The organism is Pedobacter cryotolerans, assembly GCF_005116475.1.
Lineage (GTDB): Bacteria > Bacteroidota > Bacteroidia > Sphingobacteriales > Sphingobacteriaceae > Pedobacter > Pedobacter cryotolerans.
Genome location: NZ_SWBO01000016.1, coordinates 1 through 55,218, shown reverse-complemented (window position 1 = coordinate 55,218; position 55,218 = coordinate 1). Strand labels below are relative to the sequence as shown.

Sequence of the window (55,218 nt, the reverse complement as noted above, 5' to 3'; positions counted from 1 at the left end):
ACCTCACTTATCATTACCTCACAGCTGCCAGTAAGCAAATGGCATGAAGTGATTGGTGAAAAAACCATTGCCGACGCAATATTGGATAGGATTGTTCATGATGCCAACCGTATTGAACTCAAGGGAGAATCAATGCGGAAGAAAAGGGTGCCTGTGCAAGAAAATAGCTTCCAATAAAAAACAACTTTAAATAACTACTTTTGTTAACGCTTCTATAGCATTTGCAACGTTCGTTCGCCAGCAAATTAGGTGGTCAGTTTGCCACGGAATCACATGGTCAGTTTCTCCGAAATATACAGAATGTTGCTCAAACTGATAAAAAGTATCGATCCATCTAAGCTGAATATCGACGAGCTTGTATTCCTTCTGTTTAGTCATGAAAACTGTGACTTTGACGATGTTACTGATGGGTTTTACGAAGAGATAGTTGTTGATTATGATTTTCTTTATAAAAGTATCATTGATGGTAAGAATTCGGAATTCCCAATCGACAATATTGATCCGTCAATGCTCAACTTTGATATCCTAAATGTTGGCGGCACATCACAAAGTTACATAAGGGAGCTTGAGCAGCTTCGCTGGCATCATGTAAATATTCAGGAAGATGGAACAATTGTAGAAGTCTATTTGGAGAAAAGCAAGCACACGCTAACTTCCAGGGCTGCTTATAAGGGTTCAAAAAATGCGCCGTAACTTTTTGATTGAGGAATTATTATTCTTTATAGATTTACAAATGCCTCCTAACGTTTTAAGTTTGACTATGTCAAAAATGAAACATTACATAAGTGACATCGTAATGAAAGACAAAAAATTAATAGTTTTTTACCACAAACCCAGTGCAGGATGCATTGCATATACCAAAAAGTTATTTGCAGGAAACATGTTGGAAATATAAATAAATCTAAGGTCATATAACGTTGTTAAATCCTTGCCTTATTTCAATCTAATTTCTAGATAAATTCAACTGAATTTACTAAATTTGAAAATAGCATTTGAAGCACTTTGAATTAAATGTTAGTGAGTAATTCGTGAGTACTCACTTTGAAAAAAACGCAAGAAACTGGCATACAGGCTGATAATCCATAAAACCGCGGACCCGTCCGGTCTAGCTCCCCAAATGGTAGTGGAGAATATTGCATTGTAAACTATTTGTCTTCAAATATTCCATTATCAATGATTTATGGATTTAGAAACCATTAACTCAGCCATAATACAGTCACCTTGATAATTTAAGGATTTTTTCTTTGTTATTCGCTATTCTTACTAAGACACAACGGAATGCTTATGTTTTAATAAAGATACTAGATATCATCTAAATTGCCACCTGGCCAAAGCTTACACATAGAATTATTCAATAAATTCGTAAATAATTAAATACCGTTACAAATAGATTATAGAATTTTTTAGAAATGCTGTAACTAAATGACAACCAAACTATTATAGAAAGACAGCATCCGTCTGAAAATCAGAGGTTCAAACCCATTTTCCATATCCATACTGTGCAAAGGCTTCAAATTTTAAAACTTTTTTTGCTAATTCCTTCTTATCGAAAAAGTTATAATTTATATTATCTGGTTTTTTTGGTTCGATGCAATTAAATTGATAGGATTGTTTTTGTTGCCAGCATTGCAGGGCTTAAAAGCCTGTTCTGAAAGAAATGATTTAATTCAATAAACTTTTGTGCTTCCTCTTCTGGAAGAATTGTGTCTTTGATTACCTTTTTAGTGGTAATAGATCGCGCGATTTTATTTTTCCGGTAAGTTAGATATTAATAAACAATGCCATAATAGTTACATTGCAGCATTACAATGCTTAAAGGTTGAACCTGATTGTTGTGGCGACTCTTTTTCCGCTTACTTTTCGATGCGAATGCCATAGTAGGGCAGGGCGCCTCGAAAGCGTACTATGTCCACCTGCCTATCCCAAATTCCGCAACTCCTTCAATAATGTTTTTAAATAAAGACCGCTATTGTCTGCCGGTCGCTTTTAATATAATCGAAGTAATTCTTTCTCTATCATGCCGCTTTCCTTCAGCGTTTACTTGTTGGGGTGTTTGTCAATATTTTCTTATGAATTCCTGTGCATCCGGAATTGCCTTGCGATTCCTTTTGTTGATAAAACCTTATCCTGTAAATCCTACATCTCATCATACTGCTGCTTTATAATCTTGGTAATTGCAATCTGCTGTTCTTTTACTGGTAATACTGGCGGTATTTTCATCAATTTTCCATCAGCGTGGTGCTAATAATCATAATATTTTCGATTCAGAACAATCTTAAAAGTCTTTTGAAAAGGAGCCAAGTCCTTGAATTTTGTAGTATAACAATGCTGTATTTTGGTGGATAGTTCGCAGCAATTGGTGCACACGCACATTTCTGCCTTTTGAACATAATATTGATAAGATCGAGCTGATTATTCACAGAATACATTATTAGAAAAGAAAATTAGATTTGTAATGGTCATTAATTTCTAACGCACAAAATCTCAGTTATCATAATTATTGCCAAAAAGCATGGAAGAACCACTTTCCCCCCAACGTAAACCAATGGACTTAAAATAAAATCACACGTTTTATTTTCTGATTGAACATCTTGACTATATGATATAGAAAAATGTGCTACTGTTACTCATATTTTGATCGTCAATTTACAAGGCATTCTAATTGCGGATATCCGTTATGTTCGTATTCAATTGCTTTCACGTTATCAGCTATCATTTATATCATAATTTTTCATCTACCAATAGAAGATTATCACATTTTATCCGACAATAAAAGTGCTGGCAGATGATAATGTGTTGTCCATAAATAATATTAAAACTATGTCGTTGCAAAATTGGTCTCCTAACTATCTTTCATCTATTCCTTATCATCTACAACTCAAAGAGGTCATTGAAAAAGCAATGAACGAAGGTAGATTATCTGATGGTACCGTGTTACTTCAACCTCAACTGGTGGGTGTTAAATCATTATTTCAAAAAAATTATGCGGTCAAAGCATATAATTTGTTGGTGACAGAGGGTAAAATTTTTTATCAAAAAGGTACAGGTTATTTATGTGCTATAAAATTAGGTAATTGACACCAAATTGTATATAAAAAGATGTTTTACTTTGTCCACCCTGGCACGGATTGGTGTTTTATTGGACAACAAAATTTCAATTTCATTGATTTAATGCTTAACTGTGAATACATAATACCGAAGGGAGTCAACTCAATTTAATTAATACATGGTTCTATCTGGAGAAAATTTAATCATTATAAAAACTATTAGCTCACCCTGGCGAAACTAAAAATATGCAATCGGTTGCCAGCCTTTAATTATCGCGTTGCCTGAATGTTGAATGTTAGGTCTGGATAGTTTTAGTAAAAAAAGTAATTGCTAAGCATTAGTTGACAAAGGATATAACGTACCTTAATTTTTGTTCAAATTGATATAGCTAATTGAGAAAACCCTTTTTGATTATACAAATAAGATAACCCAAGCCTTAATTTGTTAGAACTTGATATTTGGTTCCACAGATTAACAATATCGGAAATAGAATGCTAATTTTTGTTATTGAAAGCTGTTCAAAAGAGGCGATGAGTGGTTTTGAACATTTGTATCACTATTTTGATGAAAATTACCATCTTCAAATGACATAACATTAGAACTTTGAATGATAGAATTGTGATATCTTCATTGCAATTCTGTACGCTAACCAAATTACCTATTATGCTATTTTTACATAATCAATTATGAACGAGTTATTCCCTAAAAAACTGCATATTTATGCAACCGATTGCTAATGCAAATTTTAAGAAAAGTAAATCTGTATACCAACAATTCTTTGATTAACCATCATTTTATCTCCCAAATTTAAATCCATAAAAATCAATAAACTCTTCTGTATAAACATTTTCAAAAACTCTAACCAAAATAAACTTAGTATGCTAAAATTCAAACCTATTCATTTTAGGAAAATTACAACGATGGTAATTTTATTGTCGTTATTTTCTATCAATTTATTTGCACAAAATCGTACTGTTTCCGGTAAGGTTGTAGATCAAGCAGGCCTCCCGCTTCCCGGTGCATCCGTAAAACTAAAAATAGGAACCGCTGTGGCATCTACAGGCTTAGATGGTTCCTTTACTATTGTTGTACCATCAAATGGGGCAGTTTTAGTTGTGTCTTATCTAGGCTTCGTTACCAAAGAGGTGACTGCGCAAACAGCTCCAATGACCATTCAACTACAAACAGATCAGCAGTCACTGAATGAAGTGGTCGTAGTTGGGTATGGAACCCAACGTAGAAAAGACATAACCGGATCGGTAGTTTCGGTTAGTGGAGACGCTTTAAGAGAAGTGCCGACCACGAATGTTATAGACCAGTTGAAGGGCAGGGCAGCGGGCGTTGATATTCAAAGTAACAGCACTCAGCTCGGTTCCAGCGGGCAAATTCGTATACGGGGTGAAAGATCATTGGGTGCAACTCAAGGGGCAGCCGATGGTCAGAATTCTCCTTTAATAGTGTTAGACGGTGTTCCTTTTACCGGTGGCATTAATGAAATTAATCCTAATGACATAGAAACCTTAGACATATTAAAAGATGCTTCTGCAACTGCCATTTACGGTTCTAGGGGAGCTAGTGGAGTAATATTAATTACCACCAAGAGGGGTAGAGCAGGTAAAGCAGTGATTAGCTATGACGCATTTTTTGGTCTGAATGAAAGATTGGCAGAATATGATTTCTTTAATGGTGAGGAGTTTGCTGCATTTAAGCTAGCAGCTGCAAGAGGCAATTCAATTTCCCCTGGTACTAATCCTTATGCGCTTACAGAGGTTGAGGCGGCAAATTTGGCAGCAGGAGTAAATACTAACTGGCAAGATGTTGTATTCAGACAAGGATTTACAACAGATCATGCTTTGAGTATTTCGGGAGGATCTGAAGCTACAAAATTCTCCGTTGGAGCTGGATACCGTAATGAAGAAGGCATTGTTTACGGACAAAATTATAACAGGATCACTCTAAGAACTACATTAGATCATCAAGTGAATAAAAGATTAAAAATAGGTTTTAACTCTTTAAATAGCTTAGGTAATAGTGAAGGTGGAAATAGGTTCCCTGTTGGGGGCACCTTAAGGATTAGCCCTTTATTTTCGCCAACTAATCCAGATGGGTCTATTAACTTGAGACCTCAGGTTGGCACATTAGATGTAGAGGCAGTTAATCCATTAACCATCAGAGACGATGTAAATATAAATCCTAGTAGAAGATTAGCTACTTTCAATAGTATTTACGGCGAATTTCAAATTATAGATGGTTTAAAGTTTAGAACCAACGTAGGTTTAACTTACGGACAAGTACAAGGTGGTGCCTACACAGCGCCCAATACTTTTTACAATGCAAGCAGATTGGCCGCTCAATCTAGTGCTTCTGTGACAAATTCAGAGAACTGGGCTGTTTTATGGGAGAACTTAATTCTCTATAATAAAACATTTGCAGAGCATCACAATGTCTCATTTACCGGGTTATTTAGTATGGAAAAAAACCATAATCAAAATAGTGGTTTTAGTGCCAACGGAATCCCAGCAGATTATTTGCAAAATTATAATTTAGCACAAGGCGCAACTCTTACAGCAAATAATGGTGGATTTACAGAAAGAGGATTAATCTCCTATATGGCTCGTTTAAATTATACATTTAAAGGTAAATATTTACTGACGGCCACTATTAGAAGAGATGGTTCTTCGGTTTTATCTCCAGGATTTCAATATACTAATTATCCTGCGATTGGCTTGGGATGGAATATCTCTGAGGAGGGTTTTATGAAAAATGTTAAGCCTATTTCACAATTAAAGCTAAGAGCTGGATGGGGTGTTACTGCAAATCAATCAATTGCACCTTACTCAACTCAAGGTTTGCTAAGCAGTGGAACTACATATCCATATAATTTCGGTGCAACTGGACAATTGGGCGCATTAGTTACAAGTCTTGCAAACACCTCATTGGGATGGGAAAGTACCGTCAACTATAATTTTGGTCTAGATTTTGGATTGTTTAACAATCGCATAACTGGTGCTATTGAATATTACACACAAGAAACCAGCGATATTCTTCAAAGCTTACCTTTACCATTAAGTGGTGGGGCAGGTAACACCAACGTAAATGCAGGTAGAACCAAAGGTAAAGGGTATGAATTTAGTATTAGCAGCGATAATATTGTAAAGAAAGACGGATTTAACTGGTCTACAGATTTTTATATTTCTAAATTCAGTAATGAAATAACTTTTTTAAGAGAAGGATTACTCGCTGATTTTGCAAGAGGATGGGTTGTTGGTCAACCGTTTAATATTATCCGTGATTATAAAAAAACAGGTATCTGGCAGTCAGATGAAGCTGCCGAAGCTGCTAGATACAGTCAAATCCCTGGTCAAATTAAAGTAGAAGACTTAAACAACGATGGTACGATCAGCGCAGCAGATTTACAAATCATTGGAAATTTCCAGCCGGACTTTGATGCCGGTTTTACGAATAGATTTTCTTACAAATCATTTGATTTGTCAATTGTAACTTTTGCAAGGATAGGCCAGACCGTTGCATTGCCTTACTTAACAGCAGATGGAAGTGCTCAAGGTTATCCTTTTTTTAACAATTCTAGAGCAAATCAATACAAGGTTAATTATTGGACACCTTTAAATCCTACAAATGATTTTCCAGCTCCAGATGCCAGTGCTGACCGTTTTATTTATGCATCAACTTTGGCTTATAGAGATGGTTCATTCATTAAAGTAAGAAGTATCAATTTTGGATATAACCTGTCTTCAAAGTTATTAGCTAAAACGGGATTAAGTTCTGTAAGGGTTTACGCAACAGCAGTTAATCCATTTATTTTATGGTCGCCCTTAGTTAGAAGCGGATTGGCAATTGACCCAGAGGGCAACGGATATGGTGGTGTAGCTACTTCAAATGGTTCAACTGTAGGTCAGAATGTTACAGGTAGGGCAATTACAGTAAATTTAAATAATCCACCAACTCGCACTTTTCAATTAGGTGTTAATGTTAAATTTTAAAAACTATCAAAATGAAATTATTTAAAGCAATATTTTTTATAACTACAGCACTAGGCGCATTAAGCTTGTCAAGCTGTAAAAAATTACTGGAAGAAAACCAAAGAACGGCACTAAGTCAAGATTATTTGGCATCTCCAGCAGGTATTATCGCAGGTGTAACTGGTGCTTATTCAGATATGCGTTTTTTATGGGGCACCGAAGGTTTTTCTGTTCAAACAGCAGGAGGTACAGATGAAGTTTTAGCTGGTGCAAGTGCAGGTGGTTCTACCAATACCTTAAATTACACTAATCTTGCAAGTTTATCGAATGATTACGCTCCAACATTTCAAATATCTTATCAGGATATCAATACACTTAATGGTGTGTTGCAATTTGGACCAGCAGCTAGTTTCCCAACAGAAATAGAAAAAACTCAAGCATTGGCACAAGCAAAATTTATGAGGGCCTTTTTGTATTATAATTTGATAATAACTTTTGGCAACATTCCATTGAACAAAACTTTTATAACAATACCATCTGCAGCAGCAGCTCCATCACCAAGAGCAGAGATATATGATTTTATCATTAAAGATTTAACAGAAGCGGCAGTTGAATTGCAAAACGTGCCAACAGCACCTTTTTTGGGTAAAGCTGCAACAAGAGCTACAGCTCTTTACTTATTAGCCAAAGTTTATTCTACTAGAGGATTCTCTGATGTTGCTCAACCAACCGATTTTCAAATGGCAGCATCTACAGCACAAAATTTAATTGATAATAAAACAACTTATGGTGTTGATTTATGGCAAGATTATGCTGATGCCCACAAGCCAGGTAACGAGTATGGCAAGGAAACATTATTTGTAGTTGATTATAACAATGATCCAAGATTTGGGGAATTTGTACCTGGTGCCTCAGGAGGTAGATCAAATGGAACGGCCTATTTTCAGAGGCCTAACTATCCAACCGTTAATGCAAATTATCCATCAACTGGAGGTTCTGCTGTAATGACTAGAGATATTGCTAATGGGAGACCTTTTATTAGAATGCGTCCAAATACTAGTTACGTAATTAACACTGCTTTTACTAATGTAGTAGAAGATACAAGGTATTATAAAACTTTTCAGACTGTTTGGATAGCAAATACAGCTGGAATTACTACACCAAGAGGTGCTTTAACTGTTGGTACTGATACTGCGATTTGGATGCCCCCTTTTGAAGTTACAGCGGCAAGAAGAGCTGCCTTTAAGGGAGTTATTTTCACCCCAACAGGTGCTAACGGAGCCAACGCATACACTGATGTTTTTTATCCTTCAATGAAGAAATATGATGATCCTAATCGCCCTGCAGTAAATGACCCTTCTACCCGGCCGTTTGTGATGTTCAGATTTGCTGATGTATATTTAATTGCAGCTGAGGCCTATCATAAAGCAAACAATAATGCAAAAGCAGCTGAGATGATTAACGTTTTGAGAACTAGGGCAGCATTTAGCACAACCAGGACAGCCGCACAAAATACAGCAGCTGCTTTAGCATTGCAAATTACAGCATCCGACATCAATTTAGATTTTATTTTAAATGAACGAACTCGTGAATTGTATGGAGAGCATTTAAGATGGTGGGATTTGGCAAGAACAAAATCGCTTATTCAAAGAGTGACTACTTATAACGCTCAAGCTCGCCCCAATATTAGAGACTTTCATATTTTAAGGCCAATTCCTCAAAGGCAAATAGATCTAGTAACCTCTGGACCTGCATACCCTCAAAATACAGGGTACAACTAATTTAATATTGGTTTATAATTTATAAATAAATTAAAATGAAAAAGAAACTCATTCAATCATTAACCCTGCTATCGGTTACAATGATTTTAACAGCATCTTGTAAAAAAGAAGCTGAATTTAATAGCTTAAACGAAGGTAATTTTACGGATACAGCAGGTACTTTAAAAGGAGTTGCCCCTTTTCCTATTGGTTTTGCTGTAGATAATTCTGCATTTGCTAACGATCCAAGATATAAAAGTACAATTGTTAGGGAAGCTTCAATAATTACTTTTGAAAATGCCATGAAGTACGGTAGTATTGTAAGAGATAATGGTGAATTTAATTTTGCGGCAGCTGATGCGCTAGCTAGTGCCGCTACAGCAGCAGGTTTAAGCATCCACGGACACACGCTAGTTTGGCACTCTCAGCAAAATCTTACTTATTTAAACAGTTTGGGCGGCAGCCCTGCTCCGGTTGTGGTTAATTTATTAAACAATGGAGGCTTCGAACTTGGTACAGGTACTACCTTTACCAATTGGTCGGCATACAATGGGGCAGCCTCCTTTTCATCAGGTACGGGAGGTGAAGTTAGAACTGGGGCTAGGTCATTAAAAGCTACTGTGGCAGCAGCTGGTCAATCATTCAATGTGCAACTGGCAAGTGATCTAATGCCAACAAAAGTTGGGGTTAGGTACAAGTTTTCATTTTACATCAAAGCAGCTGCACCTGCTGGAAGAATGAGGGTTTCTACAGGTCCAAGTGCCCAATATCAAGGTGATCAAACTATTGGTACGGATTGGCAGCTTATTAATTATGAATTTGAAGCAAGAGATGCCAATACTAGAGTATTATTAGATTTGGGTGCAGTAGCAAATACCTATTTTATAGACGATGCAACTTTTGTTGATGCGACTCCGGTACCTGCACCTGATTTGGGACAGGTTAGGGTTAGGGTTGATGCTGCAATGAAAAACTATATACAAGGCTTAATTAACCGCTATAAAACAAGAGGCGTTAAAAGTTGGGATGTTGTGAATGAGGTTTTTGCAGATGATGGAAACCTACGTACAGGGCCAAATACAGGTACGACATACCACTGGTTTTCCACTTTAGGAAGAAATTACATTGCAGATGCTTTTAAATATGCAAGAGAGGCAGACGCTAGTGCAGAACTTTACATTAACGACTATAATTTGGAACAAAATGACCAGGTAAAAGTAGATTCTTTGATCAGATTTGTAACTAGGTTAAAGTCTCAGGGAATTCCTATTGATGGTATTGGTACCCAAATGCATATCAACACAAACTCGTCAAGAGCAGGAATTATCAATTCTTTGAGAAAGCTTGGTGCAACTGGTTTGAAAGTAAAAATAACAGAGCTTGATATTAGAGTTAATGTAGCTAATGCCACAACCTATTCGCCAAGTTCATTTACCCTAGCATTGCAGGCAGAGATGTATCAGTTTGTTATCGCTCAGTATATGAAATATGTTCCTGCCCCACAAAGAGCTGGTATAACCATTTGGGGTGTAGATGATCCGAAAGGTTGGTTAAATACAGCTGTTAGACCTGAATATGCTCTACTATTCAACGCAGACTATTCAAAGAAACCAGCTTATTCTGCAGTTAAGCAGGCCTTACAAGGGAAATAATTTAGAATAATTTAAGTAAAAAAATGTTTATTCCTGCTAAAGTCAAATGGCTTTAGCAGGATTATTTATTTTATTATAATCTTATAAAATAATAGAACACTATCAATATAATCAGCTCAATGTTTTAGTCAATAAACTGTTTCCAAAATTATGCATCTAGGTTATAAAACTACTTTACTATCGTTAATCCTTTTCTTTTCAACATTCCTAGTTTATGCAGATATTAGACTTCCTCAGTTAATATCTGATCACATGGTTTTGCAGCGAAATACTAAGCTAAAGATTTGGGGTTGGGGAAGCATTGGTGAAAAAATATCAATTTCATTTAATGGTAAAAGCTACAATACCACCGCTGGAAAGGATTCGAAATGGCTAATTATGTTAGCTGAAATGAAAGCTGGCGGCCCATATAAGATGGTTCTTAAAGGTGAAAATTTGATTGTCATCAACGATGTGCTGATTGGAGATGTATGGTTTTGTTCCGGACAATCGAATATGGTACTTACAATGGAACGTTTGAAAGAGAAGTATCCGAGTGAAGTTTCAAACGATAATTTTTCGGAAATTAGGAACTTTTTCATCCCAACAAATTCTGATTTTACCAAAGTACATGAAAATCATCTGAGTGCTAAATGGAAACAAGCAGTTGGTGAAAATATACTTGGGATGGGAGGTGTAACTTACTTTTTTGCAAAAAAGCTTTATCAAAAGTATAAAATTCCAATTGGCATTATAAATGCAAGTGTAGGAGGTGTTCCGATTGAAGCATGGATGAGTGAAGAGGCTTTTAAAGATTATCCTGCAATAATGCAGGAGATTAAAAATTTAAAGGATACAGTTTACATAAGTAACTTTAATAAACTTTTAATGCAGCAAGACCTTAATAATCCAGCACGTATAATTCAAGTTGATAAAGGCTTAACGGATACAGTTAAATGGATTGACCCTAATTTTAAACCTATTGGTTGGCGGCAGTTCTGGATGCCAGGTTATTGGGCCGATCAAGGTGTCAAGGGATTAAATGGAACAATTTACTTTAGAAAGGAAATTGATATTCCTGCATCAATGATTAATACACCTGCAAAACTTTTTTTGGGATGTATTGTTGATGCCGATTCTACCTTTATTAACGGTGAATTTGTTGGTAACACGACCTATCAATACCCTCCACGTAGGTATATTATAAAACCCGGGATACTAAAGCCTGGGAAAAATATTATTGTAATTAAAGTGGTAAACAATTCTGGTAAAGGAGGGTTTGTTCCAGACAAAAATTATGTTCTTAATGCAAATGGAGAAAGTATTGATCTGCGTGGAGATTGGATGTATCAAATAGCAATCGTTCAACAGAATTTCATATCAGCTGGAGTACAAAACGAAATAAATCATTTACGGCCAATCATTGCACAAAACGCTCCTACTGGCTTATTTAACACGATGACTGCTCCTGCTACTAATTATGCTATAAATGGTTTTTTATGGTATCAGGGTGAAACAAACAGCGGGCGACCAAAGGAATATGCTAAATTGCTGAATGACCTTATTGAAGATTGGCGAATGAAATGGGGACAAGGGAATTTGCCCTTCGTTATTGTCCAGCTTCCTAATTTTATGGAAGTAAATTACTTGCCAAGTGAAAGTAATTGGGCTCAGTTACGGCAAAGTCAACTAGATGCACTCACTATCCCATCTACTGGTTTAGCAGTGGGCATAGATGTTGGGGAATGGAACGACATTCACCCATTAAATAAAAAGGATATTGGCGAAAGATTGGCGCTCTGGGCAGAGCATTTAGCATTTGGAACAAAAAACCTAGTGTATTCAGGACCAATTTATCATTCCCTTGCAATTGAACAAAATAAAATTAGGTTAAAATTTACTAATACCGGAAGTGGATTAATTTCAAAGAATAGCGATGAACTTCACCATTTCGCAATAGCAGGAGCAGATAAGAATTTTATTTGGGCAAAGGCTAAAATTGATAACAATGAAGTAATTGTTTGGAGTGATAGCATTGCTAAACCGATTTATGTTCGGTATGCATGGGCTGATAATCCAGAAGGTGCAAATCTGTATAATAGAGAAGGGTTACCAGCTTCTCCATTTGAGGCATTTTTAAAATAGTTCGTACATATTTTTGCTTCCTATTCTTTATATTTGAAGTTATCTAACCAAATGATAAAAAGATTAGTAGGGTCCAAAGGGCTGAAATGTATATATGTTATAATCCCATACCCATTTACATCTCCCAAGTATTAATATATGTTTAAACAACTACCATTCATTTCTCGTATATTAATTCTCTTTACCCTAGCATTTAACTGTGAGGTTGCTTTTGCACAGGATGATTATAAGTTTATCACACTCAATACAAAAAATGGCTTATCATCCAATACAGTTAATGCTGTTATTCAAGATAAATCAGGGATGATGTGGTTCGGTACGAATGATGGACTTAATAAATTCGACGGAACTAATTTCACATCTTATACCCATTCTGACTCTGATAGCTCTAGTATTCCATCAAATAACGTAAACGCTTTGCTTTTAGATCGTACTGGAACACTTTGGGTAGGAACAAGTAGTGGCGGCTTGGCGCATTACAATGCCAATCAAAATAAATTTGTATCCTTTGTTGGCGATGGTGGCTTGGGAGCGAAAACTCAATTAAATGTAAAAGCACTTTATCTAGATTTAAAGGGCAATATCTGGGTAGGAACCTTTGGTGGTTATCGAATTATCGATGCGAAGACGAAAAACGTACAAAATATAGATATAAATCGTTTGGTGGGGAGTGGTTCAACAGTGCTCTGTTTTTATCAGGATCATCCAGATAGGATGTGGATTGGCACCAACATGGGGCTTTTACGCTATGATTTGAAATCAAACCAAACTTCTAAATTTTTACATCAACCAAGCAATCCCAAAAGTTTAAGTGATAATTGTATAAGAACAGTTGCACGAAATAAATCTGGCCGGCTTTTTTTTGGCACCAATAAGGGATTGAATATATTAGTTGACAACAACAATTTTCTTCGAATTTCAAGGTCAACCGGTTCACAGAGTTCAAATGATATAATCTATGCTGCTAGTTTCGCAAGAGATGGTAAGTTATGGCTTGGTACTGAAGATGGTATAAGCATATTTGATCCTAATATTCAAACCTTTGTTAATGTTAAAACCGACAAGCGTAAATCTTTTAGCCTTAGCCATAAATCTGTGAGAAGTATTTGTATGGCTAAAAATGCAATCATTTGGTTTGGTACTTTTCAAGGAGGGGTCAATAAGTTAGATCCCAACTTAGCATTGTTTAATCTCAAAACAAGTACACTCTTTGATCCTAAAGGTCTTGCCTCTCCTGTAGTTACTTCATTTGCCGAATATAAAAAAGGTGAGATATTTGTTGGAACTGACGGAGGTGGTTTGCATTTATTTAACAAAGGTTCTGGTCTTTTTGAGCAGATAAAAATCAGAAATGACGCAGGCTTCTCTGAAAATCCCTTGTCCATTATGGCTTTAGAATTAGACTTAGATGGAAACCTGTGGGTCGGCACTTATCAAAATGGCCTTTTTATTTACGATCCTGATAAAAAAACTTACAAACAGATTAAAGCAGAGGGTAAAAATGACGGGCTTAGCCAAAATGATATTTTCTTTATAAAGCAGGACAGCAAGGGATTAATATGGATTGGCACAAATGGCAGTGGTGTTAATGTTTATAATCCCATAAGCGATAATTTCAGTAGGTATTGGGACCGTGGACAAGGCAATTATAGAATGCCGAGCAATGGTTTTATGCGTGCCATTGCGGAAGATCAGATAGGTAATATCTGGTTGGCATCAAATGGAACTGGAATTGTAAAGTTTAATAGAAATAAACAGACATTCAAAGTTTATAATAAAGAAAACAGCGGACTTGGAGATGATGTGGTGCTTAGTCTATTGCAAGATAGTAAAAACAATCTGTGGGCTGGAACAAATGGTGGCGGATTGAGTCTGTTTAATCAATCATCCCATAAGTTCAGTAATATTGATGAAACGAATGGTCTGGCCAACAGTATCGTTTATAAAATTTTAGAAGGGCAAGACGGATTGATATGGGTAAGTACAGACAAAGGATTGAGCTGCATCAATCCTCTAACAAAAAAAATCAAAAATTATGGACGCCCCAATGGTATACAGGATGGTCCATTTGTATTGGGAGCTGGCATATCAACTTCAGATGGTGAATTATTTTTTGGTGGACAGGATGGGTTTAATTATTTTAATCCATTAAAATTGCCAACGAATGGAGTATTGGCAGAGGTAATACTAACCGAGCTAAAGGTTGCAAACATCAGCATATTTCCTGGAAAAAATTCACCTATAACTGAACAAATAGAATTTGCCGATCGTATTAATTTAGATTATGGCCAAAATTTTTCAATTAGTTATGCTGGGCTCAATTTTACAGCACCTCAACAAACAAAGTATGCTTATAGGTTAGTGGGTTTGGAGAAAGAATGGAATTTTGTAGGGAATGAAAAAACAGCTTACTATACCAACCTTGATCCGGGGGATTATATATTCGAGGTACGGGCCAGTAATAGCGAAGGTGTTTGGAACAATAAGGTTACCTCAATTTCAGTTCATATACAACCCCCAATCTGGCGCACAATTTATGCTTATTTTTTCTATGTGGTCGTTATTGCATCCACATTATTGGGTTTAAGGCAGCGTGGGATAAAAAGAATTAAAAAGGAACTAGCACTTAAGCAAGAAAAAATCAATGCCGAAGAACGTCTACTGCAACAAAGACGAGAGGGTGAACGAGCACACGCACTAGACACGCAAAAAATAAAATTTTTAACAAATCTTAGTCATGAATTCCGGACACCTATTTCTTTAATTTTAGCTCCGATAGATAAACTACTTGCTATTAAGCAGGAACAATCTGTATCTAACCAAGTAAAAATGATCAGGCGTAATGCTAGAAGGTTACTCAATCTAGTCAATCAGTTACTGGATTTTAGGAAAATGGAAGAGCAAGAACTTAAGTTGAATCTAACAAAAGGAGATTTAATAGAATTTGTGAAGGAGGCCTCAGAAGCTTTTCAGGACCTCTCGGACCGGAGAAGAATTTCTTTACATTTAAGTAGTGAGAATCGGTCTTTGATTACTCTTTTTGACCAAGATAAGATTGAGCGAATTGTATTCAATTTACTTTCTAATGCATTTAAATTCACTCAAGAGGGGGGTAAGATTACGATCGATATGTTTACAAAAGGTTTAGATTGCCAAGAAAAAAAACTTTTTTGTATGTATATATCAGACACTGGAATTGGAATTTCAGAGGCCTACCAACAAAAGGTGTTTGATCGGTTTTTTATGGATACTCAGGTTAATTCTATCCTAAACCAAGGAAGCGGAATTGGTTTGTCTATCGTAAAGGAATTTGTAGAATTACATGGTGGTCATATCTGGCTGGAAAGCAAAGAGGGCAGTGGCACAACATTTTATGTTGAAATACCTATTACTCTTGTTGATGAGCATGTAAGTGGATCTTTTCAGGAACCAATATTGCCATTATTGGCAAGTGAGGACCATATTATTGGTGCTGAAGATCAATATTTAGATGAAGTGAAAATGGCCACAGTTTTATTGGTTGAAGATAATGATGAATTCCGGTTTCACCTAAAAGATAGCTTGCAGGCTTACTATCATATCATTGAGGCGAATAATGGGAAAGAAGGTTGGCAAAAAACCTTGTCAGCTCACCCACAGCTAGTAGTAACTGATATCAGTATGCCGGAGATGGACGGGATAGAACTTAGTCAAAAAATAAAGAATGACAAAAGGACCAGTCATATCCCTGTTATTCTCTTAACGGCCATCAGTGGTGAAAACGATCAAATTAAGGGTTTGAAATCTGGTGCAAATGATTATTTAACCAAGCCGTTCAACTTTGATATTTTGAATGCAAAAATTAGCAATCTATTAATATATAATAAATCTGTTAAAAGTGCCTACACTAAGCATGTTAAAGTAAAACCTATAGACCTTGAAATTGAGTCAAGCGAAGTTAAATTAATGAACAAAATTGTACAATATATTGATGAAAAGTTAAACGATCCTAAGTTATCCGTTGAAGATCTCAGTAAACACGTTGGGATGAGTAGAGGCTCTCTTTATCATAAATTATTAGAAATTACTGGCTTGACTCCAATAGAGTATATCCGTTCCGTAAAATTAGATCGCGCAGTGGAATTATTAGAAAAAAGCGACTTTAATGTCGCCCAGATCGCTTACATGACTGGCTTTGGTGCTCCAAACTATTTTTCGAGACTATTTAAGGCTAAATTCAATATGCTCCCATCAGAGTTTATGAATATAAAACGTAGGGAAAAAAAGGAGAGATCATAGGTCATATGAAACTTAATTGATTGTTAATAGCCAAAATAAACATCTGTCTTTACATTTTGTACAAACCGCTCATGTAAATTAGTCATAGCCTCTTAAATTTGGCTCTACAAGGATGATTTTAAACTCATTGTTGTAAGTAGAAACCAAATTCAATATGTATGAAATCAACGTTGATTTTTTTTCTTATAGGCTATTTTTCTGTTAGCTGTTGTGCACAAAACTCAGACAAAAATGATGGTAAAAGTTTTCTGCCTATCGTAAATTTTTCCTCACAGCAGGATAGAGAAAACATGATGAACCAATTAGGGATCAAAACTCTCCGACCTGGATATAGTGGTGATAACAAAGCTCCTAATCGAGCAAACAGTGATCAAGCACTTGCGAATCCATTTCCAAATTATCCAGATCCGCTGATATTTAATAACGGAAACCAGGTGATGAATCCTCAGCAATGGGATAAACGAAGAGCTGAAATTATCGAAGATTTTGAAAGAGAAGTTTATGGACGAGTTCCGAAAAATGTGCCTAAAGTTAACTGGAAAGTAAAAGTTATTGACAGTGAATACATTGGTTTTACTCCTGTAATTGCTAAACAACTTGTTGGTCAACTCGACAATTCCAATTATCCTTTGTTAAATGTTAATATTGCCATGACCTTGGTTTTGCCAGCAAATGCAAAAGATCCTGTCCCATTATTAATTATGTTTGGACCAAGTATATTGCCTGCACCTTCTCAACCAAACAGAGAGGATTTGGAACTTATTAATCATGCCGTGAAAGACCTGCTTATCAAATCAAATCCCGAATTAAAAGCTATTTTTGAAAAGTATCCAGCATATCAACCAATTGCTAGTCAAAACTCCCGAATTAATCCAATATCGGCTCGCCCGATTGGAGATCCTCCCACTGCTGAACAACTCATTGCTGCTGGATGGGGATATCTGTTATTAGATCCAACAAGTATCCAAGCTGATAGTGGAGCAGAACTTACAAAAGGTATAATTGGATTGACCAACAAAGGTCAGCCCCGTAAGCCAGAAGATTGGGGAGCCTTGCGAGCCTGGGCATGGGGTGCTTCCCAAGCTTTTGACTATCTCAGTACCGAGCCAAAGGTTAATATTAAAAAAGTAGGCATTGAAGGAGTATCAAGGTATGGTAAAGCGGCTTTGGTTACCATGGCATTTGATCAACGTTTTGCTATTGGCTTGATAGCTTCATCAGGGCAGGGTGGTACTAAACCAGCTCGCAGAAATTTTGGCGAAGCCGTTGAAAACCTGGCAGGGGGAGCCCATTACTGGATGGCGGGAAATTATTTAAAATATGCTGCGGACCAAGCTAAATTTGGTTCCAAGAATGCAAACGATATTCCAGTAGAATCTAATCAACTTATTGCTTTATGCGCACCAAGGCTAACTTTTATTAGCCATGGCGCCCCTTCAATGGGCGACTCTAATTGGCTTGATCATCAAGGCAGTTATATGGCCACTGTTTCTGCCGGAAAAGTATACAAATTATTAGGTGCCAAAGATATTGGAGTATCGAATGATTATAAGATTGAAAAAATGCCGTCAGTTAATACTGGCTTGTTGGAAGGTAAGTTGGCATGGAGACAGCACGATGGAGGCCATACAGACGCTCCAAATATCAAATATTTTATTCAATGGGCTAATAAATTTTTGTAATAATGAAATACCTACTAAAATTAACACTATTATTAATTGCTGCAATTCCCTTATGTTCAACAGCACAGTCTCCAAAATTCCCTTTCCAAAATCATCAACTCGATTTCGAAACTCGTGTAAATGATTTAGTAGCTAGGATGACACTAGAGGAAAAGGTAAGCCAAATGTTAAATACGGCACCTGCAATACCACGTTTAGAAGTTCCGGCATATGATTGGTGGAATGAAGTACTACACGGAGTGGCTAGAACACCTTATAAGGTAACGGTTTTTCCGCAAGCCATAGGCATGGCGGCAACTTTTGACAAAGCATCGCTTTTTAAAATGGCAGATTATTCGGCATTAGAAGGTAGAGCAATCCATAATAAAGCAGTTGAGGCAGGCAGAGGTGGTGATCGATACATGGGTTTAACTTATTGGACACCAAATATTAACATTTTTCGTGATCCGCGTTGGGGCAGAGGTCAAGAAACTTATGGCGAAGACCCTTTTTTAACAAAATCAATGGGAGCTTGGTTTGTGAAGGGTTTACAAGGCGATGATCCAAAATATTTAAAAGCTGCTGCATGTGCCAAGCATTATGCAGTTCATAGCGGGCCAGAACCAGAAAGGCATGTTTTTAATGCCGAAGTGAGCAAGTACGATTTATGGGATACCTATTTACCAGCATTTAAAACTTTAGTGGTAGATACAAAAGTAGAAGGGGTAATGTGTGCCTATAATGCTTTTCAGACCCAGCCATGCTGCGGAAGCGATCTTTTAATGGTAGACATTTTACGCAAACAATGGAATTTCACAGGTTATGTAACGTCTGATTGTTGGGGTATTGATGATTTCTTTAAAAACCATAAAACCCATGCAGATGCTGCAAGTGCATCAGCCGATGCTGTATTACATGGAACGGATGTAGAATGTGGTACCGATGCCTATAAATCGTTGGTTAAAGCAGTTAAAGATGGTAAATTAACAGAAGCGCAAATTGATGTATCTGTAAAAAGGCTTTTCATGACCAGGTTTAAATTGGGAATGTTTGATCCTCCTGCAATGGTGAAATATGCACAAACACCTTCTTCTGTTTTAGAAAGTGCAGCGCATAAGGCTCATGCATTAAAAATGGCACAGCAATCTATTGTAATGCTTAAAAACCAAAACCAAACACTGCCTTTAAGTAAATCGGCCAAAAAAATTGTTGTTTTGGGGCCAAATGCTGATAATTCTATTGCCATTTTGGGTAATTACAACGGTATTCCAACCGAACTTAAAACCGTTGTTCAGGGCATTAAAGAAAAACTTCCAAATGCAAATGTGGTTTACGAAAAAGCAATCAATTTTACCAACGATACATTGTTGGTTTATATGAATTATGCCAAACAATGTAATATTGATGGTAAACAGGGTTTTAAGGCAGAATACTTTAATAACGCAGAATTAAAAGGCGATCCTATAACTCGATATGAGACTGAATTAAATTTAGCCTGGCAAGAGGGGCAAGGAGTAATAGGCAATATTACAGCAAGGAATTTTTCTGCTAAATACACCACTAATTACACTGCTAATAACACAGGTTCGCTTACATTCGAGGTAGAAGGTGATGATGGCTACCGTTTTATGATAAATGGTAAAGAGGTGATTAATGCATGGACTAGAAATAGATGGGGTGCTAGGCAGTATAAAATTGATGTAGAAACTGGCAAATCGTATCAGCTTTCGTTGGATTATTGGCAAGGCGATGGCAAAGCAAATATTAAATTGAGTGCGGGAGATTACCAGAAAACCGATTTTTTAGCATTGGCTGAAAAAGTTAAAGATGCGGATGCTATTGTTTTTGTAGGTGGTATTTCACCGCAGTTAGAGGGTGAAGAAATGAAAGTTAATTTCCCTGGTTTTAATGGGGGCGATCGTACTTCAATTTTATTGCCTAAAGTGCAAACAGAGTTGATGAAAGCGCTTAAAAAAACAGGTAAGCCATTGGTGTTTGTAATGATGACGGGAAGCGCAATAGCAATTCCATGGGAGGCAGAAAATGTGCCAGCAATTGTAAACTCTTGGTACGGTGGGCAATCTGCTGGCACAGCTGTTGCTGATGTGCTATTTGGCGATTATAATCCGGCAGGTAGGTTGCCAGTAACCTTTTATCGTGGTGATGCAGATTTACCAGATTTTTCTGACTATTCGATGAAGGGAAGAACCTATCGTTATTTTGAAGGAAAGCCTTTGTACGGTTTCGGATATGGCTTAAGTTATAGCACCTTTAAATATGAGCAGTTAGCTTTGCCAACACAAATTAAAAGTGGAAATTCAGTTACATTAAGTGTGACGGTAACAAATACAGGTAAGATGACAGGCGAAGAAGTTGTTCAGGTTTATATTACAAATCCGAATTCCAAAGTAAAGTCGCCGCTTAAAGCACTTAAAGGTTTTGAACGTATATCCTTAAAACCTGGAGAGCGAAAAGTTTTAAAATTTACACTTTCACCAGAAGAACTATCGTTTGTAAATGAAGAAGGTGTAACGCAGCTGATTAAAGGGAAGTTAATGGTTAGTGCTGGAGGTTCACAGCCTGATGAATTAAATGTAACTTCTGGCAATGTATTGCAAAAAACCATCTCTATGTTATAAAACAATTAACCACTTATAAATTTGAACATATGAAATACAGAATTATATTCTTTTTGGCTTTTGCTTTTGTTACTGAAATTTCATTTGCCGAAACTGGTTATCGGTTATGGTTAAGGTATGATAGAATTGAAAATCCAGATTTGTTAGAAAAATATAGAAGCCAAATCAAATCAATCAATTTTGAAGTGAAATCTGAAATGGCTGGAGTAGCCAAAAAAGAAATTTTGCTAGCTTTAAATGGTCTTTTAGGTAAAAAAGTTACTTTGGATGCTACTAATTTGGCATCACTAATTATTGGTACTCCAGAAAGTTCATCAGTAATTAAAGCAATGGTTACAGCAAATGAAATTCCTAATTCACCAGAGGGATTTTTAATCAAAACCTTTATTACGAACAGTCAGTTAAAAATTGTTATTTGTGCTAAGAACGATAAAGGTGTGTTATATGGGGTTTATCATTTTATCAGATTATTGCAATCCAATAGCTCTTTAGATAAACTTAATAACAATCAATCACCTACTATAAAAAATAGAATCCTTAACCATTGGGATAATCTTGATGGGACTGTAGAACGTGGTTATGCAGGTTCTAGCTTATGGGAATGGCATAAATTACCAGGATTTACACCAACCAGATACACCGATTATGCTCGTGCAAATGCCTCGATAGGAATTAACGGTACTGTGTTAAATAATGTAAATACGAATGCGTTGTCTTTAACCGTTCCATATCTACTTAAAACTGCTGCTTTAGCTAAAGTTTTTAGGCCTTACGGGATAAAAGTTTATTTGTCAGCTAGGTTTAGTGCACCAATAGAGTTAGGGGGATTGAAAACCGCAGATCCACTAGATCCGCAAGTAAAGCAATGGTGGATCGACAAAACAAAGGAAATTTATCAATATATTCCTGATTTTGGTGGCTTTTTGGTAAAAGCGAATTCAGAAGGACAGCCAGGTCCTCAAAATTATGGTAGAAACCACGCCGATGGAGCTAATATGCTTGCAGATGCACTAGCACCTTTTGGAGGAATAGTAATGTGGCGTGCTTTTGTATACGATGATAAAGTGCCAGATGATAGAGCCAAACAAGCTTACAACGAATTTAAACCCTTAGACGGAAAATTTAGGGAAAACGTACTTGTTCAAATAAAAAATGGAGCAATTGATTTTCAACCCCGTGAACCTTTTCACCCACTTTTTGGTGCAATGCCAGCCACGCCAGTAATGATGGAGTTTCAACTTACCCAAGAATATCTCGGTTTTTCTACACATTTGGCTTATTTAGGCACAATGTTTAAAGAAACTTTCTCATCCGATACCTACTCGAAAGGCAAAGGCTCTACTGTAGCTCAGGTAATTTCAGGTAAGCTTGATGAGCACCAATTGACAGCCATTGCAGGTGTTGCCAATATTGGTTCTGATGTAAATTGGTGTGGTCATCCTTTTGCCCAATCAAATTGGTATGCTTATGGTCGTTTAGCATGGAATCCCGAATTTTCTGCTGATCAAATAGCTGAAGAGTGGATTAGGCTTACATTTACCAATGATCAATTGGCCCTTACAGCGATTAACAAAATCATGATGGAGTCTAGGGAAACGATAGTGAATTACATGACACCTTTAGGATTGCACCATATTATGGCCAGAAACCATCACTATGGACCAGGGCCGTGGGTAAAAAATGCAGGGAGAGAGGATTGGACTTCAGTGTATTACCACAAAGCTGATAGCATTGGCATTGGTTTTAATAGAACTGCTACGGGTTCTAATGCCGTTGCGCAATATTTTCCAGTGGTTGCTGAACAATTTGGGGATGTTAAACAGGTGCCAGAAAAATATCTCTTATGGTTTCATCGATTAAAATGGACAGATCAATTAAAATCAGGAAATACTTTATGGAACGAATTAGTTGAACATTATTATGATGGTGCCAAGGCTGTAGATTCGATGCAGGTAACTTGGCAAGGAATGAAAGGCAAGATTGACGATGATAGACACGAAGAAGTTGCGCAATTATTAAAAATACAGTTTAGCGAAGCCAAATGGTGGCGAGATGCTTGTCTACTTTATTTTCAATCTTTTTCTAAACTGCCTTTGCCTGCGGGGTATGAAAAGCCACAACATGACCTTAAGTATTATCAAAACCTTAAGTTCAATTTTGTACCTGGTATTAAGAATTGATAAGAGATTTGAGCAGTTAGCTATTAGTATTGAGATGTGAGATTAGACCTTATGTCTCAAATCTCACATCTAATTGCTTAATCTATCTTTTTCTTTTGATCACTTTCTGAGCGGCTGCAACGATATCATCTGGATCAAGTTTGTACTTGGTCATCAACTGATCTGGAGTTGCACTTTCTCCGAAACTGTCGTTAACGGCCACAAATTCCTGCGCTGCCAAATATTCGGTAGTCAATAAACGGGCAACACTTTCACCCAGTCCACCAAATTTGTTGTGCTCCTCGCAGGTAACCACGCAACCGGTTTTCTTAACAGATTTTAGAATGGCTTCCTCATCCAAAGGTTTAATGGTGTGGATGTTGATGATTTCAGCATCAATGCCCAATTCTGCCAATTGTTCTCCGGCTTCGATCGCTCTCCAAACCATGTGGCCTGTAGCAATAATGGTCACGTCGGTTCCCTCGTTCACCATCCATGCCTTGCCGATCTCGAACTTCTGATCCTCGGGTGTAAATACAGGAATAACAGGGCGACCGAAACGCAGATAAACCGGGCCTTCATTATCCATAATGGCCAATGTTGCAGCTTTTGTCTGGTTATAATCGCAAGGATTGATGACCACCATGCCCGGCAGCATCTTCATCAGACCTATGTCTTCCAGAATCTGGTGTGTTGCACCATCTTCACCTAGCGTTAAACCAGCATGAGATGCGCAAATTTTCACATTTTTGCCCGAGTAGGCAATCGACTGACGGATCTGATCGTAAACACGACCAGTTGAAAAGTTGGCGAATGTACCGGTAAACGGGATTTTTCCGCTGATGGTAAGTCCGGCAGCAATGCCCATCATGTTGGCCTCTGCAATACCAACCTGCACAAATCGTTCAGGAAAATCCTTGATGAAAGCATCCATCTTTAAAGAGCCAACCAGATCGGCACAAAGTGCAACAACGTTTTCGTTGCGTTTGCCCGCCTCGTGCAGTCCTGCCCCGAAACCCGAACGCGTATCCTTTTTTTCTGTATATGTGTATTTTTTCACGATGTGTATATTTTAAATTAACTGCGTTCAAGCTTGCTCCGCAGGTCTTCATTTCTAATAGTTTAATGTTGAGCGTTCTGCGTTTTGCGTTCAGATCGCCAAACGCTTATCGCAAAACCCCATTCCATTTAATAATCCCCGGCCGTTTCCTTTAACTGGCCCAAAGCAGTTTCCAATTGTTCGTTGCTAGGTGCCGAGCCATGCCATTTGTGCGTACCAACCATAAAATCAACTCCGTAGCCCATCTGGGTACTCATCAGGTTAAGGATTGGTTTACCTTTTCCGGTCAGCGATTTTGCATAATGCAGGGCTTTTACGATTTCTGCCATGTCGTTTCCATCAGAGGTGATGACATGCCATCCGAACGACTCGAATTTTGCCTGCAGGTTTTCCAGAGAAAGCACTTTTTCTGTTGGTCCATCAATCTGTTGTCCGTTGTAATCCACACTTGCAATCAGGTTATCCACTTTGTGGAAAGGGGCAAACATCAAAGCTTCCCAGTTCTGGCCTTCCTGTAGTTCTCCATCGCCCATCAAGGCATAAACCAGCGACTTGTCACCATCCAGTTTTTTGCCCAATGCCGCACCGATAGCAACCGAAAGTCCCTGACCCAAAGAACCAGAGGCGATACGGACACCCGGTAAACCTTCATGTGTTGTCGGGTGTCCCTGTAATCTTGAATCAAGTTTTCTGAAGGTTTTAAGTTCACTTACTTCAAAATAGCCTGATCTAGCAAGTACGCTGTACCATACCGGAGAGATGTGTCCGTTTGAAAGGAAGAATAGGTCTTCGCCAACACCTTCCATCTTAAATTCTGGGTTGTGGTTCAGTACTTCGAAGTATAGTGCGGTAAAGAAATCTGCACATCCCAAAGAAGCACCCGGGTGGCCAGACTGAACGGCATGTACCATTCTCAAACAATCTCTTCTTACCTGTGAGGCGATATCTTCTAAATCGCTAATCGTATGTTTCATCTTTTTAGTATTGTTTTTTATTTGTTTGAGGAGCCTTTATTGCTAAAAAGCAAGTGGTTTTCATCTATCTTCTTATTAAGAATTTTCATGTTTTGAATTCCCATTTCCAGTCCTCTTAATTCTGCCAAACCCTTTAAGCGGCCGATGGCAGAATATCCTGGATACGGATTTTTCGCCAAATCATCTAACATTTGGTGACCATGATCTGGTCTCATTGGGATTGCTCTATTTTGTTTTTCCATCAGCTCTACAACTTGATTGACTAATTCGAACATGTTCGCAGAACCTTCGAGATGATTAGCTTCATGAAAATTTTCATTACCTTCTAATTCCACACTTCTTAAATGAAGAAAATATATCCTATTTCCCATTCTTTTGATGATGCCTGAAAGGTCGTTATCTGGTCTTGCGCCAAGAGATCCGCTGCAAAAACAAATTCCATTGCTTTTTGATGGTATTTGGTCTTGTAAATACTTTAGATCCGCTTCAGTACTAACAATACGTGGTAACCCTAAAATTGGATATGGTGGATCGTCTGGGTGAATGGCTAATTGCATATTATTTTCATCTGCAACCTGGGAGATTTCTTGAAGGAAAGAAATCAGATTTTCACGTAGTACTACGGTACTGACTTCGCTGAATTCCCTTATCAAATTCAGAACCTTTTCTGAAGTAAAACTTTCTTTGCTTCCTGGAAGCCCTTGTAGGCAGGTACTCATCAGGGTTTTTTTAGCTTCTTCATCAAGTTTAGCAAAATAAATGCTAGCAGACTTTACTTCCTCTTCAGTGTAGTCTTTTTCAGCATTTTCCCTTTTTAGTAGATATAGATCAAAAGCGATAAATGCAAGTTTTTCAAAACGGAGTGCAAGAGCGCCTGTTTTGGTTTTATATCTTAAGTCTGTTCTCATCCAATCTATAACCGGCATGAAATTGTAGGTTACCACATGAATTCCCTGATTTGCTAAATTCCTAAGACTGATTTTATAATTTTCGATGTATTGTTTAAAGTGCCCAGTTCTTTTCTTTATATCTTCATGAACAGGAAGGCTTTCTACTACTGCCCAGTCCATTCCGTAGTCCTCAATCTGCTTTTTTCGATTTTGTATTTGCTTGATACTCCAGATTTCACCAACAGGAATGTGGTGTAGCGCAGTAACTATGCCAGCACATCCCGCTTGACGGATATCCTCCAATTTTACAATATCTTCTGGACCGTACCAACGCATGGTTTGTATCATCTTCTTGCTTTCTTGCATGATAATATGGAAGGTTTATTAAATTATTAATGCTAAAGTATGCATTAATAACTAATTATGCAATCGGTTGTATCTTTAATTTTATTTTAACGGAATAGGATGCAATCGTTTGTTTTTACTGAATATTATTTATAATTTTATGTTTTGTTAGGGATATTATATCAATTTGTATCACACAAAGTCTATGAAAAAAATAATTTTTATACTTATAGGTTTGTTTGCCGGGCTATGCCATGGTCAAATTACCATTCAGAATCCGATAATGTCTGGTTTTTATCCAGATCCGAGTATTACTAGGGTAGGAGATGATTTTTATCTTGTTAATTCAACGTTTGCCTATTTCCCTGGTATTCCTGTTTTTCATAGTAAAGATTTAAAAAACTGGAAACAGCTTGGAAGTGTAATCGACAGACCGTCACAAATGACATTTTTTGGCGATCAAACTTCAAGAGGCCTTTTTGCGCCATCTATTAATTATTTCAAGGGTACCTATTATGTTACTTGTACAAATATTGATAAGAGGGGTAATTTTGTGATGACCGCTAAAAGTCCGGCTGGGCCATGGAGTGACCCAGTATGGCTGCCAAAAGTGAGAGGAATAGATCCATCACTGTTTTTTGATACTGATAAGGCATACATCGTTTACAATAGTGATGCGCCAAATAACAAACCTTTATATTCTGGTCACAGAACCATACGCACTTATGAGTTCGATCCAATTAAAATGAACGTAGTTGGTGAAGAAATTCAGTTGGTTAACGGTGGTGTTGATTTAAGCAAAAAGCCCGTTTGGATAGAAGGTCCGCATATTTTTAAACGTGGAGATTGGTATTACTTATGTGCAGCAGAAGGAGGTACATCTGTTAATCACTCTCAGGTAATTTTAAGAAGCAAAAATGCAACTGGGCCATACATCCCTTATGAGAAAAATCCAATTTTAACACAACGTGATTTAGATCCTAACCGTAAAGACCCAATCACTTCTGCTGGTCATGCAGAACTAGTAGACGGCCCAGATGGTAAAACTTATGCTGTTTTTTTAGCAGTTAGACCATATGAAGGTAATCATTACAATACAGGTAGAGAAACTTTTATTGCTCCCGTAAAATGGGTAGATGAATGGCCAATCATCAATCCTGATGTGAAAGAAATTCAATACAGCTACACTTTTGATTACAAGGAAGTAAAACAAAAAGCTCCACCGCAAAGCGGGAATTTTGCCTACAGAACCAAATTTGATAAAAAATTAGACCAATCTTTACTTTTTTTGAGAACAAATGATACCAGTTGGTATAAGTTAGACAAGAAAAATGGTTTAACCATGAAACTGCTTCCAGAAACCTGTATGGGTTTAGCTAATCCGGCATTTATCGGAAAGCGTCAGCAGCATTTAACAGGTTCGGCAGCTACAGAAATGGTTTTTGAGGCACAAAAAGAAAATGAAAAAGCTGGGATGTTGATTTTTCAGAGCGAATATAATTTCTATTATATCTGCCAATCGGCAAAAGATGGAAAACAAGTTGTACAGCTTTATAAAGGAAATCCGAAAACAAAAGCGATGGTTTTGATTACTGAAGCACCGTTAGACGCTAAAAAAGTTCAGTTTAAAATAGAAGCCCAACGTGACCTTTATGGTTTTTACTATACAGATGAGCAAGGAAAATGGAAGTTGTTAAAAGATAAGGTAGATGGTAAGTGGATCAGTACTCAAACTGCTGGCGGATTTGTTGGAGCACTTTACGCACTTTATGCCACTTCATCTGGCGAAGCTTCAGAAAATAAAGCCATGTTTAAGTGGTTGGATTATGCTGGTAATGATGCCGTTCACGCTAAAAAATAAAATATATAAATGTATCTATTAGGTATCGATGTTGGAACTTCATCAATTAAAGTTGCGGTAGTTGATGTAAACACCCAAAAAAGTATTGCTGCGGTTCAATATCCAGAAGACGAAGCTGGAATAAAGTCTGTACAATCTGGTTGGGCCGAACAAGCTCCCATGGATTGGTGGCATAACGTTCAGCAAGCAATTTTAAAAGTTAATTCACTCAATTTATTTGATCCAAAGGAAATTAAAGCCATCGGCGTTGCCTACCAAATGCATGGTTTAGTGGTGGTTGATAAAAATCAGGAGGTTTTACGTGATAGCATTATTTGGTGCGATAGTAGAGCCGTTGAACTAGGTGAAAAAGCCTTTGATGCAATTGGTCATGAGCAATCTTTGGCCAGCTTGTTAAACTCTCCAGGAAATTTTACCGCTTCAAAATTGGCGTGGGTCAAAAACAACGAGCCAGCTATTTACGAAAGAATAGATAAGGTGATGTTGCCTGGTGATTTTATTGCCATGAAGCTTACGGGAGAAATCACTACCAGTATTTCAGCACTTTCTGAGGGCGTTTTTTGGGACTTTAAAAAAGATGAAATTTCTGCAGATGTAATGAACCATTATGGCTTTAACGCAGATTTAATTCCGCCAGTACAACCTTTATTTTCATCACATGGGCATTTAAAAGACGGAGTGGCTAAATTGTTGGGTTTAACAGCAGGTATTCCTGTAGCCTATAAATCTGGCGATCAGCCAAATAACGCTTTGTCCTTAAATGTATTAAAGCCAGGTGAAGTGGCGGCAACCGCAGGTACATCTGGGGTTATTTATGGTGTAAGTGATGAACTGACTTATGATCAACAGTCGAGGGTTAATACATTTGCTCACGTTACCTATACCAAAGAACATAAGCATACTGGGGTATTGTTGTGCATTAATGGTACTGGAAGTATGTATCGTTGGGCCAAACATACTTTTGCGCCTTACTTGTCTTATCCCGAATTAAATCTCATTGCAGCACAAGCACCAATTGGCAGCAAAGGCTTAAAGGTTTTACCATTCGGAAATGGAGCAGAAAGGATGTTAAACAACAAGTATACCGGTGCTCAACTCAACGGAATAGATTTAAATACTCACGGCCAAGCCGAGATTTTTAGAGCGGTGCAAGAAAGCATAGTTTTTGCATTTAGATATGGCTTAGACATTATGCGTGAAAATGGCATGAACCCAAAAGTGATTAGGGCGGGCAAAGCAAATTTATTTTTAAGCGAGGTATTTGCGCAAACTTTTGTAGATGTTACCGGAGTGCCAGTTGAATTATATGAAAATGACGGCAGTGTTGGTGCAGCTTTAGGTGCTGGTATTGGTGCAGGTATCTTTAAAAGTGCCGAAGATGCTTTTACACAACATCAAGTGTTAAGTTATCTCGAACCAAAAAACACAGCGGCTTATGAGCCGATTTACCAAGATTGGAAACAACTATTAATGAAAACTTTAGGATAGAAATATAAAAAATTAAATACAATGACAAAAGTAGTAACAGGAGAAAAAGAATTTTTTAAAGGTATTGAGCAAATTAAGTTTGAAGGTTTGCAAAGCGATAACCCGATGGCTTTTAGATGGTATGATGCCAACAAAGTGGTGGCAGGCAAAACCATGACTGAGCATTTTAAATTTGCATGTGCTTATTGGCATTCTTTTAACGGTAATGGTGCAGATCCATTTGGTGGCGCTACGCATATTTTCCCATGGGATGAAAAGAAAGATGCCGTAGAGCGTGCAAAAGATAAAATGGATGCTGCTTTTGAATTTATCACCAAAATGCAGTTACCTTATTATTGTTTCCACGATGTGGATGTAGTAGATTATACCGATGATGTTGCGGATAATGAGAGAAGATTGCAAGCTTTGGTTGAGTACGCGAAGCAAAAACAAGCAGATAGCGGCGTAAAACTACTTTGGGGAACAGCCAATTTGTTCAGCCATAGAAGATATATGAATGGCGCATCTACTAATCCAGATTTTCATGTGTTGGCACATGGCGCTGCACAAGTTAAAGCTGCTTTAGATGCAACCATCGCCCTTGGCGGAGAAAATTATGTGTTTTGGGGTGGTAGAGAAGGTTACATGAGCTTACTAAATACCAACATGAAACGGGAGCAAGAACATTTAGCTAAATTTTTACACACGGCTAAAGATTATGCTCGTAAGCAAGGTTTTAAAGGTACTTTCTTCATCGAGCCTAAACCATGTGAGCCATCTAAACACCAATATGATTATGATGCTGCAACGGTTAAAAGTTTCTTGCAACAGTACGATTTATTGGAAGATTTTAAATTAAACTTAGAGGTTAACCATGCAACTTTAGCCGGACATACTTTCCAACATGAATTGCAAGTAGCGGTTGATAATGGTTTATTGGGTTCTATTGATGCTAATCGTGGCGATTATCAAAATGGTTGGGATACAGATCAGTTTCCTAACGACATTAATGAATTAACAGAAGCCATGTTGATTATTTTAGAAGGTGGTGGCTTGCAAGGTGGTGGTGTAAACTTCGATGCTAAAATTCGTAGAAACTCTACAGACCAAGCAGATTTATTTTATGCACACGTAGGTGGAATGGATTTATTTGCTCGTGCTTTAATTACTGCAGATTCTATTCTTCAAAAATCTGATTATAAAAAAGTACGTGCTGATAGATATGCATCATTTGATAGTGGCAAGGGTGCAGAATTTGAGCAAGGAAAATTAACGCTCGAGGATTTAAGAAACTTTGCTGCCGAAAATGGCGAACCACAAACTTTAAGTGGTAAACAAGAATATTTAGAAAACATCATTAACAGACACATTTAATCAAAATAGTAAATGCTCAAATTCGTTCCAAACGGTTTGAGCATTTTACTTTTAACAATAAAATTCTAACCAAAAACCAAACATGAACAGTTTAGCTATTAAAGATTACATCGTATTTCTGGTATACTTTGTAATTGTTGCCGCGTACGGGTGGTTCATTTACCGTAAAAAGAAAAAGTCGGTTTCGGCTTCACACGATTATTTTTTAGCTGAAGGTTCGTTAACCTGGTGGGCTATCGGAACATCGTTAATTGCATCAAACATCTCGTCAGAACAATTTATTGCCATGAGTGGTAATGGATTTAAAATGGGTTTAGCCATTGCCACCTACGAGTGGATGGCTGCTTTAACATTAATTATTGTTGCCGTATTTTTCATTCCGGTTTATCTGAAAAATAAAATATACACCATGCCGCAATTTCTGCAGCAACGTTACAATGAAACGGTTGCGATGATCATGGCGGTTTTTTGGTTGTTGTTGTACGTAATTGTAAACTTAACTTCTATACTTTATTTGGGTGCTTTGGCAATTAATGGGATATCAGGTATTGATACTACCTTATGTATGTATGCTTTGGCTGCTTTTTCAATTATTATCGCATTAGGCGGGATGAAGGTAATTGGTTATACCGATGTAATACAGGTAATTTTCTTGATTTTAGGTGGATTAGTTACTACATATTTAGCCTTGGGAAGAGTTGCAGAATTAAACGGACAGGATGGTGTAATTAATGGTTTTAACTATATGATGAGCCAATCTGATGATCATTTTCACATGATTTTGAAAAAGGATAATCCGAATTTCCCTAGTTTGCCAGGTTTAACCGTGTTGTTAGGTGGTATGTGGATTGTGAATTTAAATTATTGGGGTTGTAATCAATACATTACGCAACGTGCTTTGGGCGCCGATTTAAAAACTGCTAGAAGCGGTATTTTATTCGCTGCATTTTTAAAGTTATTAATGCCTGTTATTGTGGTTTTACCAGGTATTGCTGCGTATGTTATCCATATGAAAGGTGGTTTGCAAACAGAAATGCTGCAAAATGGCGAATTAAATCCTGATAAGGCTTACCCAGTTTTACTAAATCTTTTACCTGCCGGATTAAAAGGTTTATCATTTGCAGCACTAACAGCAGCAATTGTTGCTTCATTAGCTGGTAAGGTTAATAGTATAGCAACTATTTTTACATTAGACATCTTTAAAAAGAAAATTGATTTAGAAGCTAGTGAGCAGAAATTAGTTAAAGTAGGTAAAATATCAGTGGTTGTAGCTATGGCTGCCGCTGTAGTTATCGCTCCATTTTTAGGTATCGATAAAAAAGGAGGATTTGAATTTATCCAGGAATACACAGGATTTGTTAGTCCGGGTATTTTTGCCATGTTTATTTTAGGTTTCTTTTGGAAAAAGACAAGTTCAAATGCAGCAATGTTCGCTACCGTTGGCGGCTTTGCCTTATCGGTATTGTTTAAGTTTTTACCTCGACTAATGGATCTAGAATTTCTGGCATCATCGGGTTTCTCTTCATTAGTTGTTCAGCCTGATGGTACATCGTTATACGAAATACCATTTTTAGATAGAATGGGCTTTGTGTTCGTTATTGCTGTAATTGGAATGGTAATTATCAGTTTAATTGACCATAAGAGAGGGGTAAAAGCCAAAGGATTAGAAATTGATAGCAGTATGTTTAAGGTAAGCAACAGTTTTGCCCTAGGCTCAGCGGTTGTTATTGTAATTCTTACTGGTCTTTATGCTTATTTTTGGTAATTTAATAGCTTCATTAAACGATAATAATTATTTTACGTAAACTTGCGATAGAACAATTTTTAAAATTATCTTGAAAAAAAGAACTACCATCTATGATATTGCCAATGCGCTTGATGTTACGGTTTCTACCGTGTCAAGGGCATTGAGCAATTTTCCTGGAATTAGTGATGCTACCAAAAAGGCAGTAATTGAGATGGCTGCAAAGCTCGATTATCGGCCCAATAAATTAGCTTCAGCTTTAAAATCAGGAAAAACATATATCATCGGTGTAATTGTACCAAGTATCCAAGCTCATTTTTTTGCTTCTATCATTCATAGTATTGAAGATGAGTTAAAAGAGAGCGGCTACAGTATTATTGTTTACCAATCCAGCGAATCGGTAGCGAAAGAAATAAAAGGAGTAAGTACTTTACTAGAAGCCCAAGTTGATGGAATCATGGCCTCACTTGCTCTCGAAACCGAAGATGTATCCCATTTCAAAGAGGTCGTAAACCAAAATAAGCCCTTGATACTTTTTGATAGGATTGATGATACCCTAAAGGTACCGACTGTTACCTTAAATGATTTTAAGGCAGGATTTATGGCAGCAACCCATTTGATAGAACGGGGTTATAAAAAGATAGCTTTTGTAACTACAAGCCATAAAATTAAAATATTTAGTGAGCGATTGGAAGGTTACAAGCAAGCACTTAAACTACATAGCTTGCCTGTCATAGAAGAAGATATTATTTTAGGTGGTCTATCTATTAAAGATGGTCGTTTTGGAATAAGTAAGTTATTGCGCAATGAAAATCGGCCCGATGCAATTATTGCCGGAGATGATTTTACTGCATTAGGTATAGTGAAAAAGTTAAAAGAAGTTGGATTGGCACCTCCCATTATTGGTGTAATGGGCTTTGCGAACGAAGTTTTTTCCCCTTATGTTACACCCAGCTTATCCACGGTGGATCAGCATCCAAACCAGATGGGCAAAGAATGCGCTAAACTTTTTTTGGATATGATTAGACAGCTCAATCCTTACGATAAGATCAATACAATTGTAATTGAGCCAACTATCGTGGATCGTCAATCTACTGGCACATACTTATAACAATAATGTAGCTAAAGTTGATCAAAGCTTAGCTGTCTTATTTGTTAGTTTAGGATTGGTTCAATCATTTGGATGGTTCCATCAGCATTGCGTTTCAACTCAGTAACTTTCACATTTCTAAGGTGTGTTTTTCCAGATAATTCGGTATCATGATAGAAAATGTACCATTTGTCTGTAATTTCTAAAATAGAATGATGAGTGGTCCATCCTTGTACTGGGTTCATAAAAGTACCTTGATAAGTGAACGGTCCGTATGGATTATCGCCTATGGCATAGGCTAAATAATGTGTATCGCCAGTAGAATAGGTGAAGTAATATTTGCCGTTATATTTGTGCATCCAAGCGCCTTCAAAAAAACGTCTATCATGATCTTTAGTTAACAATGGTTTGCCTTGTTTATCTAAAATCTGCACATCTTTAATTTCGCCATCAAATGATAACATATCGCCACTCATTTTAGCCACTTTTGCACTTAAAGCAGGCTCGTTTTCTTTTTGTGAATCGGTTTTAGAACCATTGGCATCATATTTACCATCTTTCCAACGCTGTAATTGTCCGCCCCATATACCACCAAAATACATATAAGTGCTACCATCTGTATCAGTAAACATAGCTGGGTCAATACTTAAACTTCCTTTAATTGGCTCTGGTTCTGCCTTAAATGGGCCAACTGGATTTTTAGAAGTTGCTACACCAATTCTAAAAACATCTTGTTTGTCTTTTACAGGGAAATAAAGGTAATAAGTACCGTTTTTATAGGCAGCATCTGGTGCCCAAAGTTGGCGGCCTGCCCAAGGAATATCTTTAACACTTAAAGCAACTTCATGTTTAGTCACCTTGCCGCCGATGCTATCCATACTTAAAATATGGTAATCCCTCATGTCGAAATGATCACCATTATCATTTTCAGGGGTGCCAGCTTCCACATCGTGTGATGGGTAGATATAAATTTTATCATTAAACACATGTGCCGAAGGATCTGCCGTGTAAATTTCTGAAATTAATGGAGCTGAAAGATATTTAGATTTCTTTGTGGTATCTGCACTTTTTTCTGCTGTTTTATTCGCGGCTTGTTGGCATGAACTCGCAATGCCTAAGCTCATCATTGATGCGAACAACGTTAACGTTTTAATCTCTTTGATCATGGTTTTTGATATTTGGTTAATGTTTATTTTTTATGCTTATCGTACTTTCTGGTGGCCCCAAAAAACTAGGTTTTAATCCGCCCATATCAAGTACAAGTTTTTGCAATACTACTCCCGGATTTATCATCCAATATTTGATGGTATGTTTGCCTGCTTTATCAAAAGAAAACGGCGTTTTAAATATTTTAATTCCGTTGGCTACAGATTGCCCCCAAGCACCTTCGTTAGTATAATTGCTGCTAATGTTCACCGTAACTGGCTTTTGATCATCAATGGAGATGGCAAATTTCAATCCATCGGTACCTGTAAAATCGATAGTTGGAGAAATAAAGGCTTGCAAGGTGAAATTGCCTACCTCGCTGAGGTAGATATCATATTCCAAGTGTGGTGATCCATCGCTTGGGTTTTGTATAGGTGAGCTTACTGGGGTAGCGGTAACACCTCCTTTGGTTTTGCCGTAATTTGGTATTGTTTTCCAAAAGATTGGCCTACTGTTTACTGCTCTGTTAAAACTTGGCGCTTCAATAGAGATATAGCCATTTTCTGGTACGAACAAATTTGGCAATAAATCATTATTTACTGCGTTTATGGTTGAAATACTAAAACTGATAGTGTTGCCGTCACTTCCTCTAACTACTATTTCACTGGCTTTGCTTCCTTTAGGCGCTTTTTTCCAATCGATGCTAACTTCAATTCTTTGATCATCTGTTAGTTCGCCATTATTTTGGCTTAAAATTACAAAATTTGGTGCTTTAATTTGATAACTGATTTTGGCATTACCTGTTCTATAAAGCTCGAAATAATGAGATTTTTGCGTTAAGGAAGAAAAACCTGGTAAGGTGATATTTGATTTAAATTTACCTGTTAAATGCGTTTCGTTACCCTCAAGCATCAAACCTAGTGCGGTATTTTCATTAGGTATTTTTGTAGTTTTAGGGATGATGTTTTCTTCTGGCTGCTGCCAAGAAGTATAGCCGATGTGAGTTTGATCCATCATGTGATCCCATTTGCCACCAGCCATCGTTTTGTTGTAGTAGGTAGTTATTGCTGCATCCCTTTTAAAAAGCGAATCAACTTTATCGGCGTAATAATTTGCAGATAAACGACCCTGTTTAGCATAAAGCTTGTTTCTGGCTACAGCCAGATACATTTCATAAAGGTTCGATAACGCTTCGATAGGATGGAGCACCAATTGGTAGTAAGCGTCTTTTTTATCAGCATCAAGCTGCAGGTAAATGGCATTCGCTTGATTTTTGAGCTGGATAAAATCTGTGGTAACTTGATCAAATTCATTATAGTTAATCAAGCTATAAGTGCTGGCGTTTAGCAATTCGGGTTTTATCCGCCCTGCGTATTTTAAATAAGTATCTATAAAACTTGCAATTGTTATTGCATAATCAGCGCCAAATTGCTTAGAAGCCCATTTTTTGGTATAATCCATTAATTTCTCCGAAGGGATGGCATCAGGTGCCCATGCATAATCTAAAAAGAATTGGATAGGAAATTCCATTGGCTTCAAATCACCCACATTTACAATCCAAATCTGATTGGCATCATGTTCGTAAGCTAGTCGCATTTGTTCCCAAATTTTTTGAATAGGGTTGGTGTTTACCCATTTATAATTTCTGGGTCCGCCTACATAATCAAAATGATAATAAATGCCATATCCGCCTTTTCTTGGATTTTCACCTAGTTTTGGTAATTTTCTAATGTTTCCCCAATTGTCATCACATAAAAGTAATGTTACATCATCAGGTACTCTCATACCTTTATCGTAATAATCTTGCACTTCTTTATAAAGCGCCCATAGTTGAGGGGTTTCCGAAGCTGGTTTTTTAGTTATATTTTCAATTATTTCTCGCTGATCTTTGACGATTTTTTCGAGTAATGCAGTAGCTGTCCCAGTAGACATTGGTTCATCACCATCGCCACGCATGCCAATTGTAATAATTTGTTCTTTATCTGCAATGCGTTTAAAACCAGTTTCCCAAAATTCTTTTAATTGATTTGGATTTTGTTCGTAGTTCCATTTTCCTCCTTTGTATCTTCTCCATTCATCATGAGCTCTTGACAAAGGTTCGTGGTGCGAGGTACCAATTACCACACCAAATTCATCAGCCAATATTGGATTTAACTTGTCATCATCGTTAAAAGCATTACCCCACATGGCAGGCCAAAGGTAATTGCCTTTTAAACGAAGAATTAATTCGAATACTTTTTCGTAAAACTTGCTGTTAAAACCACCAAATTCTTTTTTGCTCCAACCTGAAAGTGCAGGTGCTTCATCATTTAAAAATATGCCTCTATATTTAACTGCCGGAGATGAAATTACGTGTTCACCTGCAATTACAAAAATTGAATTACTTTTTTTTGCAGGCACGTCTGCCCAATAATACCATGGAGAAACTCCAATTTGAGAAGAAAGTTCGTAAATTCCATAGATTGTACCACGCTTATCGCTTCCAACAATAACCAAAGCAGAATCTACACCAATAACAGGGTTTTTTACCACTTGTATCAATGTTGATTCCCATTTTCCGGCAATTCCACCAACGTTGATGCGGCGGTTGCTTATCATTTCATCTATTAGCTTACTTTTGCCAATTGTGCCTATGATAATCGGCATACTTTGTGGTTTATCAGTAAAAAACTCAGGACCAATTCCAGTTACTTTTTCAATATCACTTTGGAGATTTTTTGCCGCACGTATTGCACCAGGCCATTCGTTCTCGCTCACTAAAATTGGAGATACTTTTCCTTTCTTTACCAATGAAAAACTTCCAGGCATGTAAGTATTAACCGTAATTGGATCAAGAGCAGCAGCCTTTAAACCAAAACTGCTTATGATAATTAGTAGAATTAGGAGTGTTTTTTTCATTTATTCTTAAAATTAATTACTTCCCAATAAGCTTTTTTAGGTTTTAATTGGGCATCAAAGAGCAAGGGATAATTTTTTCGACCCGGAACTGGATAGGAATCGAGCCAAGTTCTACGGTCTGATATATTCCAAAAGGTAACGTTTGTAATTACATCTTTATATCTTCTAAATACATCAAATACCATTTTGTATTTAGCCATTTGCTGGGCTTCCAGTTCACTTGTAAATTGATCTGATTCGCCTAGGCGTTTAGCCCTTTTATTTTTTTCCCATGGGTAAATAGAAATATCTAGCTCGGTAAACTGAATATTTAACCCTAAGGATGAGTATTTTTCTACTGCCGTTACCAGCTCTTGCTCTGTAGGTTCTTGCAGCGACCAATGTGCTTGCAAACCAACGCCATCTATAGGTACGCCTTTTTCTTTTAAGCTTTTAAGTAATTTGTATAGTCTTTCTCTTTTCTCTGGTCTTTCGGTATTGTAGTCGTTATAATAAAGTTTTGCACTCGGGTCTGCCGCGTGCGCATACTCAAAAGCTTTGATGATAAAATCTTCTCCACATATTTTATACCATTTAGAATTTCTGAGGTACTTTGTAGAATCATCATCAATGGCTTCGTTTACAACATCCCAAGCGTAAATTTTACCTTTATATCGGCCAACAATTGCATCGATATGCGTTTTTAATCGCTGTAATAAAACATCTTTACTCACCTCTTTTCCATCTTTACCCACAAAAAACCATTCGGGAGCCTGTTCATGCCAACACAGGTTATGCCCACGGATGCCAATGTTGTTTTTTATGCCAAAATTTACTATCGAATCGGCGGTGGCCCAATTAAATTTTCCTTCAACTGGCTGTATCATCTCCATTTTCATGTCGTTTTCTGCAGTAATGCTGTTATATTGTTTTTTAATTAATGTAGCTTCTTCGCCATTAAGGCTACTTTTGCCAACGGCCACACCAACAGAAAAGTAGTTTTTGTAAAAATCTTTCAAACCACGAATGTCGGTTTCGTAGTTATTAATGTGCTGTTTAGTTTTGCAAGCACTAATAGTAAGTGCCCCACAAAGCAATAATGAAAGTAAAGTAGATTTATATTTTAACATTATCTTTTATTTTTTAAAACCCAATCGAATTCCCGCCGTCAACAGGCATAACCACTCCAGTAACGTATTTAGCACCTTCTGAGCAAAAGTAATAAACAGCTTCAGCAACGTCTTCTGGTTCACCCATTTGTTCCATCGGAGTTCTTGAAAGCACTTTTTGCTTTCGTTCAGGATCAGAATCTAAAGCTTTAGCAGACATGGCAGTTTTTATAAAACCAGGCGCAACACAATTTATCCTTATACCAATGGGTGATAGTTCACTTGCCATTGCTCTAGTCATTCCTTCTATAGCAGATTTTGCAGCTGTATATGCAATTACTTTTGGTATTCCGTATTGGGATGCCATTGAGCTGATATTCACAATACTTCCCTTTTTTGAAATCAGCATTTTTTTCACCACTTCTCTGCTAATCGCAAATACAGCTGATAAATTAATTTGGATGATACTGTCAAAATCTTCATCGGTTACTTCTATGAATGGCTTTTTCATATTAATGCCAGCATTATTTATCAAAATATCAATTTGGCCAAATTCGTTATATATATCTTTTACCAAATCGGGAATACCTGTTAGGTTTGATAAATCAAATATTCTATACGTACACAAGGATCCAAGTATGTGTTTTGCCGAGAGTAGTTTTTGCTCATCCCTGCCAATTATAACAACTTTAATTTCTTCATTAACTAGTTTCTGGGAGATGGCAAATCCTAATCCAATAGCTCCACCGGTAACTATAGCAATCTTATGGCTCATATTTTTTCTTAAATACATTAATTATACTTTAAAAATAGGTTAATAGCGATGGCATTTTTTCGTTATAACGTTTGCCTAGCATTCGGTAGATTTCGGCAGCAAAATGCAAATTGTCTAGGCGGTCTGGCCAGGCAGCAGAAGACATTACATGCGCAGGGGGTAATTTGTGGTAGGGTAGCAATAATTTCATTCATATCTGATAATAAATTTTCATACAGGCCTTTTAATTTCTATGCCTAGTTTTATCACCGCTAAATTTCCACCAATTTATTTTGAGTGGATTTGTTCCGTTACCTTTTATCACTAGAAATAAATCTTGCTTTTCGGTAATTTCATCAACATTACAGCTAGTAGATTTAAAGTTTTCTTCATTTTCAGTAACGGATGTATTTAAGGTGCCAATGAGTTTTCCCGTTTGGCTACCTAATCTTAATTCTATGCTGCTACCGTTTCCAATTAAGTTGCAGGTAAACTTCTTTGCTTTATGTGATCCAAAATCAACGCCACTAATTTTAATCCAGTTGCCATCTTTTAAATCCGTCACATTCATCCCGCCGTTGCGGCAAACTTCGGTTTTTACACCTTTTTGTGATGACATTGTTTCGGCCTCTACTCTCCCATATGGATTTATTCCATCAACTTGTGTTACGCCATTTGTAGTGTAAACTATTTGTTTTATGGTGCCATCAGCGTTATGATTCAACTGCTCAATACCTAAGTTTCGTTTAAACTCTGTAGGTATCCCTAATTTGTTCGCAATTGTTCTGTTGTGAAAAGCATGGTACCATTGGCCTTTAAATTCGAAAATAGCCTGATGATTGTTGTTGTTATTGTTGGCTGGTTGGCCGGCTACAACTCCTGCGTAGGTAAAGCCCGAGGTAGGGCTCTTACTCGTCATGTAATCAATCCGCATTTGTGCTTTTGGGTTTGAGGAGTAGGATAAATAGTAAGTTCCATTGTATTTATGTAGCCACGATGCCTCGAAATAAGATTTTGCGGTTAGTGTAATTGCTGGTCCATTCACACTAATCATATCTTCATTAAGTTTGATTACGCGAACATTGCTTTCTCCGTTACCTCCAAAATACATGTAGGCCTGTCCATCATCGTCAATAAATGTCATTGGATCGAACAACCACATGTTTTGTGCAGGTAATACGCCTGGTGTTTGCATGCTGATCAATTCTTTGCCAATTGGATCTTTAAATGGGCCTATTGGATTAGTGGCGGTTACTACGCCAATACCTAAATCGCCATTACCGAAATACATAAATATTTTACCGTTTCTAGCGATGATGCCTGGAGCCCAAGTTTTGGTAGCCCATTTTGCATCTCTCGGTACTTGAAAAACCACGCCATGGTCAGTCCAATTTTTCATGTCGCTACTCGAAACGCATACAATTGATTTCATGATATAACCACTGTTTTTCTCCATGGTGTTATCATCATCATTTGATGCGTATAAGTAAACCCTACCATTATATACCAGCGATGCTGGATCTGCCAAATGCCTGTAGCCAACAATAACCTCATCGGCTAAAACTGTAAGGTTGCTGCCGAATAAAAAAGTTAATAAAACGATGTTAAAAATAGATCTGATGCGCATAATTAGAATTTGATAACTTCGTAATACGCCTTTTTAGGCTTTAATTCTGTATCAAAAAGTAGGGGGAAATTTTTTCGGCCTCTACCATCAAGCCAAGTATATTTATCAGAAAGGTTCCAAAAAGTTACGCCTGTGATGTGTTTTTTATGCTTTCTAAATACATCGAAAATCATTTTATACTTTTCGAGTTGCTGTTGCTCCATCTCTGGAGTAAAAACTGCTTGTTCTTTCGCTTTTTCGCCTGCAATAAGTTGTCCGCCCTGTCTGCCAGAGTACACAGAAATATCAAGCTCAGTAAATTGAATTTGTAAACCTAATGATGAGAACATTGCTATAGATTTTTCTAATTCTTCGCGACTAGGATTATTGATAGACCAATGTGCTTGAAGACCAACCCCATGAATTGGTACTCCCTTAGCCAAAAGGCCTTTGAGCATTTTATAAATTTTATCTCTTTTTGCAGGTGTTTCTGTATTGTAATCGTTATAAAAAAGTATCGCTTTAGGGTCTGCCGCATGTGCATATCTAAAAGCTTGTTCTACAAAATCTTCACCGGCAATATTGTACAAAGGTGATTTTCTGAAGTAGGAGGTATCATCAGCAATTACTTCATTTACTACATCCCATGCGTAAATTTTACCTTTATAACGTGGTACAACAGTGTTGATATGGTTTTTGATACGAGTAAGCAAAACATCTTTAGAAATTGTTTCACCAGCACTATCTCTAAAAAGCCATCTCGGGGTTTGTGCATGCCATACTAAACAATGTCCCCTTACTTTTAATTTGTTTTTCACTCCAAATTCTATAATCGAATCGGCGTTAGTCCAAAAATATCTATTTTCACCTGGTTGCAATGGACCCATTTTCATGGCATTTTCTGCAGTGATGCTATTAAAATGTTCAAGTATTAATGATTTTTCATTACCTCTAATGTCATTTGGAGTTACCGCAACACCTATTGGGAAATAATCCACATAGTAGTCTTTAAGCCCACTTGGCTTATTGAAAGAACTTAGCAAGCACGTTCCGATACAGAGTAGTATTAATACTGGTTTTAGTTTAGTCATTTTTACATTAATAATTGGTTAGATGAGCGTTGCATCTTAACTGCTAAATTATCAACATTGCTATAGATAGAATAGTTTATTTCGTCATTTTTACTATAACATTTGATTATTTATTCATCTTATCCATCATTATGGCGCTTTTGTTATCTTAATAATAGGACTTATTAAAATCTTAGGTAATATTTACTATTTGAGATCATAAATATTGGGAATGCATTAAATTCAATCCTTAGCAAATCTAAGTTTTTCGAAATTAGACGTGGAATTGGTGCGGGGTTGTAAATTGAATTTGTTTAAAGAATACAAAAGATTGCAGTTAATAACCTCAAAAAAATAACAACCTTGCCAAAACTTTACCCATCAAATTAAATTACGATAAAACTGCATTTAAGCTATCTATACATCTAATATTCTCAGTAAACGCAGTTAGTTATATATTGTTCAGTAGTTTTGTGTGTTCATTTAGTTTTCTTACCTAGATTTCTAAATCGACAAATATTACCCCAATATGTCACTATCAGAGCTTCTTGGGTCATTTTGGTTGGTGTAAGATAAACGTAAAGTATTGGCTAATTTGCCAATTGTACTATTTAGTTCTGCAGTAATTGAATATAAATTACTTTCTTGATAGTAATTTGAATTTTGAAAATGCAAAGCGGATGCACTAGTGCGATTACCAGGCCCAGGGAAATTTCCTAATGGACTTCTAGAAGTACTTACTGAGGACGGACTTTTTGTTTTTACGTAGCTACCCCGAATGTTGAAACGGTTATTGGTATTGATGTGCCAATCTATACGCGCTACCAAGTTTGTTCTTTATCTTTCGTTGCCATAACCTTGGTAAGGACCAGTTTCGTAACCATAAGTTGTTCTTAAATAATTGCTAATCTCATCAAGCTCTGAGGCCAATGGTCTACGAACGTTGATATTGCCAAAGGGATTTTCTGGTGTGGCTGCAATGGCACTTGGACCAGGTGTGATCTCTTTTTCAAGCTCTGCGTTTATAAAAAAGAATAATTTGTTTTTAATGATTGGCCCACCAACCCTCGCTCCGTATATTTATCAGCTCTGAAGCCTGCTTAATGTTCAAAAGATCCTGGTCAGGGAGACTGTTGGTTATTCTCAGCTCTTTAAGCATTCTCTCTATCGACAAAAGTTTATCATATAGCTTTACCACCGCATCTGGTAACTGGTCAATGGTCAGGTTTTCCATAATTGCACATCATGGAACAAAGATTGTCATTGGTATTTATGCACCTGTTTTACAACCTAGGTTATAAACCTATCTAAATAAAATCAAGCAGCTTTTCGGCAACTTGGTTTTTTATCGTTTTAAACTCTGCCAAAACTCAGCCAGTGAGCTGAAAATTTCTATAAAAAATATACTCAAAATTCACCTGTAAAAAGGTGCAAAAGCGCCAATTTTTCTATGAAATCCTAATTTGTAGCTAAAATTTTTTAGTGGATAATAATGCGTCTACCACATTATGAGTAATAAATATTGCTTTACAGTATTTTAAACGATGTTTTTTGTTTATCTTTATCTTAAATAATTAATTAAAAACTCTGCCAAAACTCAGCCAAATTACCCAAAATGACAGATAAAAAACCCCTTTTGGAGCATCAAAAACAGTATTTAGAGCTCGCAATTGATGAGATATCCATTCCGATATTCTCCACCAAGACCCGTAACGTGTATGATAATCAACGATTTAGTAGGTTATCAGATGCCTACTCAGCCAAAAGTCAGCCAAATTCGGAAAACCCCGAAATTAGGCCAGAAACAGCGGTGGGTAATCCGGCATTCTCCACCACAAAATCCTGATCTTCTGGTCAGGATTTTTTTTATGAAAAAAAATAGCTAATTTAACTCCATGAAAAAGATCATGTTAACTCTTGCTGCGGTTGTTTTTGCAATTACAACTTTTGCTCAAAAAACCATGCCCGAAATTAAGGTAGGCACTATATTTTCTAGTAGTGCATTTGTACAAGGGCAAGAATTTCCATTGCTGTTAACTGTTAAAAGCATAGATGGACCTGTTTCAATTGGATGGGCTGTCGATGGTTACGGGGAAGGTAGTTTTGATATGTCTAAAAAAGCCTTTGATAGTGCTAACAAAATGTTGCAGGTTACGCAGCCAAGCTTAGGAGCAACTAAACTTGCGGATGATGAAACTTTTGGATTGATTTCTAAATCTGCATATAAATCATTAACTGAAAACAAGACATTTACATATAGTGGAGTTAAATTTACACTTAAAACTCCAGCTCTTGCATTTAAGTTAAACGCAAAAGAAGTAGATGCAACCAACGTGATTAGTGAGGATGGTAAACTAGAACTGTGGATATTGAATAACCCTAATTTCCCTTTCATTTTGCAATCTAATGGTATGCCAACTGATATTGTTGTATTAGATATTAAATGATTTTAGTCATTTTATGTAAAAAAATAGCCCCCGAAAGGGCTTTTTTAATTTGTAAGCCGTATTTTTGCAGCAAATAATTTATTGGCGCCAATAGCGCCAACTTATTACAATTTAGCATTATATGGAAACTAATAAAACAGCAATTTTCGACACCGTAGCTCAACGACTAAAAATAGAAGGTTTTAATATTGTAAACCGCGATGAAACCCGTCCGTGGGGAGGTTTTTTTGTAATAGATGAAGCACAAGCACAACAATTTGCCGATACTTATTTTGATGGTTTAGATGTAGATAGCTTAAAAATTGGTGGCAAATTAAGTCCAAAAATTTTAATTGTTGCACCAAATACACGTTTGTCTTGGCAATATCATCACCGCAGAGCTGAAATTTGGCAAGTAGTAACTGGTACAGTTGGCATTAAAACTAGCGAAACTGATGCAGAAGGCGAAGTAAAAGAATATCATCCAACCAATCAAATTAAATTGCAACAAGGTGAGCGTCATCGTTTAATTGGTTTAAATGATTGGGGCGTTGTTGCAGAAATTTGGCAACATACCGATGCCGAAAATCCATCTGATGAAAGCGATATTGTTCGCGTTCAAGACGATTTTGGCAGATAAAATATAAATGCCATTTCGGTAATAAGAGCAATCTATATGTCAGTGAATAGACAGATTGCTCCTTATAAATCCCTTTTTTGTAACGAATTGAAACTTAACCAGTCAATAATTCGTTAATAATGAACAAATACAACAAATGATTATTCTAATCTTCTTTTTAGCCCACTGGTTCCTATCGTTATTTAGCCAAACGTTTTTCTTGCACCGTTACTCATCGCATAAGATGTTTAAAATGGAACCATTTTGGGAAAAATTTTTCTACCTTATTTTATTGATTTCTCAAGGTTCATCATTCTTAAACCCTAGGGCTTACGCCATTTTGCACCGCATGCACCATGCCTATAGCGATACCGAGAAAGACCCACATTCACCACATTTTTTTAAAGATGTATTTGGGATGATGATAGCTACAAAAAACATGTACATGGATTATTTGAAGCATAAAATTGAGCCTGAACCAGCTTTTAGAGGTAATTATCCAGAATGGCCATTGATAGATAGAATAGGCGATTCGTGGATTTGGAGAATATCTTGTGGCTTATTTTACATTGGGTTTTACATCGCTTTTGCAGAGTATTGGTGGATGTTTATATTATTGCCAATCCATTTTTTAATGGGCCCATTACACGGTGCTATAGTAAATTGGTGCGGCCATAAATACGGTTACTCGAACCACGATAACGAAGACCACAGTAAAAATTCTTTACCATGGGATTTTTTATTAATGGGCGAACTGTTTCAAAATAATCACCACAAAAAACCAAATAGTCCTAATTTTGCCACAAAATGGTGGGAATTTGATCCAACATATCCAGTAATGAAGGTATTACATTGGATGCGAATAATTAGAATTAGGAAGGTTTAAGTAGGGACCGTTTTTTATGTGAGAAATGAGAATGTCATCCTGAGTGTAGTCGAAGGATTTTGAGCAGTGTCTTCGACTACGCTCAGACTGACAAAATTTATTTGATATATTTACTTAAGGTTGGTTCTTGCCAACCTTTTTTGTTTTTTAAAACTTCGCTTACTCTTTTTTCGTTTATCAGCATATTCATCGGATGAATACAGAAACACAAATATGATCACCTCCTTAAAAATAATATTCGTTGCAATTTTTGTATGGATTACCTACATTGTAATCAGCACAAGTTTAGAAAGTTCGCTTTTTAAGGAGTGGGATTTTTTAGGTTCTATACCCTGGATGAGAGCCACTTTATGGGATTTTTATGCCAATATTTTCATTATCACACTGTGGATGTTTTATAAAGAAAAATCCTTGTTGCTTAAAATCGTTTGGCTTATTTTATTCGTATGTTTAGGTGCTATTGCCACCAGTGCGTATGTATTAATTAAGCTATTTAATCTTAAAGACGGGGAAGGCGTAAAAGAACTGGTAGGTAATAAATGTTAATAGCTTATGGTTAATAGACCATTGCCATTGACTATCAACTATTAGCCAAACTAAAATTTATGAATTACAAACATCTACTATTTATCGCACTCATTTCTCTAATAGCCTGTTGCACCATTATGTTTTTGATTTGGCTTTGGGCTAAAAAAATTAAAAATGCAGGTGTGGTCGATGTTTTTTGGGCCTTGAACTTCCCTGTTATTACCATCATCACTTTTTTCCTGTCGGATGGTTTTGAAACACGTAAACTAATTATCTGCGGAATGTTTTTAATTGCTGAGTTACGTTTGGGGCTTCACCTTTGGCAACGTGTTATTGGTCATTTAGGCGAAGAAGAAGGGCGTTACCAACAATTGCGCAAAGAATGGGGTAAAGATGCGGAGAGAAATTTTGCGGTTTTCTTTCAGTTTCAAGCCATATCAAACGTCTTGTTGGCCATTCCATTTTTCATCATCACGGCAAATTCATCAACAGAAATACATATTTTAGAATATATCGGAATAGGTATTTGGCTAATCGCATTTTTTGGCGAAATGATTGCCGATAATCAGTTGGCGGCATTTAAAAAAGACCCAAATAATAAAGGTAAAGTTTGCGATACTGGCTTATGGTACTACAGTAGGCACCCTAACTATTTTTTTGAGTGGCTAACGTGGATGGCTTATTTCATCTTCGCATTAGCAACGCCTTGGGGTATTTTGGCCATCATCAGCCCTGCTATAATTTTATATTTATTACTAAAAGTAACTGGTGTGCCCAATAACGAAGAACAAAATTTGCGCAGTAAACCTGTGGCTTATAAAAAATACCAAGAAACAACTAGTGCTTTTTTTCCTTGGGGGAAAAAAGGTAGGTAAAATGGAAGATGTAAGATGGAAAATGGTTGGGCGCCTTAACTACACATCTTCCATCTTACCCTTTCCATTTTCCATTAAATTTTACATTAAATGTGGTACGATAAACTAATAGAAAACGATAAACTACCAGACCCGGTTTTACGAGCTGGAATTAGAAAATTACTCAAACAGCGTTTGGTAGATGAAACCGTAGGCGATGAAGAATTGCAGCAACGTAAATTTATCAACTTGGTTAATGAGTTAAAATCATCGCCAATTGCGGTAAATACAGTCGATGCAAATGAGCAACATTACGAATTACCGACTGAATTTTTTCAGTATTGTTTAGGCAAAAACCTAAAATACAGCAGCGGTTATTGGAACCCAGGCGTGAAGGATATCGACACTTCTGAAGATGATATGTTGGCTTTAACTTGTAAAAGAGCAGATTTGCAAAGCGGACAAAACGTGTTAGAATTAGGCTGTGGATGGGGTTCATTATCGCTTTATATGGCTGCGAAATTTCCAGAAAGCAAATTTACAGTGGTTTCAAACTCTGCCACGCAAAAGATTTTTATCGATGATACTGCAAAACAAAGAGGCATACAGAACTTAACGGTCTTAACGGCAGATATGAACACTTTTACCATTGCCGATAGCTTTGATAGGGTAGTGTCTGTAGAAATGTTTGAACACATGCGTAACTATAAATTGTTGCTGGCAAAAGTTGCATCCTTCTTAAAACCTGATGGAAAACTGTTTGTCCATATTTTTACGCACAAAACTTTAGCTTATAAATATGAGGTTATTGACGAAAGCGATTGGATGAGTAAATACTTTTTTACTGGCGGAATAATGCCATCTAACCACTTGTTTTTTTACTTTAATGACGATTTAAAAATCGAAAAACATTGGGTGGTAAACGGCACCAACTACGGCAAAACTTCTGAAGCTTGGCTAAGCAATATGGATAAACATAAAAAGGAAATTATGCCAATTTTAGAAAATACCTATGGTAAGGAACAAGCCGTAAAATGGTGGGTTTATTGGCGTTTATTTTATATGGCTTGTGCCGAATTGTTTAATTACAATAAAGGAAATGAGTGGATGGTTTGTCACTATTTATTTAGTCCCACCCAACCTCCCGCCGCGGCGGGGAGAGCTGTTAGCGGGCAAGCATAGTTTTATAAATTATATGATGAAAGATGATATTATCTCCTCCCCTTTGGGGAGGCAAGGGAGGGGAAGACTGGCAATAGTAGGAACAGGAATTGCCGGAATGGGTTGTGGGCATTTGCTGCACAAAAAATACGATATTACCCTGTTTGAAGAATTAGATTATATCGGCGGACACACGAATACTATTACTGTAGATGAAAATGGAAAAGATGTTTTTATAGACGCTGGTTTTATGGTTTTTAACTATCAAACTTATCCAAACTTGTGCGAGTTATTTAAGGAAATTGATGCGCCAGTTAAAAAGACTGATATGTCTTTTAGCGTACAATATTTACCTAGCGGATTAGAATATTCTGGCTCAAGTATTAAACATCTTTTTGCGCAAAAGCGGAATGTTTTTAATCCTTCTTTTATAAAAATGTTGATGCAGATTAACCGTTTCAACAAAGAAAGTGTAGCCATTTTAGATGATCCAAAATATGAAAATTATTCGCTAGGGCAATATGTAAAGGAGTTTGGTTATGGCGAAGATATGGTTTGGAAATACCTGATCCCGATGAGTTCGGCAGTTTGGTCGACCCCGATGGAGCAGGTTTTAGATTTTCCTGCAGTTTCGCTAATTCGTTTTTTTAAAAATCACGGGTTTTTAGGGTTAGATACACAACATCAATGGTATACTTTACATAATGGGAGCCAGGCTTACCGTGAAAAATTAATAGAGCCTTTTAGAAACAACATTCGAGTAAACACTAAAATTACCAGTGTTTTGCGATTGGATAATGGGAAAGTGTTGGTTACTACATCAAAAGGAGAGGAATTGGAATTTGATAAGGTGATTATGGCTAGTCACGCCAACCAAACTTACCAAATTGTAAAGCATAAAACCGAGGATGAGGAAAGGCTGCTTTCTAAATTTAAATATCAACCTAATACTGCGATTTTACATACCGATAAAACCCAAATGCCTAAGAAAAAGTTGGCTTGGAGCAGTTGGAATTATCGAGTAGAAAAGCAAGGCGATAAATTGGTGCCTAGTACAATTTATTGGATGAACCAATTGCAAGGCGTTTCAGATAAAGTTGATTATTTTGTGTCTATCAATCCATCAGCTACGCTTGATAAAAAGAAAATAATTAAGGAAATTGCCTACGAACATCCGTTATTTGATGTGGCGGCTATGCAAGCGCAAGAAGAGTTATTTAAACTAAACGAAACTGGTCCTGTTTATTATTGTGGCAGTTATTTTAAATACGGTTTTCACGAAGATGCGTATAAAAGTGCGGTGGATTTGTGTGAAGAGATGTAAGATGGAAGAGGTAAGATGGAAGATGTAAAATGTAAGAGGTAATATGGGAAAGGTAAGATGGAAAGTATTAAATTTATGAATACTTAAAACATCTTACTATGAATGAAAAAACTACACAACTCTTAGACAGAACGTTTTGTTTTGGGGTTAACATCTTAAAATTCTTAAATAAATTGCCTTATAATCAAGTTTACAAAGTGCCAATATTACAACTTAGTCGCTCTTCAACATCTGTTGGTGCAAATTACGAAGAAGCGCAAGGTGCAGCAAGTAAAAGAGATTTCAGTTATAAAATTGGAATATCTTACAGAGAAGCAAGGGAAAGTGTTTATTGGTTAAGGGTATTAAATGAATTATATGTTGATGAAAAGTTTGTTATTGAATTTGAAGAATATAAAACTGAAGCTTGTGAACTCAAGAAAATTTTTGCCGCTATCAAAATCAGCTCTAGTAAATAAGAAATCTAAAATATAGAACTATGAAAACACATCTTCCATTTCACATTTAACATCTTACATTTTCTCTTCCAAAAAACAATGCAAGGTCCATCTTCCATCTCACATTTTACATCTTCCATCTTCTCAGCCAAAGTAATGCACCATAGGTTAGCCCCTAAGAAGCATAGTTTTTGGTACAATGTGTTTATGTTTTATATCGATTTAGATGAGCTAGAAACGCTAGATAAAAAGCTGCGTTGGTTTAGTTATAATAAGTTTAATTTATTCAGTTTTAGAGATAAAGACCATTTGCAATTGGAGCTGAAAGCTGAAAGCGGAAAGACTAAAGCTGAAAGTTCTCAAATCTCAAATCTCACTTCTCATAGCTCAACAAAACAGCAAATTACAGCTTATTTAAAAGATCACAATGTGGAGATAGGCAAGGGAAAGATTAAACTTTTAACCAATTTATCTGTTTTAGGATATAACTTCAACCCTGCTTCTTTTTACTTCTGTTTTGATGAAAATAACAATCCGCTTTGCGCTGTTGCGGAGATTAGTAATACTTACCGCGAAATGAAAATGTTCTTTTTTGGTAAGGCTGAATTAGATGGGAATGCTTTTAAAAAACGAACCCAAAAACATTTTTATGTATCGCCATTTATAGATTTAGATGATTTTTTTGATTTTAATCTTGTTATTCCGACAGAAAAATTAGAAATTAACATAGATGATTACGATAAGGAAGGAAAGCGGTTTTTCATCAGTACTTTAAAAGGAGAAAAAAGACCATTAACCAATGCAAATATGTTGCGGTATTTTTTTGCTATACCAATGATACCTTTACAAATAATGTGGCTAATTCATTGGCAGGCATTTAAATTGTGGCTCAAAAAAATAAAGTATCATCCGAAAGCGGCAAACCAAAATTTACAAAAAGACGTATATAAACCCTATAAAAACCAATTAAATTAATTCAATGTCATCCCTCTCTCTAAATAAATCTAAATCAGGTTTTTACGAAAATGCAGTTGTAAATGCACTTTGTAAAATGAATAAAGGCTTTTTAAACCTCAGTTTGCCTAGTGGAGAAAATTTGCAGATTGGTAACCCTAGTGAGGATATTAGGGCTAATTTGGAGGTTAAGGATGTCAGTTTTTTTAAGTGCGTGGTGTTGTATGGCGATATTGGTTTCGGCGAAGCTTATGTAGATGGGCTTTGGGAAACGGATAACATTACAACCCTCATCAAATGGATTATCTTGAATATTGATAATGCACCATTGGTTTCTGGCAGTAAAGTTAAATCTTTGGGGTTGAATTTATTTAAATGGTTCAATCGTATTTATCATAACAATCGCTCTAATAGCATAACTGGTTCACAAAAAAATATTGCCGAACATTACGATTTAAACAATGATTTTTTTGCTACTTTTTTAGACCCATCAATGACTTATTCTGCTGCTTATTTTAAAACTCCAGAATTAACATTGGCCGAAGCGCAAGACGAAAAATACCGTCGCCTTTGCGAGCAATTGCAGTTAAAACCTAGCGACCACGTTTTAGAAATTGGAAGTGGTTGGGGAGCAAATGCTATTTTTATGGCTAAAAATTACGGCTGTAAGGTAACCACGGTAACTATTTCAAAAGAACAGCAAAAACTTGGTCAAGAGCGTGTTGCAAAAGCAGGATTAGCTGACAAGATCGAAATCATCATTAAAGATTATAGAAACATTGAAGGGCAATTTGATAAGATTGTATCCGTAGAAATGTTAGAAGCTGTAGGGCATAATTATCTAGAAACCTATTTTGCTAAATGTGCGGAGGTTTTAAAACCTAACGGGATTTTTGCTTTTCAGGTAATTACAAGTCCAGATAGTAGGTATGAGAGTTTACGCCGTGGTGTAGATTGGATCCAAAAACATATTTTTCCTGGTTCTTTGTTGCCTTCGGTGGCGGTAATTAATAAAACCATTAATAATACCAGCGATTTAACATTAATAGATTTAAAAGATTTAGGTTTAGATTATGCCAAGACTTTAAAACTTTGGTTTATAGAATTTAACCATAAAATAAACGAAGTAAAAGCTTTAGGTTTCGATGAGCGTTTTATCCGCAAATGGAATTATTACTTAAACTATTGCGAAGCTGCATTTGAGATGAGAAATATCAATGTAATGCAAATGGTTTATACTAGGCCGAATAATACGGAGAGGTAGGGATTTAGGGTTCGAAGGTGAAAGGTTATTATTAGTACCAATTAGCAATCATTGTCAACCAAAAAGTCGAGATTTCAAATTTCACTAGCTAATATAAAGTAGAAGGCTATTTTAATTTTCTTTTTCTTGGATTTTGACGATTAGAGAAAAAGGAAATAATCTCAATTTTATTATTTTTTAATCTATAATATAGCGTGTTATGTTTAAGAATAATTGCTCTTCTCAAATCTTTTTTCACATCAGAAGCTTGAAAAAGGAAGGGGTTTTCTGAAATTAAGATTAATATACTTTCAAGCCTTAGCGCAAGTGTCTTGAGTTCTTTTTCAGTCCAATTTTCTTCTAGATAAGTTATGGTCTTTTCTAATTCATTAAGAGCGAAATCACTCCAAACAATCTCATAACCATTTTTCATAAAGCGCTCTTGCTTTTGAATGCGGATTTAATTTTCCATTATCAGCATCAGCTAAGCCACTCTCTATAGCTAATCTTTCTTCATTAGAAATAGAATTCCACCAGTCGTTGTCTTCACTTGCTTTTAGTTCTACAATTTTATTAATTGTATTTAAATCTTCTAGTGAAGAAAGCCATTGAATAAGTTCTAGCTTTTTGCTCTGTATTTTCAATTCAATATCCATAGGTAATTTGAATTTGCTGTTAATCAAAAATACGATTATATTTTTAGATTAAAAAGTACTGAATTTAGATTTAGACGTCTCGACTAAATACGGAAGTAATCACTTTATTTATCAAACCAAAACATACAAAGTCTGGTTATTACTTCCCTGTTTTTTTATCAAACCAAATTCAACAGCTTTTTTTAAATCTCTACTTGCCGTTGCCGAAGAAATAGCCTTAAACACATTCATATAATCTTTCCTTGTAAATTGTTTTGGAGCTGATTTTATGAAATAAGCTATTCGATCTTTTTCAGTTAAAACCCTATTGTTATAATTTAACATCTCTGCTAAAGAATTATCAATAACCCCTAACATATACTCAATAAACAAAGTTGATTTGCCCGCTTTATCACTTTGTGCTAAAGCATTGTAATAATCGGCTTGGGTTTTGCTAATGAGGGTTTCAAAAGGTAAAAACTCAAAAACAGGATACTTTTGCATTAAGATAACCGTTTGCCAAAGTCTGCCCATTCTTCCATTTCCATCAATAAATGGATGAATAAATTCCATTTCGTAATGAAAAACACAACTTTTAATTAAAATAATTTCTTCATCCTTTTTGAGATAAGCAAATAAATCCTTCATTAAAAAAGGTAGGTTTTGAGCAGGTGGTGCAATGTGTGCAACTTTAGACCCTTTTACAATTCTAACTCCTTTTGTTCTGTACTTGCCGGCATCAATAACCAAACCTTTTAATAACAATTGATGCGCTTTTAAAAATGATTTTTCAGAAGTAGAAACAAAATCTTCAAGATGTTCATAAACGTTAATGGCATTTAAGACTTCCAAAATATCTTTTTGTGGACCAATTACTTTTTTGTTTTCTATTAAAGCCGTAATCTGTTCTTCAGACAAAGTATTTCCTTCAATTTGTAAAGAAGAGTGTATGGTTCTTATTTTATTTTGCTTTCTCAGCGTGGGCGATTGTTTATCTAAGTAGTTAGCATTAACCTCCCCAATTTTCTCAGAAATAGAACTTACAAGCTTTAGAATTAAAGGAGTAATATCATAAGGTGGTTTCATTGATGCTATCATTTGATACTATCAAAGATAATAATAAAAGCTATAAACAAAAAATGGTTCGTATTGCTACGAACCATTTTTTATAAAGTTTTGTCATTCTTGTAGAAGTCAGATATTTCGGTAACAGAATCAAAATTTTTAAATTGATTCTGTTATGGCAATAAACACAAATGATTTTACTGTAGAACGGAAGTACCTACAGACCTATCGGATGATGATCCGGGAGTATGAGTTGGTAAAGCAAAAATCGCATCCTGTATATCGTTTTGTAGAGGAACTTTACAAAGCCTGGGGTACCAACCGGAAGAGTTTTTTGAAATATTATAACCGTTTTAAGCAGAGCGGCGAAGATCTAGACCTGTTACCTCGAAAGCGAGGTCCAAAATACCGTACCAGG

At 36.5% G+C, this 55,218-nt stretch carries 42 protein-coding genes; 28 read left to right on the top strand and 14 right to left on the bottom strand.

The features are described 5' to 3' along the window. From FA045_RS17855 to FA045_RS17805, 11 genes are all read left to right on the top strand, one after another. Positions 1-177: ATP-binding protein (locus FA045_RS17855; RefSeq protein WP_169305096.1), on the top strand; the 177-nt coding region annotated here is incomplete at its 5' end. Between the two features lie 123 nt (positions 178-300). After that, positions 301-693 (top strand): hypothetical protein, encoded by a 393-nt coding sequence (locus FA045_RS17850; protein ID WP_136878444.1) that lies wholly within the window; start codon positions 301-303, stop codon positions 691-693. Between the two features lie 2,082 nt (positions 694-2,775). After that, positions 2,776-3,078 carry a hypothetical protein gene (locus tag FA045_RS17845; protein WP_136878443.1) on the top strand — a complete coding sequence of 101 codons (303 nt, stop codon included), beginning with the start codon at positions 2,776-2,778 and terminating at the stop codon, positions 3,076-3,078. An 848-nt stretch (positions 3,079-3,926) separates the two neighbouring features. Continuing rightward, on the top strand, positions 3,927-7,049 hold the full coding sequence (locus FA045_RS17840; protein ID WP_136878442.1) for a SusC/RagA family TonB-linked outer membrane protein: 3,123 nt from the start codon (positions 3,927-3,929) through the stop codon (positions 7,047-7,049). Between the two features lie 11 nt (positions 7,050-7,060). After that, complete coding sequence (locus FA045_RS17835; protein ID WP_136878441.1) at positions 7,061-8,809, top strand: RagB/SusD family nutrient uptake outer membrane protein; 1,749 nt, start codon at positions 7,061-7,063, stop codon at positions 8,807-8,809. A 35-nt stretch (positions 8,810-8,844) separates the two neighbouring features. Next, positions 8,845-10,440, top strand: coding sequence for an endo-1,4-beta-xylanase (locus FA045_RS17830; protein WP_136878440.1), 1,596 nt, complete (start codon positions 8,845-8,847; stop codon positions 10,438-10,440). A gap of 150 nt (positions 10,441-10,590) precedes the next feature. Further along, a complete protein-coding gene (locus tag FA045_RS17825; protein ID WP_136878439.1) occupies positions 10,591-12,564 on the top strand; it encodes a sialate O-acetylesterase in 1,974 nt (657 codons plus the stop codon). Positions 12,565-12,702: 138 nt separating this feature from the next. After that, positions 12,703-16,842 (top strand): hybrid sensor histidine kinase/response regulator transcription factor, encoded by a 4,140-nt coding sequence (locus FA045_RS17820; protein ID WP_136878438.1) that lies wholly within the window; start codon positions 12,703-12,705, stop codon positions 16,840-16,842. A 158-nt stretch (positions 16,843-17,000) separates the two neighbouring features. Beyond that, the gene (locus FA045_RS17815) at positions 17,001-18,524 is read left to right on the top strand and encodes a glucuronyl esterase domain-containing protein (RefSeq protein WP_136878437.1); all 1,524 of its coding nucleotides are present in this window, start codon (positions 17,001-17,003) and stop codon (positions 18,522-18,524) included. Positions 18,525-18,526: 2 nt separating this feature from the next. Further along, positions 18,527-21,142, top strand: a complete 2,616-nt coding sequence (locus tag FA045_RS17810) for a glycoside hydrolase family 3 C-terminal domain-containing protein (protein WP_136878436.1) — start codon at positions 18,527-18,529, stop codon at positions 21,140-21,142. A 29-nt stretch (positions 21,143-21,171) separates the two neighbouring features. Next, positions 21,172-23,322, top strand: coding sequence for an alpha-glucuronidase family glycosyl hydrolase (locus FA045_RS17805; RefSeq protein ID WP_136878435.1), 2,151 nt, complete (start codon positions 21,172-21,174; stop codon positions 23,320-23,322). Positions 23,323-23,404: 82 nt separating this feature from the next. Here the strand turns inward: FA045_RS17805 and FA045_RS17800 are convergent, their stop codons facing one another. From FA045_RS17800 to uxuA, 3 genes are all read right to left on the bottom strand, one after another. Continuing rightward, entirely contained in the window at positions 23,405-24,361 is a 957-nt protein-coding gene (locus FA045_RS17800) for a transketolase family protein (protein ID WP_136878434.1), read from the bottom strand. Positions 24,362-24,489: 128 nt separating this feature from the next. Next, positions 24,490-25,335: a transketolase gene (locus FA045_RS17795; protein ID WP_136878433.1), complete on the bottom strand. Its 846-nt coding sequence runs from the start codon at positions 25,333-25,335 to the stop codon at positions 24,490-24,492. 17 nt (positions 25,336-25,352) lie between these two features. Further along, the gene (gene uxuA / locus FA045_RS17790) at positions 25,353-26,591 is read right to left on the bottom strand and encodes a mannonate dehydratase (RefSeq protein ID WP_225871379.1); all 1,239 of its coding nucleotides are present in this window, start codon (positions 26,589-26,591) and stop codon (positions 25,353-25,355) included. A 184-nt stretch (positions 26,592-26,775) separates the two neighbouring features. Between uxuA and FA045_RS17785 the strand changes: the two genes are divergently transcribed. From FA045_RS17785 to FA045_RS17765, 5 genes are all read left to right on the top strand, one after another. Beyond that, the gene (locus tag FA045_RS17785) at positions 26,776-28,431 is read left to right on the top strand and encodes a glycoside hydrolase family 43 protein (RefSeq protein WP_136878432.1); all 1,656 of its coding nucleotides are present in this window, start codon (positions 26,776-26,778) and stop codon (positions 28,429-28,431) included. Between the two features lie 9 nt (positions 28,432-28,440). Next, the gene (locus FA045_RS17780) at positions 28,441-29,919 is read left to right on the top strand and encodes a xylulokinase (RefSeq protein WP_136878431.1); all 1,479 of its coding nucleotides are present in this window, start codon (positions 28,441-28,443) and stop codon (positions 29,917-29,919) included. 21 nt (positions 29,920-29,940) lie between these two features. Further along, positions 29,941-31,272, top strand: a complete 1,332-nt coding sequence (gene xylA, locus FA045_RS17775; protein WP_136878430.1) for a xylose isomerase — start codon at positions 29,941-29,943, stop codon at positions 31,270-31,272. An 82-nt stretch (positions 31,273-31,354) separates the two neighbouring features. Next, positions 31,355-33,037 (top strand): sodium/sugar symporter, encoded by a 1,683-nt coding sequence (locus FA045_RS17770; RefSeq protein ID WP_136878429.1) that lies wholly within the window; start codon positions 31,355-31,357, stop codon positions 33,035-33,037. Positions 33,038-33,107: 70 nt separating this feature from the next. Next, complete coding sequence (locus FA045_RS17765; RefSeq protein WP_136878428.1) at positions 33,108-34,127, top strand: LacI family DNA-binding transcriptional regulator; 1,020 nt, start codon at positions 33,108-33,110, stop codon at positions 34,125-34,127. Positions 34,128-34,171: 44 nt separating this feature from the next. Here FA045_RS17765 and FA045_RS17760 read toward each other — a convergent pair whose 3' ends face one another. The 8 genes from FA045_RS17760 to FA045_RS17725 form a co-directional block, all read right to left on the bottom strand. Next, the gene (locus tag FA045_RS17760) at positions 34,172-35,272 is read right to left on the bottom strand and encodes a glycoside hydrolase family 43 protein (RefSeq protein ID WP_136878427.1); all 1,101 of its coding nucleotides are present in this window, start codon (positions 35,270-35,272) and stop codon (positions 34,172-34,174) included. Positions 35,273-35,288: 16 nt separating this feature from the next. Then, entirely contained in the window at positions 35,289-38,150 is a 2,862-nt protein-coding gene (locus tag FA045_RS17755) for a glycosyl hydrolase 115 family protein (protein ID WP_136878426.1), read from the bottom strand. After that, positions 38,147-39,259, bottom strand: coding sequence for an endo-1,4-beta-xylanase (locus FA045_RS17750; protein ID WP_136878425.1), 1,113 nt, complete (start codon positions 39,257-39,259; stop codon positions 38,147-38,149). Before FA045_RS17750 ends, FA045_RS17755 begins: the two co-directional genes overlap by 4 nt. 13 nt (positions 39,260-39,272) lie before the next feature. After that, positions 39,273-40,031: an SDR family NAD(P)-dependent oxidoreductase gene (locus tag FA045_RS17745; protein WP_225871378.1), complete on the bottom strand. Its 759-nt coding sequence runs from the start codon at positions 40,029-40,031 to the stop codon at positions 39,273-39,275. A gap of 10 nt (positions 40,032-40,041) precedes the next feature. Continuing rightward, positions 40,042-40,203 carry a hypothetical protein gene (locus FA045_RS18985; RefSeq protein ID WP_205943186.1) on the bottom strand — a complete coding sequence of 54 codons (162 nt, stop codon included), beginning with the start codon at positions 40,201-40,203 and terminating at the stop codon, positions 40,042-40,044. A gap of 33 nt (positions 40,204-40,236) precedes the next feature. After that, positions 40,237-41,619 carry a glycoside hydrolase family 43 protein gene (locus FA045_RS17735; protein WP_205943185.1) on the bottom strand — a complete coding sequence of 461 codons (1,383 nt, stop codon included), beginning with the start codon at positions 41,617-41,619 and terminating at the stop codon, positions 40,237-40,239. A 2-nt stretch (positions 41,620-41,621) separates the two neighbouring features. Further along, positions 41,622-42,689 (bottom strand): endo-1,4-beta-xylanase, encoded by a 1,068-nt coding sequence (locus tag FA045_RS17730; RefSeq protein WP_136878424.1) that lies wholly within the window; start codon positions 42,687-42,689, stop codon positions 41,622-41,624. Between the two features lie 498 nt (positions 42,690-43,187). Continuing rightward, positions 43,188-43,496 carry a hypothetical protein gene (locus FA045_RS17725; RefSeq protein WP_136878423.1) on the bottom strand — a complete coding sequence of 103 codons (309 nt, stop codon included), beginning with the start codon at positions 43,494-43,496 and terminating at the stop codon, positions 43,188-43,190. 787 nt (positions 43,497-44,283) lie between these two features. Between FA045_RS17725 and FA045_RS17720 the strand changes: the two genes are divergently transcribed. The 11 genes from FA045_RS17720 (at position 44,284) to FA045_RS17670 (ending at position 53,121) form a co-directional block, all read left to right on the top strand. Then, positions 44,284-44,514, top strand: a complete 231-nt coding sequence (locus FA045_RS17720) for a hypothetical protein (protein ID WP_136878422.1) — start codon at positions 44,284-44,286, stop codon at positions 44,512-44,514. Between the two features lie 49 nt (positions 44,515-44,563). Then, positions 44,564-45,115, top strand: coding sequence for a hypothetical protein (locus FA045_RS17715; RefSeq protein WP_136878421.1), 552 nt, complete (start codon positions 44,564-44,566; stop codon positions 45,113-45,115). A gap of 121 nt (positions 45,116-45,236) precedes the next feature. Beyond that, positions 45,237-45,734: a cupin domain-containing protein gene (locus FA045_RS17710; protein WP_136878420.1), complete on the top strand. Its 498-nt coding sequence runs from the start codon at positions 45,237-45,239 to the stop codon at positions 45,732-45,734. 136 nt (positions 45,735-45,870) lie between these two features. Beyond that, positions 45,871-46,599, top strand: a complete 729-nt coding sequence (locus FA045_RS17705) for an acyl-CoA desaturase (RefSeq protein ID WP_136878419.1) — start codon at positions 45,871-45,873, stop codon at positions 46,597-46,599. 120 nt (positions 46,600-46,719) lie between these two features. Continuing rightward, positions 46,720-47,145, top strand: coding sequence for a DUF1475 family protein (locus tag FA045_RS17700; RefSeq protein ID WP_169305095.1), 426 nt, complete (start codon positions 46,720-46,722; stop codon positions 47,143-47,145). A gap of 59 nt (positions 47,146-47,204) precedes the next feature. Continuing rightward, a complete protein-coding gene (locus tag FA045_RS17695) occupies positions 47,205-48,002 on the top strand; it encodes a DUF1295 domain-containing protein (protein WP_136878417.1) in 798 nt (265 codons plus the stop codon). A 90-nt stretch (positions 48,003-48,092) separates the two neighbouring features. Continuing rightward, entirely contained in the window at positions 48,093-49,163 is a 1,071-nt protein-coding gene (locus FA045_RS17690; protein ID WP_136878416.1) for a class I SAM-dependent methyltransferase, read from the top strand. A gap of 13 nt (positions 49,164-49,176) precedes the next feature. Then, entirely contained in the window at positions 49,177-50,466 is a 1,290-nt protein-coding gene (locus tag FA045_RS17685) for an NAD(P)/FAD-dependent oxidoreductase (protein WP_225871377.1), read from the top strand. A 98-nt stretch (positions 50,467-50,564) separates the two neighbouring features. Then, the gene (locus FA045_RS17680) at positions 50,565-50,924 is read left to right on the top strand and encodes a four helix bundle protein (protein ID WP_136878415.1); all 360 of its coding nucleotides are present in this window, start codon (positions 50,565-50,567) and stop codon (positions 50,922-50,924) included. A gap of 78 nt (positions 50,925-51,002) precedes the next feature. Further along, on the top strand, positions 51,003-51,878 hold the full coding sequence (locus FA045_RS17675; protein ID WP_205943184.1) for a DUF1365 domain-containing protein: 876 nt from the start codon (positions 51,003-51,005) through the stop codon (positions 51,876-51,878). 4 nt (positions 51,879-51,882) lie between these two features. Further along, on the top strand, positions 51,883-53,121 hold the full coding sequence (locus tag FA045_RS17670) for an SAM-dependent methyltransferase (RefSeq protein ID WP_136878414.1): 1,239 nt from the start codon (positions 51,883-51,885) through the stop codon (positions 53,119-53,121). Positions 53,122-53,227: 106 nt separating this feature from the next. Here FA045_RS17670 and FA045_RS17665 read toward each other — a convergent pair whose 3' ends face one another. The 3 genes from FA045_RS17665 to FA045_RS17655 form a co-directional block, all read right to left on the bottom strand. Beyond that, positions 53,228-53,533, bottom strand: coding sequence for a type II toxin-antitoxin system RelE/ParE family toxin (locus FA045_RS17665; RefSeq protein ID WP_136878413.1), 306 nt, complete (start codon positions 53,531-53,533; stop codon positions 53,228-53,230). Next, a complete protein-coding gene (locus FA045_RS17660) occupies positions 53,517-53,756 on the bottom strand; it encodes a hypothetical protein (RefSeq protein WP_205943183.1) in 240 nt (79 codons plus the stop codon). Before FA045_RS17660 ends, FA045_RS17665 begins: the two co-directional genes overlap by 17 nt. 111 nt (positions 53,757-53,867) lie before the next feature. Further along, positions 53,868-54,821: a Fic family protein gene (locus tag FA045_RS17655; RefSeq protein WP_136878412.1), complete on the bottom strand. Its 954-nt coding sequence runs from the start codon at positions 54,819-54,821 to the stop codon at positions 53,868-53,870. Positions 54,822-54,975: 154 nt separating this feature from the next. Between FA045_RS17655 and FA045_RS17650 the strand changes: the two genes are divergently transcribed. Further along, positions 54,976-55,218, top strand: a 243-nt coding sequence (locus FA045_RS17650) for a hypothetical protein (RefSeq protein WP_136874364.1), incomplete at its 3' end; no start/stop codon positions are given.

Bases quoted from the DNA above. Each gene is read 5' to 3' on its own strand.
- FA045_RS17805 (WP_136878435.1), top strand. From the start codon at position 21,172: ATGAAATACAGAATTATATTCTTTTTGGCTTTTGCTTTTGTTACTGAA.
- FA045_RS17760 (WP_136878427.1), bottom strand. From the start codon at position 35,272: ATGATCAAAGAGATTAAAACGTTAACGTTGTTCGCATCAATGATGAGC.
- FA045_RS17815 (WP_136878437.1), top strand. From the start codon at position 17,001: ATGAAATCAACGTTGATTTTTTTTCTTATAGGCTATTTTTCTGTTAGC.
- FA045_RS17750 (WP_136878425.1), bottom strand. From the start codon at position 39,259: ATGTTAAAATATAAATCTACTTTACTTTCATTATTGCTTTGTGGGGCA.
- FA045_RS17710 (WP_136878420.1), top strand. From the start codon at position 45,237: ATGGAAACTAATAAAACAGCAATTTTCGACACCGTAGCTCAACGACTA.
- FA045_RS17735 (WP_205943185.1), bottom strand. From the start codon at position 41,619: ATGCGCATCAGATCTATTTTTAACATCGTTTTATTAACTTTTTTATTC.
- FA045_RS17665 (WP_136878413.1), bottom strand. From the start codon at position 53,533: ATGAAAAATGGTTATGAGATTGTTTGGAGTGATTTCGCTCTTAATGAA.
- FA045_RS17780 (WP_136878431.1), top strand. From the start codon at position 28,441: ATGTATCTATTAGGTATCGATGTTGGAACTTCATCAATTAAAGTTGCG.
- FA045_RS18985 (WP_205943186.1), bottom strand. From the start codon at position 40,203: ATGAAATTATTGCTACCCTACCACAAATTACCCCCTGCGCATGTAATG.
- FA045_RS17820 (WP_136878438.1), top strand. From the start codon at position 12,703: ATGTTTAAACAACTACCATTCATTTCTCGTATATTAATTCTCTTTACC.
- FA045_RS17695 (WP_136878417.1), top strand. From the start codon at position 47,205: ATGAATTACAAACATCTACTATTTATCGCACTCATTTCTCTAATAGCC.
- FA045_RS17770 (WP_136878429.1), top strand. From the start codon at position 31,355: ATGAACAGTTTAGCTATTAAAGATTACATCGTATTTCTGGTATACTTT.
- xylA (WP_136878430.1), top strand. From the start codon at position 29,941: ATGACAAAAGTAGTAACAGGAGAAAAAGAATTTTTTAAAGGTATTGAG.
- FA045_RS17785 (WP_136878432.1), top strand. From the start codon at position 26,776: ATGAAAAAAATAATTTTTATACTTATAGGTTTGTTTGCCGGGCTATGC.
- FA045_RS17705 (WP_136878419.1), top strand. From the start codon at position 45,871: ATGATTATTCTAATCTTCTTTTTAGCCCACTGGTTCCTATCGTTATTT.
- FA045_RS17690 (WP_136878416.1), top strand. From the start codon at position 48,093: ATGTGGTACGATAAACTAATAGAAAACGATAAACTACCAGACCCGGTT.
- FA045_RS17675 (WP_205943184.1), top strand. From the start codon at position 51,003: ATGCAAGGTCCATCTTCCATCTCACATTTTACATCTTCCATCTTCTCA.
- FA045_RS17825 (WP_136878439.1), top strand. From the start codon at position 10,591: ATGCATCTAGGTTATAAAACTACTTTACTATCGTTAATCCTTTTCTTT.
- FA045_RS17835 (WP_136878441.1), top strand. From the start codon at position 7,061: ATGAAATTATTTAAAGCAATATTTTTTATAACTACAGCACTAGGCGCA.
- FA045_RS17655 (WP_136878412.1), bottom strand. From the start codon at position 54,821: ATGAAACCACCTTATGATATTACTCCTTTAATTCTAAAGCTTGTAAGT.
- FA045_RS17720 (WP_136878422.1), top strand. From the start codon at position 44,284: ATGACAGATAAAAAACCCCTTTTGGAGCATCAAAAACAGTATTTAGAG.
- FA045_RS17685 (WP_225871377.1), top strand. From the start codon at position 49,177: ATGATGAAAGATGATATTATCTCCTCCCCTTTGGGGAGGCAAGGGAGG.
- FA045_RS17850 (WP_136878444.1), top strand. From the start codon at position 301: ATGTTGCTCAAACTGATAAAAAGTATCGATCCATCTAAGCTGAATATC.
- uxuA (WP_225871379.1), bottom strand. From the start codon at position 26,591: ATGCAAGAAAGCAAGAAGATGATACAAACCATGCGTTGGTACGGTCCA.
- FA045_RS17730 (WP_136878424.1), bottom strand. From the start codon at position 42,689: ATGACTAAACTAAAACCAGTATTAATACTACTCTGTATCGGAACGTGC.
- FA045_RS17745 (WP_225871378.1), bottom strand. From the start codon at position 40,031: ATGTATTTAAGAAAAAATATGAGCCATAAGATTGCTATAGTTACCGGT.
- FA045_RS17795 (WP_136878433.1), bottom strand. From the start codon at position 25,335: ATGAAACATACGATTAGCGATTTAGAAGATATCGCCTCACAGGTAAGA.
- FA045_RS17830 (WP_136878440.1), top strand. From the start codon at position 8,845: ATGAAAAAGAAACTCATTCAATCATTAACCCTGCTATCGGTTACAATG.
- FA045_RS17660 (WP_205943183.1), bottom strand. From the start codon at position 53,756: ATGGATATTGAATTGAAAATACAGAGCAAAAAGCTAGAACTTATTCAA.
- FA045_RS17715 (WP_136878421.1), top strand. From the start codon at position 44,564: ATGAAAAAGATCATGTTAACTCTTGCTGCGGTTGTTTTTGCAATTACA.
- FA045_RS17755 (WP_136878426.1), bottom strand. From the start codon at position 38,150: ATGAAAAAAACACTCCTAATTCTACTAATTATCATAAGCAGTTTTGGT.
- FA045_RS17840 (WP_136878442.1), top strand. From the start codon at position 3,927: ATGCTAAAATTCAAACCTATTCATTTTAGGAAAATTACAACGATGGTA.
- FA045_RS17670 (WP_136878414.1), top strand. From the start codon at position 51,883: ATGTCATCCCTCTCTCTAAATAAATCTAAATCAGGTTTTTACGAAAAT.
- FA045_RS17680 (WP_136878415.1), top strand. From the start codon at position 50,565: ATGAATGAAAAAACTACACAACTCTTAGACAGAACGTTTTGTTTTGGG.
- FA045_RS17810 (WP_136878436.1), top strand. From the start codon at position 18,527: ATGAAATACCTACTAAAATTAACACTATTATTAATTGCTGCAATTCCC.